This is a genomic window from Stenotrophomonas sp. STEN031 (genome assembly GCF_056759975.1).
Genome location: NZ_JBRREA010000031.1, coordinates 1 through 54,447 on the forward strand (window position 1 = coordinate 1; position 54,447 = coordinate 54,447).

Consider the following 54,447-nt stretch of genomic DNA (forward strand, 5'->3'; position numbering starts at 1 on the left):
TTTAGCCGATATGCGCGCACCGTCATGGATCGAACCTGCCCCCCCCCCCGTTTGCAGTCCGCAGGGCAACCCTTTCTTCCAGCTGCTACGATCCGCCGCCCCACCCGACAGAGAAACCATCAATGTCCGACCTTCCGCCTCTTCCCAGTCTCGCGCTTGGACGCTATCGCCACTTCAAAGGCGGCGAATACGAAGTCATCGGCCTCGCCCGGAGCAGCGAAACATTGGAAGCCCTGGTCCTCTACAAGCCCTTGTACGGCGACCTAGGCGTATGGGCCCGGCCCTATGCGATGTTCATGGAACAGGTGACTGTCGAAGGCGTGTCCCAGCCGAGGTTTGCCTACCAAGGCTGATATCGGCGTGCAGGCGCGACCATTTCACACGCAGCACCGTGCCGGAGCCTAAACGAGTCACAACGAGACGGACCTGCAATGACAAGTTCGGCGGCGGCTGACGCTACCGATGTCCCCACTTCTTGAACGCAATCTCCGCCGTCTCAGCTCGCAATCTGCGCTCATTCCGCCGTGCCCATTCCTCGCATCCCGCCCTGCCGGTCTCGTAGCTCCGGCAGTTGCGCGGCGGATGCAGCACCGCTCCGCCAGCCGGGGGCAGGTGGTACGCCAGATTCACGAACCACGATCCGTCCAGCCGCTCGACCAATCGGGATACGGCAATCTCGTTGACGTAGATCGCAGTCAGCTGGCTCTCGAAGTCTGCGACCTTCGCCCATTTGAAGTTGTCTGGAAGCATGGCCCAGCATGGCGCCGTGGCGTCTCAAAGGCTGGGATCTGAGACAGCAATGCCTTCAACCAAGTGATGCCGCCTTGAATGGCTAATCAGCCCTGAACTCATCCGGCCAGAGTGGCTCTCGCTCGATCGGGTGGCTGATCTGGATGCGGGGTGCCTCGATTCTCGAACCCTGCCCAACTGGAACTGGAACTGGAGTTGGGACTGATCTTTCAACAAGCGTGTACGCCGAAAGAGAGAACTGGCGAAGGACTCCTTTACTCATCGCGTAGCCACCTCGGCCGGCTCCTTCGCCTTGGTGGGATAGGTGAGCAGATAGAGCAGCACCAGGATGCCACCAACCGGCGCCAGGCTGATCAGCTGCCACCACGGATTGAAACCAGCGTCGCGCAGGCGCCTGGTGCAGGCCGCTATCCAGGGCAGCAGCACCAGCAGCGAGGTGATCTCCAGCGCCCATTGGCCAATGGCCTCGGCGAAAAGCTGGGCGAAGGCAAGCACCATCGCAACAGCCAACGCGAACCACCAGAAGTCCGGTCGCGGGGTTGTGCCGGTGAACTCCAGGCCGCGCAGCACACCGTCGCGCATTGCCTCCAGCGCTGGCTGACTGGGGGACGGATTACCCGTCAGCAGGCTTTCGGCAGCCACCTCGAAGACAGCAGCCAGTGCCCGCAAGGATTCCGTCGAGATCTTCGCGCCCGACTCCAGGCGCTGGATGGTCCTCAGGTTCAAACCGCTCAGATTGGCCAACTGCTCCTGCGACCATTGCCGGCCGGTGCGGAGCTCGCGAAGTCGGGCGCTGTTGATGTGCATGAAAGATTCCTTGAATCAGTTGTTTGGCTCACCAACATCATCCCGACGTTCCCGGTCGCGGGTAACGACATCAGCCCGACACGGGCAGGACACGAGCCCGACCTGGCACTGGCGGTCCCATATCTGGCCTGAGCATAGCGCCCTGCGCGCCCAGGATTCATGCATTAGGGGAGTCGTCCTGAGGACAGCCCGCAGGGGATGCCCCGAAACTGGTCGCGGCCAATCACTGTTCCACTGCATCCAGCCAGTGCCTCGTACCTCGTCACCGAAGTAGCGGACAGCTGGCAACCACAACGAAAAAGGGCCTGCGCAATGAAGCGCAAGCCCTTGTTCGTGATGCAGTAGTGGTCGGGACGGCCGGATTTGAACCGACGACCCTCTGCCCCCAGGCATCGGCACTGAGCCAAGTAAGCCATTGAAATGGCTTGGAAATGGAGGGGGTCTAACTCTGGCAACATTGGCCTTGCCGGGCCTATGCATATCAACGGGTTACGCGGCGACAGGGTGCACTGGCGACGCCGCAGAGCATAGCTCGGCACCCAAACAGATCACCGTAGTCCCGGCGATTTGCCAGATCGCTCAGATCGTTAAGCTGGCGTTGCAAGGCTTAACAATTGTGGAAGTCGACGAGGGGCATTTCCCAAATCTGCGGAATCAGAGGCCGATTCGGCCATCCCATTGAGTGCCATATGCCTAGGTCCCGACCCTCATGGCCACTTTGGCCAGGCGAGACGCCCGATCACGCCGCGCCCTGCGCTTTACCATCTTGACGGCGGCTCACACTGACGAGGTGGTTGGTGTCGATTGGTCCGAGTTTGACCTGGTCGCCAAGGTATGGAGCATTCCGGCCAGCCGCATGAAGGGCGGGCGGGAACACTCGGTACCTCTGACCGCCGCGGCTTTGGCCATCCTGCAACCTCTCAGCCGAAAAAAACCTCCGTTCAAGCTGTCAGAGAACTCCATGCTGTACCTGGGACAGAAGCCGTCACCCAAGGGACTGGGACTACCCTTCACTGTCCACGGCTTCCGATCCAGCTTCCGTCACTGGGCCGCGGAGGAAACGGAAACACCCAATGAGGTTGTCGAGGTGGCCTTAGCACACGCCATCCGAAACAAAGCAGAAGCCGCGTGTCGGCGTGGTGCATTGCTGGATCGGCGCCGGGTACTGATGGATGAGTGGGAGACCTACCTAAGTCTTGAGTAGATCGAGATGCTACGGACCGGGACCACACTCCCCCGGTTCGGATACCAGGCGACCACCTAAAGGGCCGTACGGATTTGCCCGATGGATAGGAGACAGATAACATCGCGACCACTTAGCTGAACATGGAATAAGGGGGCAGCTTGACAATCACGGATGAGCAAACTTGTACATCCATAACCTTGAGGTTATGATCAGTGACATGGCAGATTGACCTGTCAGACCAAGTGGCGGCGTTTCTGGACACACTGACCGTGGATGAACGCACCCGCGTAATCGGCGCGATTAGCAGACTGGAGCATGCAGGGCCTAACTTGCCCACCCCCTATGCAAAGCTGATTGTTGGCTCTAAACATAAGAATATGAAGGAGCTAAGGATCGACTATGGCGGCAGTTGCTTCAGAATCCTGTACGCATTCGATACGAGCAGGAAGGCGTTCCTCTTGGCAGCTGCCGATAAGACTACATATGGATATGAGCGCTTTTATGATGATTACATCCCCATAGCGGATGAGCTGTTCGACGCACGAATTGCGGCCTTGAGTGCGAAGAAGGCCACGGCAAAAAGTGCTAAGGCGACCAAGCGCGGGCAACGGCCAAAGAAGGGGAAGAAACCATGACAACTAGCTTTACTGATTACCTCGCCAGCCGAGGCTTAGCCGACAACCCATCAATCCTTGCAGCGAAGGACGAGGCCCTCTTGGGTCTACCGTTAGCGGCCCTTCGCGAGTCTGCTCACGTCACCCAAGCTCAGGTCGCCGCCATTCTGGGCAAAACTCAAGCAGCAATCTCCAAGTTTGAGAGTCGGAACGACTTCCTGCTTTCGTCTCTGTTCGAGTATGCGGAAGCTATCGGAGCGCGCGTCGATATCGAACTGGCTGTTGCCGACAAGCAATTCCATCTTCGCGAAAACAAAGATGAGGATGAAAGCAGGTACTTCTCACTCAAAGAGAAGGCGCGTCGCGCGTCTTGCTCGATCCTAAAGTTCGCCTCCGCATTCGATGAGAGAAAGCGACCCGCGCGAGCGCACTCCGCCTGGGCCGAGTTCAACGCAACCACCTATGAGCACGCTGTTCCCTCCTCACTCGTCGAACAGTTCAGCAAAGCCGCCAACGATGAAAACCAGTCCGCTGCAGCTTGATCTTCCGGAGTACCCGGAAGTATCGGTTCGTGCAATACCTCGCATTGACGAAGCTCTCTTAGAGACACCTTTGCCAGTAGTAGTGCATGTGGGCGTTTCCTATGAAGCTGATGGTAAGCACTTTGCATTCATCAACATTCGACAGGAAGACGAGCGTTTTCCCTACGTACTTAGGCTGGATGCTTTCTGCACTTTTTCGATCGACGTGGAAGGGTGCAGAGCTGCCTACAAGACTTCGTTCAACCCCGGCGTCATAGGCGCAAATGTTGGACGAATACTCTTTTCGGGCGCCCGCGAACTTATCAGCTTTGTAACATCCCGGTCTCCTTGGGGAGCCGCGACTTTGCCTAGCTTGATGATCGAGCCTGGCGATGTCGAGCTTCAATTTGAGGACGGTAAGCTGGCGGTGATTCTCGAAGAGACCTTCGGTTTCAGCAAAGATCGCATTCAAGAACTGCAAGCGATGGCTCTGGCTGCAGAGCAAGATCCTGCGTCAACAAAAAAGCGACGGAAGGCAAAGGCAAAAAGCCAAGTCAAAGACTAGATCACAGGTGATCGCGACCGCATCCTTTTGCGATAAGCGCACCTTCTACCGCGCCGCTGAGCCCATCCTCGACTTGCTCAGGGGTGCCCGATAAGACTCTACCAACGGCCCGCTGAAGGCAGTGCCGCCCCTAGCTCTGCACCCTCGCCTCACAGGCCTGCCGAGTACCGCGGGTCAACGCCTGCAGGGCTGCCTTGTCTCCCGTCCTTTTTCGACGCTTCACCCGCCGGCTGGGCAGATCGTTGCCCCGTGCCTCGATCCATCGCTCCACCCACATCTTGCCCTGGCGGTAGGAGCCGGCCTTGAACCAGAAGGACCGGCCTTCCCAGTTGAGGGTTCCGCCCCCCTCTCCAGCTTCAAGAACACCTCAGTCCCGTAGTTGAAACATAGGTAGCAGGTGTCAGGGCTGTCGAGCCAGCGATGGCGTGTAGGAAGTATTACCCATCGTGAGGTTGAGCCGTCTCAGACACTGGGACTCTGCCCTTGGACTACGCCAACGCGTACGTCCAGCGAGGGAGCGCTAGGAGTTCCGGCCATTCGACCATGGCCAAAAACCCTGAATCAGTCGTGTTAAATAAGCGAGGACCCAAGCCGCAAGCGGCACCACCATCGAAAAGTAATGGCCAGCTACGGCATTTGAATAGTCTGCGCGGGCTCCTGGGAAAGGTGACTCGACAGAACTCCCGCCCGCTCGTGTGTAAAGCATATTTTGAAATTCGAAGTGCCCTTGAACAGACCCAATTGCCATTAATGCCACGGGCAAGACGTAAAGGAGCCACCACCAGAGTTGCAACTCCCCATCCTCAATCACCGCAGCCAGCCCAAATCCAAAGGTCGTGATAATCAGGACAATAATCCCAACAACAACTAGAAGCCAATTCCCACAGGATGCATAGATCTGCCAGAGGTCCCATAGCAACCCGAGAGCCAACACAGTCAGATAAACAGATCGGTTCTTCTCAATTTCCATATGAGCATCATCCTTGAAAAACAAGCGTAGCCACTCGATTCGAAATCCTCGCCACCGAGTGACTAATGGACATGTGAGATCAACGTTCTTCCAGGCAAAAGCAATCCTTACCTAGGATACCTACCACCGGCACCAACGCGCGATCCTGGACTGACGACATTGGTCTGCCGCTTGTCGGAACCCAATCAGCACGAATAGCAACGGATCAGCACGAATCTGCCTTTGGTGAGCCCATTGACATCACACCGTCGTCCTCAGCATCAGATCATAACTACTTATTCCGCTTCAAATTTTTAATGATGTCGCGATATGGGAGCGGTATCGAATCAATGTCTTGCGTCTCCTGCAAGCCATCCCACAGCATCCCCATCTTGCGCATATCATCGACTGAGCGGACGGAGGTGAGCCAAGCCGGACTACTTTCAGAGTCCATTTTCAGCTTCTTGATCTGAGACCGAAGAGTCTTAATGGTCTCCTCCGACTCAGCTCCGCGATTTTCTAATTCTTCCAGCTTGACAAGCGTTTGCTCCAGCGAGGCAAAAGCCTCATCCTTTTCCCGCTGCACGGAAGCAAACTTAGCACGATTACTAATCAAACTCTCGGACAGTCCGATAACAAATCCACCTATCTCATCTGCGCTTCCGGCAATTCGATTGAAAGTTTGCAATATGTACTCAATCAACGGATCATCGCTGAAGTTTGGATATCGAACTCGATGATCGATTTCGCTCCAACCTTCCTCAAAAAGCGTCCGGGTCTGCACTTCAAACGCCAACTCTCTATCAAACGGTCGCGACTTGAAAACATAGTGAATCGAGCGATATCCCGCTCTATGCTCCTTGACGTCAATTCCAATTGCATCGAGCTTAGACCGGTCGTCGCCGTCACGTATGTATGCAAGGGGTACCTCGCCCGTGTCCCAGTTTTCACGAATAAGCTCATGCACCTTCAGTGCATCTGCCTTTAAGAGATGCAGCGCCCTTATTCCGATCAGATCGGTAACAGTAACCTGATAGTTGTCGAGGGATATCTCCCAGTATTTACCTGTCTTATCTTGGTCAGCAACACGCTTCCGAATAATCTTCTCCATCAGGTGCGCAGCATCCTTCACGCGCCAGCGAACGGAATGGACCCCCTCCATCGATTGAATCCGATTTGCAAAGAGTTGCGCGCACTCCGAAAGATCCGTTGCTCGCGCGACGTGATCTGCACCAATCTTTTCGAGCAAACTCCACTCAAGTTCAGCGCGCGCCCAATCCGCGCTACTGATACCCTGCTTCGCCAAGAAATCATCAACGTCCGTCACCCTGTTCCCCCGATAGTCTGCACTTTATCCAGGAACGGCACTATACGATTTCGGCGACCACTCCGCCGCTACGCAGGCTCGGCGATGTTTGAGAAGAACGTCCCTCAGTTCGGCGGCGACCCGAATACTACAAGATGAACCTAGGCAGCGATGCGATGCTCGTAGAACGGATGCCGCTTGTCGTCGAAGATCCCATACAGCGCCTGCAGGTTCGCCGGGTCCGGATTGAGCCATGCCTCGATGTGCTCGGGCTTGATGCTGATGATGGTCCGGTCGTGGCCGGCGGCGGCCACCTCCGGCTCGGGTTCATCAGTGATCGCCGCAAAGCTGAGCAAGTCCGGCTCCTGCCCTTTCGGGTCGGGCCAGTGTGACCACAGGACTCACCCTTCCAGAAGCCCTCCAGGTTGTCGCGTCGGGCGCTGTAGGTCCCCGGGTACTTCTCGTCGTAGAACGCAGGCTTCCCCGCCGGTCGGCATCACCGCCCCCAGTCCGCGAAGTAGACCTTCCAGCGTCTGCACTCGCATGCGCAACCGGTGCGCTTCCTCCTGCGCCTCGCGCCGCAACTTGATCTCCTCGTCCAGCTGCGTGCCCATCCGGGCCTGCGACTGCTCAAGACGATCAATGCGCTCTGTCAGTCCGCTCACCAGGGTGACGTTGGCATCCGTCTCCGTCCGCTCTTTCTTGCGGCTGTTGATGACGCCCCATATCTCCCGCACCGCCCATAGGGCGAACGCACCGCCTGCAGCCCACCTGGGCGCGGTCGTCGGATCACCGTCCATCAAGTGAGAGCCTGGCGCACACCAGCCTCGATCACCGACTCGTCCCAGAACAGGCCACTGTTCCCGTGTCTGGCAATGGCCGTCACCATGCGCTGCAGTGGCACCTGCTTGCTGAAGCTGACGATCTCACGGCTGCCCACACCAACCTCCCGGGCCACTTGGGCGATGTACGCATCGGTGTTGTTCTCCACCGGAGGAGCCCAGCGATTGATCATGTCGCAAACCGTCCGCAGGCCATGCCTCTTCTGGTAGGTCAGCAGCGTCTTGGCCAGCGCGCGGAAGCCAGCCGGCGGCGTATCGAACACGCAGAAGCGCGGCTCACGGCGCAAAGCCTCAACACCGCGTTCCTCGCTCTGCCACACCGCGTTGGTGCGATCAATGTTGCCTGGGTTTCTGTTCCGGACGCCGCGCGGCTCTGGTTTCGTGCTCATGGGTGAATCCCTGTATGGCAAAGGTGCCCGTCGCCGCGGCTTGACTGGCACGATGATTGGTTTCGTGAGGGTGGACGGGCGGAAACGAAGAAGCCCCGGCCTTCAAGCCGGGGCTTCGGATACAACTATTGACGGCCGCAGAACTCAACCGCTCAACAACCTCACTGTCAAATCCTATCGGTCGAACCAATCCAAGGATCGCGAGCAAACAGGAAACTTAGAACCGTAGACGTCCGTATAGGTGACCTCAATTTTTAACGTCGATAGCTCGAGGCTCAGACCTTCAATATCTCGACCGTTCAAATACGGGTCCGCCTTGTATCTCAAGAGCACAATAGTGCCATTCGACGGAATGGGGCGACCATCGATGTTTCCCACGTACCAATCCGTTTGCTTCAAGGTAGTGGCATTCATCAAGCAATCGCCGTGTAGCTTGCCATCCTTGAATACGCGTAGTTCCCGCACAATCAGTGGACCAGCGCCGTGATTGTTAAGCTTTATGGTAATTTCTTGCGTTAGATCACTGAAGGATATCAACGGTAAAGGCAGAACAGATAAGCGGTTGTGCTCTCTCTGGGTCCTCCATGCGATCCACGCTAAAAAGCAAGCCAAGAGAGCAACAATAACCGCCGGCTTGTCCGCCGCTTGCCATGCTGACACAGCTCCGGCCACCAGTCCGTTCAACGCAGTCAGCGCCTTTTCGCAAATCATCCCACCCACCTGTTCTAAGTAGCCATCTTGCCGCGCAGCGAGTCTAAAGCACGGCCCAGCTCATATCGATACAACCGCAAGATAAGACTACCGCCACACGGCTCCGCCACCTTCGTCGCCTGACTGGCCGCGGCGGAGAACTCGGCTTGGACGATCAGCCCTCCAGCGGCTTCTAACGCATCGTCGCTGCTATCCACAAATATCCCAAGCTCAGGTTGCCGGGGATACCCAATACCACCGCGATCTCTGGGTGGTATTGCGCCGGGTCGGCCTCGTTGCCCTGCGGCTCGTCCGGTTCGGCATGATGGCGCTCTCGGGGTTCGGTATAGGTGCCCGTCACAACAGTCCGGCTGCGGTCGATGATTGGTCCGGTGAGGATTGACGGGCGTAGAAGGTCGAATCACCACCACTGCCTGGTGCGCAGGCCAGTCATGGCGTTTCTGGCGAGCTTGCGCGCGGCATCGGCCTCAATCGCCTCACGGCGAGCGGAGGGGCATTCGGCGCGGTGGTGATCGGGAGTAACGCCTGAAACAAAGAAGCCCCGGCTTTCGCCAAAGGCTTCTATGTCAAGCTTGCACAAATATCATACGAGAGGCGCACATCAGTCAAGTGTTCCCGTATTTAGGGCGTTACTTTAAAGGTGTCTGGGGACTGAGGGTCTGCCATGGCCACTTGTCAACTTTGAACAGAGGTGGAAGCTTCAATAGTCCGGCCTGTACAACAGCGGCGATCATCATCGCCAAAGTAAGCGCTACCAAACCTCGCTGAACGCGCAAGCCCGCCCCGTGTCGCCTTTCATCTTCCTCAAAGCGTTCAAGGCTAGAGACTCCTTTGCCAGTAACCGCATAAGTTCCATTCAAGAATCGCAGATCACCGGTATCCACCAAACCATCAATAATCATTATCGTCCGATTCTTCGTGACCTCATGATTAGGGTGATAGAAGTAGTCCCTGCCGTAGGTAAAAAGCAGGAGTTCAATTCTTCCGACGGGACGGCCGCTTTGCTCTTGGAGTACGCGCAACTGCCCTAGAAGCTCCATTCGGTCCTTTCTCACCAGCTGTCTACGAGCGGCATATTGCTTACGCAAAGCAAATCGCAATTTACTTAGACGAATCCGAGCATAGCCGAGTCGGTGAATCTGCTCGTAACTAAAGGAATCCCAGTCATTCCAGACGAGTTCGTAGTGACCGAAGTAGTGAAAAATCTTCACTTGGGCTTGTATGACCTCATACAACGAATGGACAACTTCTCCCTCGAACCTCTCAATAGAGTCATCCCACGGCGAAGAAATGAGCGCCATACCTTCCCGTCGTTGAAGTAGGAAAGACTCACCGCCTATGATCAGATTGACGCTATAACAGTCCACGCGAGCCGCTTTTTCACCCGTTCTTGGTATTCGCCCTGGACAAGACTTAGCTAATGCAATATCTACCAACTGAACAAGTCGATCGCTTGATATCACTGCATTCTCCGATCAAGTGGATCTCCAAGTGTAAGCCTCCCGCAATAGCCACTCCATCCATCAGTGCATGAAGAGTCGACATGACACCAGAGATCAATCGCTTACAACGATTCACGCAGCGCCTTAAGAATGAGGAGCCGCTTGACTATCCCGCCAGCTGGACGGTGGACCTCGTGAAGACGACTTTTGAGTTGCTTACGCTCTTGGCACTTTTCACATTTATAGGTGAAAGATTTCATTCAGAAGCGGCACGAATCGCGGCCCTTGTAATGAACGCAACCTTGGGCCTGCACCTCGGAAACAGACTGTCGAAGCTGGTCTATGCCGTAGTTCCTTCGGCAAATTGGCTGCGATATTCACTCCAGCTTGGGGTGCTTCTAACGACAGTACTTTGGGCCAAACGATTGGTGAGCGGGATCGTCAACCAACTCGCAATTTAGAGAGCTCAACCCACCCTCCAGCCACCCGCGCACTCGCTGAAAGCCCAGTTCTACGAGGCTTAGGCACTGCCGACTGGATACCGGCTGAACTCCACAGTTCGCCATCAACATAATGGCCGTCTCGAACCGCTCAACCTTCCTCCTTCCCAATCCGCAATGGTAGTCACGAAGCGCGCGGGCCATCGCGATGTTGTCGTTCGTAATACTGCTGACAATGTTCTCGATGCGCTGGGCTCGCTCGTCCGTCTCCAGCGGTTTGTAGCCCTGTCCCCTGCTCGGCATATCGCCCCGGTGCTCTATGAGGACCGCCAGCATGCTCTTGGAGTGATGGCCGAGGTAGTCACAATCGCGGTGCAAGGCGAACTCCCTACCCCAGTGCTCCAACTCAGCTCGCACGTAGGCGCCGAAAAGATCCGTTTGCACGCCACTCATGCTGCCTTCCTCAGTTCATTCACGAGTGTCTGTTGTTCGATCAAGTAGTCGTCGCTGCCGTGGGTCTCGTTGAACACCCGGGAGCCATCCATCAGGCTCGGTCCGTAGATCTCGCGCGTCTCTGCCAAGGTCTTGCCCTCCACCGGGTGCCGGCGGTGGTGCCAGATGCAGAGCGCAAGGCCGAAGAAGTGCCCGCGGCGGCGGTTTCAGCTCTTGGCGTGGTTGTAGTCGCAGCCGTAGACCACCTGCCGCTAGGAGAGAAGGCAGGCCATCTGGAGCACCAGGCAGGCCATGCACGGACCAGCCTTCGCCTATTCGATCCGCTCAGCTTCGGCTGCAGCCGGGGTTCCGGCCGAGTGCTGCATCGCCATCAGTCGAACCCCAGCTCCTGGGCAGCCCGCGCCATCGCCGCAGCGGCAGATTCCCGGTTGCACACGCTGGGTGAGACCGGCCTTTCGTGGACCAGCGCATGAACCGCTGCCGGGAGCGCTCCGCCGGCGGAAACGTGCTGCATCGCCTGGCTGAAGGCGGCAACCACCATTCGGGACTGCTGGTACCCGTCCGCGACGTTGAACGCGTGCAGATCCATCAAGGAACGCACTAGGACAGCCAAGGGACTGCGGACTTGGCCCGGTCGCAGCTCCTGCTCCACCTGCGGCAGCGATGGCAGGCCGAGACACAGCCCGCGGAACTTCGAAGGATTCGGCGGCCACTCCAGCCCCATGCGCATGCAAGCCGCCATGCCCTCACCCAGCTGGCGCGGCAGCAGACCTTTCAGCGCCAGCGCCCAAGTTTCGCCGGCCACAGTCAGCGGACCGTCCGCGCTCGCAGGCACCAGGCCGTTGTCGCGCTTCCACTTGCCCGGGAACATCGCTTCCATCTGCTCCCACAGGTTCCACAGCGCGTCCATGGCGCGCTGGCTGACCGAGCACTATCTCGGTGGCCATGAAGCGCCGTGGCAAGCAGTTTCCACCGGCATTTCGTTGCCTCGATAGTGGACGAATAGTGGACACTTAGTGACCACAACGAAAAAGGGCTCACGACGAATGCCGTAAGCCCTTGTTCTTAAATCAGTAATTGGTCGGGACGGCCGGATTTGAACCGACGACCCTCTGCCCCCCAGGCAGATGCGCTACCAGGCTGCGCTACGCCCCGATCGTTACTGCTTTCGCCTTGCGGCGAGCCGGTGATTATACCGGTTTTCACACAAAAAAGTTCAGCGACGGAGCAGTTGCAGTACTTCTTCCAGCTCCATGCGCACCTGCTTGATGATCTGGTTGCTCAGCGCCGACTCTTCGCGGGCACCCTCGCCTTCCAGTCGCAGGCGGGCGCCACCGATGGTGTAGCCCTGTTCGTACAGCAGGCCGCGGATCTGCCGGACCATCAGCACGTCGTGGCGCTGATAGTAGCGGCGGTTGCCACGGCGCTTGGCCGGCTCAAGGCTGGGAAACTCGGTTTCCCAGTAGCGCAGCACGTGCGGCTTTACATCGCACAGCTCGCTCACTTCACCAATGGTGAAGTAGCGCTTGGCCGGAATCGGCGGAAGTTCGCGGTTACTGCCCGGATCCAGCATATGCCTCCACCCGCTCCTTGAGCTTCTGGCCCGGACGGAAGGTGACTACCGTACGGGCGGAAATCGGAATTTCCTCGCCGGTCTTGGGGTTGCGACCCGGGCGCTGGTTCTTGCGCCGCAGATCGAAATTGCCGAAGCCCGACAGCTTCACTTGACGTCCCTGTTCCAACGCATCGCGCAACACATCGAAAAACGCGTCGACAAATTCCTTGGCCTCACGCTTGTTCAGACCAACTTCGTCGAACAACCGATCCGCCATCTCCGCCTTGGTCAATGCCATGCCTGCTCCCTGTTTGCCGCCTCAGCCACGGATCTTTGCGCCGTGCCCGCGATCAATCGCCGCCACCACCTCGGTGACTACGGCTTCCACGTCGCGGTCCGTCAATGTGCGCGACTTGTCCTGCAAAATCAAGCCCATAGCCAAACTCTTGAAGCCCGGCTCGACGCCCTGGCCGACATAACGGTCAAACAGCGCCACTTCGCGCAGCAGTTCGCCACTGGCAGCACGGATGGTGGCCGACAGGTCAGCCCAGCTGACCGATTCAGCTACGACCACCGCCAGATCACGACGCACGGCCGGGAAGCGCGACAACTCGCTCGAACGCGGCAGCGAACGCGCAGCCAGCGGGGCCAGGTCCAGCTCGAAAGCATAGACATCGGCATCCACGTCCATCGCCTTGGTCAGCCGTGGGTGCAGCTGGCCAATCCAGCCGATGCACTCGCCATCACGCCAGATGTCCGCCGAGCGGGCCGGGTGCGCATACGGGCGCTGCGAGGCACGGAACTCCAGGCTTGCGCCGGAGGCCGCAGCCAGGGATTCCAGATCACCCTTGAGGTCGTGGAAATCAACCTTGCGCGCTTTCTCGCCCCACTGCAGGGTGGCAGCATCGCCGCACACGGCAGCCGCAATGCGCACGGTTTCCTTGGGCGCGGGCTTGCCCTCGCCGGCCTGCGCCGCGAACACGCGGCCAATCTCGAACAGGCGCACGCGGCCAGCCTGACGGGCGACGTTGCGGCCCAGCGTTGCCACCAGACCTGGCAGCAGCAGCGGGCGCATCACTGCCAGCTCGGCCGACAGCGGGTTGGCCAGCGCAACCAGACCTTCATCCAACTGCCACTGCTTCAACAGCTCGGCATCGACGAAGGCGAAATTGATGGTTTCCAGCATTTCGCGGGCCACCAGCTGGCGGCGCACACTCAGGTCATCCAGACGGGTTTCGCTGGGCATCGCGATGCGTGCAGCGCCGCCCGGCAAGGTGGTCGGGATCGACTCATAGCCGTGGATGCGAGCCAGCTCCTCGATCAGGTCTTCTTCGATGGCGATGTCGAAACGACGGCTCGGGCCGGTGACGTTCCAACCATCTGCAACAGCCTCGACCTGCATGCCGAGCGCGCGCAGGATGCGCTCGACTTCGGCGTCTTCAATCTGGATGCCGAGCACGCGCACGATACGGGCGCGACGCAGCAGGATCCTGGCGGCGACCGGCAGATCGGCTTCACGCACGGCTTCGGTGACTGGCGCAGGCGTACCACCCGCGAGGTCCATTACCAGCTTGGTGGCGTATTCAATTGCGGTACGCGGCAGCTGCGGATCCACACCACGCTCGAAGCGATGGCCGGCATCGGTGTGCAGGCCCAGCTTGCGGCCACGGCCCATGATCGCCGCCGGGGCGAAGTGCGCAGCCTCCAGGAACACCTTGCTGGTCGCATCGGTGACGCGGGTATCGAAGCCGCCCATCAGGCCAGCCAGGCCGACCGGACGGTCGGCATCGGTGACCACCAGGAAGCTGTCGTCCAACGTGGCGTCGCGGCCGTCGAGCAGCTTGAGGCTTTCACCAGCACGCGAGCGGCGCACGGCAATTTGCCCCTTCAGCGTATCCAGGTCGTAGGCATGCATCGGCTGGCCGAGTTCCAGCATCACGTACTGGGTGATATCGACAAGCAGCGACACCGGGCGCACGCCACTACGGCGCAGGCGCTCGGCCATCCACAGCGGCGTGGTCGCAGCGGCATTGACGCCTTCGATCACACGGCCGAGGTAGCGCGGTGCTTCGGCACCGGCATCAAGCTGGATGCTCAGTTCACGAGCGCCCTGAGCCGGTACGGCGTCGGCAGCGAACGGCTTCACTTCGCTGCGGGTAGCGGCTGCCACGTCGAAGGCGATGCCGCGTACGCTGAAGCAGTCAGCGCGGTTCGGGGTGAGTTTGATCTCGATGCTGGCATCCGGCAGGCCGAGGTAATCAACCAGCGTGGTGCCGACCGGTGCGTCGTCCGGAAGTTCCAGCAGGCCGGAGGCATCGTTGTCCAGGCCCAGCTCCTTGGCCGAACACAGCATGCCGTTGGATTCCACGCCACGCAGCTTGGCCGGTTTGATCTTCAATTCGCCGATCTGCGCGCCAACCATGGCCAGCGGCGCGACCAGACCCAGGCGCGCATTCGGCGCGCCGCAGACGATCTGCAGCAGTTCGGCCTGGCCTGCATCGACCTTGCAGATCTGCAGACGATCGGCTTCCGGATGGCGGGTAGCTTCGACGATGCGCGCGACCACCACGTTGCCCAGGCCTGCGCCCAGCGCGGTGACTTCTTCGACTTCCAGGCCGATGGCGGTCAGCACGGCGCTGAGTTCGTCGCGCGATGCGGTGGTCGGTACGTGGCTGCGCAGCCAGCTTTCAGAGAATTTCATGTGTCTACCTTGAGGGGAGGCGCGCCTCCCGTTGCGGTTTTTTGTTGATGCCCAGCGCTTTGCGCCTGGGGCTGGTCAACGTTATTGAGCGGATCAAGAGCTGCCGAGCATGGCTCGGCACTACAGCTGTTCGTTTACGCGAACTGCTTAAGGAAGCGGACGTCGTTCTCGAAGAAGGCGCGCAGGTCGTTGACGCCGTAACGCAGCATTGCGAACCGCTCCACGCCCAGGCCGAAGGCGAAGCCGGTGTAGCGCTCCGGGTCGATGCCGACCGACTTCAACACGTTCGGGTGGACCATGCCGCAACCCAGCACTTCCAGCCAGCGGGTGCTGCCATCGGGCTGCTGCCAGGCGATGTCCACTTCCGCACCCGGCTCCACGAACGGGAAGTAGCTCGGGCGGAAACGCATCTCGAAATCGCGCTCGAAGAAGGCGCGCACGAACTCGGACAAGGTGCCCTTGAGGTCGGCGAAGTTGGAGTGCTCGTCCACCAGCAGGCCTTCGACCTGATGGAACATCGGCGAGTGGGTCTGGTCGCTGTCGCTGCGGTACACCTTGCCGGCCGCGATCATGCGCAGCGGCGGCTTGTGGTCGCCCATGTAGCGCACCTGCACACCAGAGGTATGCGTGCGCAGCAGGCGGCCGTCGCCGAAGTAGAAGGTGTCATGCATGGCGCGCGCCGGGTGGTGCGGCGGGAAGTTCAGCGCCTCGAAGTTATGCCAGTCGTCTTCGATTTCCGGGCCTTCGGACAGTTCATAACCGAGGCGGGCGAAGATTTCGGTGATGCGCTCCAGGGTGCGCGTGACCGGATGCAGACCGCCGCGTTCGCCATGACGGCCCGGCAAGGTGACATCGATGCTTTCAGAGGCCAGGCGTGCATCCAGCGCGGCGTTTTCCAGCAGCGTCTTGCGCTCACCCAAGGCAGAGGACACGGCATCGCGCGCGATGTTGATCGCCTCGCCTGCCGCCTTGCGCTCCTCGGCCGGCAAGGCGCCAAGCTGCTTGAGCTGGGCAGTGATGCTGCCACTCTTGCCCAACAGCGAAACACGCAGGTTTTCCAGCGTTTCCGGGCTCTGCGCCGCGGCTACATCGGCCAGCGCCTGCGCGGTCAAGGATTGGATGTCACTCATGGGATCGACGAAACCTCTGGCCGGCTTGCCTACGCGGTACGCGCCGGGCCGACCCCCGTCGCCACCAGTGGCTGACCGCCGCGCAGCCATCGGCAGCGGCAGCGGCAACCAGCACAAAAAAGAATGGGGAAGGACTTGCGCCCTTCCCCATGCATTGTCTCACCACAGCCGCTGCGCGTGAACGCTACAACTGCTGCAGGAAGAACTTATGCCGCCAGTGCGCCCTTGGCCTTTTCTGCCAGAGCGGCAAAACCGGCTGCGTCGTGCACGGCGATATCAGCCAGAACCTTACGGTCCAGGGTGATACCAGCCTTCAGCAGGCCGTTCATGAAACGGCTGTAGCTCAGGCCGTTGATGCGGGCAGCCGCATTGATGCGGGTGATCCACAGCGAACGGAAATTGCGCTTCTTCTGCTTACGGCCAATGTAGGCGTACTGCTGTGCCTTGATGACTGCCTGCTTGGCAACGCGGAAGACCTTGCGACGGGCGTTGTAATAGCCCTTGGCGAGATCCAATACTTTCTTGTGGCGGCGGCGCGCCTGCACACCACGCTTTACTCGTGCCATGGTTCAGTCCTCAGAGGTAGGGAAGCATACGGTCCAGACGGCCTGCGTCTTCTGCGCGGACGTGATTCGTCTGACGCAGGTTACGCTTCCGCTTGGTCGCTTTCTTCGTGAGGATGTGGCTACGGTTGGCGTGACCGCACTTGTACTTGCCGGAGGCGGTCTTGCGGAAACGCTTGGCCGCCGCCCGGTTGGTCTTGATCTTGGGCATTGCTATGTCCTTGATGGTCTCTTTACTGACTGGGCGGTGGGCTGCCCCACACTTTCCATCCTTGCCCTTGTCTGTCAAAAGCCCGCGCTCCCACTGGAGGCAGGCAGGTCCTGGGGTGAAGCAAACAACAAACCCGGCGAACCGGGCCGCCCATTATGCCTTGTGCACCAGCCACTTGCAAACCGCAAGCGGGCTGGCACTCAAATTGGCTGAACAGGCATGCAAATAGGGAGGTAGCCGAAGCCCCTCCCTGTTCAGCAAAGCAGCAGGCCCGGAGGCCGACGGCTTACTTCTTCTTCGGCGCGATCATCATGACCATCTGCCGGCCTTCCAGGCGCGGACGGGACTCGATCACGATTTCCTCACCCAGATCAGCCTCGATCCGGTTGGCCATCTCGCGACCCAGTTCCTGATGGCTCATTTCGCGGCCACGGAAGCGGATGTTGACCTTGATCTTGTCGCCGTCCTCGAGGAAACGACGCATGTTGCGCAGCTTGATCTGGTAGTCGCCCTCGTCCGTGACCGGACGGAACTTCACTTCCTTGATCTCGACCTGCTTGGTCTTCTTCTTGGCCTCATTGGCCTTCTTCTGCATCTCGAACTTGAACTTGCCGAAGTCCATGATCTTGCAGACAGGCGGATCGGCCTGAGGCTGGATTTCAACCAGGTCCAGGCCTTCATCTTCGGCCATGGACAGCGCTTCGTCGCGCGACAACACGCCAATCATTTCACCGTCACTGCCGATCACGCGTACGCGCGGCACCCGGATTTCCTGATTACGGCGGTTCTGTTTGTTGTCAGGGATACTGATATTGCAATCTCCAAGTGGATTAGTACCGGCCCTGCGGAGTGTCCGCCGGGGCCGGGGCCCTACTTACTTCAATGCTTCAATTCTGCCTGCAGCCGCTCGACGAAGGCCTGAACCGACATCGAACCAAGGTCTTCACCGGACCGCGTGCGTACCGCCACGGCCCCGTTCTCCCTCTCGCGGTCGCCCACGACCAGCAGGTACGGTACGCGCTGCAGCGTATGCTCGCGAATCTTATAGCCGATCTTCTCGTTGCGCAAATCGGCGTCAACCCGGAAGCCTTGATTTGCAAGGCTTTTGCGAACTTCGTCGACGTAATCGGCCTGGGCGTCGGTGATATTGGCCACCACCACCTGCACCGGCGCCAGCCAGGTCGGGAACGCGCCGGCGTGCTGCTCGATCAGAATACCCAGGAAACGCTCCATCGAGCCCACGATCGCACGGTGCAGCATCACCGGATGACGCTTCTGGCTGTTCTCGTCCACGTATTCAGCACCGAGGCGACCCGGCATCATGAAGTCGACCTGCATGGTACCCAGCTGCCAGGTACGGCCGATGGCATCCTTCAGGTGGTACTCGATCTTCGGGCCGTAGAACGCGCCCTCGCCCGGCAGTTCCTGCCACTCGACGCCGCAGCTGGAGAGCGCGGTACGCAGCGCACCCTCGGCCTTGTCCCAGGTTTCGTCGTCACCGAGGCGCGATTCCGGACGCAGCGCGATCTTGATCTGGATTTCCTCGAAGCCGAACGCCTTGTACACCGCCAGCGCCTGCTGGTGGAAGGCCGTCACTTCGGCTTCGACCTGGCTCTCGGTGCAGAAGATGTGGCCATCGTCCTGGGTGAAACCACGCACGCGCAGGATGCCGTGCAGCGCGCCGGACGGCTCGTTGCGATGGCAGGCACCGAACTCGCCGTAGCGGATCGGCAGGTCGCGATAGCTGTGCAGCCCCTGGTTGAACAGCTGCACGTGGCCCGGGCAGTTCATCGGCTTCAGCGCATAGGTGCGCTTCTCCGACTCGGTGAAGAACATGTTGTCCTGGTAGTTGTCCCAGTGACCGGACTTCTTCCACAGGCTGACGTCAAGGATCTGCGGGCAACGCACTTCGCCGTAACCACTCTGGCGGTAGACATTGCGCATGTACTGCTCGACGACCTGCCAGATCGACCAGCCCTTCGGATGCCAGAACACCAGGCCCGGCGCTTCTTCCTGCAGGTGGAACAGGTCCTGCTGCTTGCCGATGCGGCGGTGGTCGCGCATTTCAGCTTCTTCGATGCGCTTGATATAGGCCTCGAGCTGCTTCTTGTCGGCCCAGGCGGTGCCGTAGATGCGCTGCAGCTGCTCGTTCTTGGCATCGCCACGCCAGTACGCACCGGAGATGCGCATCAGCTTGAAGGACTTCAGGAAGCGCGTGTTCGGCACGTGCGGACCGCGGCACATGTCCACGTATTCTTGGTGGTAGTACATGCCCATCGCGGTGATGTCGTCGGACATGTCCTCGATCAGGCGCAGCTTGTAGTCTTCGCCGCGCGCCTTGAAGATTTCGACCACTTCCGCGCGCGGCGTGACCTTCTTGATCACGTCATAGTCCTGCGCGATCAGCTCGCCCATGCGCTTCTCGATCGCCGCCATGTCTTCCGGCGTGAACGGGCGCTCGTTGTAGATGTCGTAGTAGAAGCCTTCAGCGATGACCGGGCCGATCACCATCTTGGCGTCCGGGTACAGCTGCTTCACGGCATGACCGACCAGGTGGGCGCAGGAGTGGCGGATGATCTCCACGCCCTCCTCGTCCTTTGCGGTGATGATGCGCAGCGAAGCGTCGTGATCGATCACGTCGCTGGCATCGACCTGCACGCCGTCCACGGCGCCGGCGATGGTGGCCTTGGCCAGGCCCGCACCAATGGACTGGGCAACGTCCATGACGCTGACCGGGTTTTCGAACTGACGGACGCTGCCGTCTGGGAGAGTGATGTTGATCATGGGGTTCACCAAAGGTCACGGCCCGCCGGGCGGGCTGGAAACAACGCCAACAGGCGCGATTTCACGGGATTCACGGAATTCTGGGCAATAAAAAAGCGCCACGACGGCGCCTGCATCAGGGCGGTGGCGGAGATCAGCAGTGGGCGATGGTAGTGCTCATGTCACACGCTCGGCCGGCGTTTCGCGCGGGCCACCTTGGTTGCCGGAGGGGTCGTCATGGAGATATTAAACCAATCAGGGCAAACCTGCTCTGGGGCTCTCCGCGCCACATGCCACCCTCAGCGCCAGAAGCCTGAACCCCGGCCTTCGCAGCCGGACTTCACCGGAATCAAGGCACCCCAGCCACGCCGGCCAAGCCACCCCGCACCACCCCGAAAACCCGGCAAAGCCCGTGAAACCGGCAACCACGAGAAGGCCTCCACAGCCACTGCCGCCTGCAACCGACGGGCCAGCCAACCCCATCGAAGCGGCCGGACATACACGGATCCTCAGTGCCCAGCCGCATCCAGCTGGTGCTGAGCCCCGCCGAAAACCGGAAGATTCTTGCTCACGCAGTGAATGCCGCCACCACCGGCAGCGATCGGGTCGATATTGAGCTGGACGATCTCACGCCCCGGATAGAGCGACTTCAGCAGATCCCTGCAGCGCGCATCCGCCTCGGCATCACCGAACTCGGGAGCGATGACCGCACCATTGATCGGCAGGAAATTGATATAGCCCGCTGCATAGTCAGCCTCACGCGTATACATGTTGTCGCGCGGCGCCTGCGGGGGTGACAGGGTATGCACCTGCAGCCGGCGCCCGGCCGCATCGGTGGCTGCCTCCAGAATCTCCAGATGACGCCGGGTAACCGCGAAATCATAGGAATCCGGGTCGTTGTCCAGGTTGGCAACGACCACGCCCGGCGAGGCAAAGCGCGCATAGAAATCAACATGGGCATCGGTGATGTCCTGCCCCTTGATCCCCGGCAACCAGATGATCCTGCGCAGGCCGAGCAGCGACTTCAATTCAGCCTCGATCTGCGCCCTGCTCATGCCCGGATTGCGGTTGTCGTTGACCCAGCAACTCTCGGTGATGATCGCCGTGCCATCACCATCCACCTCGATACCACCACCTTCGCCGATGAGGCGACTGCGTATGTAGCGTGCCTGCAGATCACCACTCAAGGTCTTCGCCACGGCAGTATCGGCCGCGAAGGCCTGCTTGCGCCCCCAGCCATTGAAGTTGAAATCAGCCAGTCCGAGCTGCGCATCAGGCCCGAACACGAAACAGCCGCCGTAATCGCGCACCCAGATGTCATCCAGCGGCATCGGCATGTAGTGGATATTGGCAGTGCCGCAGGCGCGCCGGGCCTCCGCCTCCTGCGCCTGGCGACACAGAATGGTGACAGGCTGATAGCGCGATATCGTCCTGGCGAGCAGCGCAACCGTCCTGTTCACCGGGCCGGCCCAGTCGCGCCAGACCGCCCTGGATGCGGCATAGGCGAGGAATACACGCGCCTGCGGCGCCTCCTCCGCGGGCATGCGCCATTGCGACTCGGCCATCGCCACCAGCGGCGCAGACATGCCGATCTTCACGGATGCCGCCGCACCAACACCAACAGAAAGCTGGGCAAGAAACTGCCTACGACTGGACATCACGCCACCTCAACGAACATTCAACAGGGCAACCAGCCAGCCAACGGGACGAGGCCAACGGATAGCAGCGCACGCGGCACCCAGCCACCGCCAACACCAGTGAACCTCGCAGCGTCAGGCGAACAGATACTCCCGTGCAATGGATGAAGGCGCTGTCGCGACAGGCGTAGCGAGGGACCCACACACGACATCGCCCAACGCGCAATCCAGCGCACTGCGAGACGCGCAGGAAGAGTGACCACAAGGGTCTTGCTGAACCAAGAGATACCCGGATCTGCCGGGATAGGCGGAGTACGAGTGCGAGGCCAGAAGGCCTGATTCGTTCGTCACGTGAATCCACCGAAACCGTCGCTGGTGCGTGGTTTCAAGTGGTGGGCGGTACAGGGTTCGAACCTGTGACCCCTACCATGTCAAGGTAGTGCTCTACCGCTGAGCTAACCGCCCGTTTGAAGCCTTTCTACGTCACAAGGGCCGAATCAGCCGTACTGCAACGCATAACATCACCTGGAAACAAAAAACCCGGCCGGTGCCGGGCTTTCGTGGCCACTTCCCGAGGAAGTGGTGGGCGGTACAGGGTTCGAACCTGTGACCCCTACCATGTCAAGGTAGTGCTCTACCGCTGAGCTAACCGCCCTTCTCAACAACAATTAAGCGTTGCGAGGGCGCGTATCTTAACCCTGCTCTTCACGAAGAACAACCGTTTTCTGGAAATATTTCACACCGGGCCGCCTCAGCCCAGATTGGCTTCCTTCAGGCGGTGGATCTGGTCGCGTATGCGCGCAGCATCCTCGAACTCCAGATCGCGGGCGTGCTGGTACATCGCCTGCTCCAGCTCCTTGAGGCGTGCCGCCAGCCTGGCCGGCTCCAGCGGCAGGTAATCCGCCTCGGGCTCAGCCACGCGCCGACCCTTGCCCTTCGCATTGGACTTGGGCGAGCTTTCCTCATGCGCGCCTTCCAGGATGTCGACGATGGGCCGCATCACCGACTGCGGCACGATGCCGTGCGCCTCGTTGTACTCCACCTGCTTCTGCCGGCGTCGATCCGTTTCATCGATCGCCGCCTGCATCGAGCGGGTGATCTTGTCGGCATACAGGATGGCCTTGCCTCGCACATTGCGGGCCGCACGGCCGATGGTCTGGATCAACGAGCCGGTTGAACGCAGGAAGCCTTCCTTGTCGGCATCGAGGATCGCGACCAACGACACCTCGGGCATGTCCAGACCTTCGCGCAGCAGGTTGATGCCAACCAGCACATCGAACTTGCCCAGGCGCAGGTCGCGGATGATTTCCACGCGCTCCACCGTATCCACGTCCGAGTGCAGGTAGCGCACGCGGATGCCGTGTTCACCCAGGTACTCGGTGAGGTTTTCGGCCATGCGCTTGGTCAAGGTGGTGACCAGCACGCGGTCGCCCATCTTGATGCGCTCAGTCGCCTGCGACATCAGATCATCGACCTGGGTGCCAACCGGGCGGATCTCCACCTGCGGATCGATCAGGCCGGTCGGGCGCACCACCAGCTCGGTGATGTCATCGCCCGACTCGCGAAGTTCGTACGGACCCGGCGTCGCCGACACATAGATGGCGCGCGGAGAACGTGCCTCCCACTCTTCGAAGCGCAGCGGACGGTTGTCCAACGCTGAAGGCAGGCGGAAGCCGAATTCGACCAGGGTTTCCTTGCGCGAACGATCGCCCTTGTACATGGCACCGATCTGCGGAATGGTCACGTGCGATTCGTCGATGACCAGCAACGCATCCGGTGGCAGGTAATCGAACAGGGTCGGCGGCGGATCGCCAGCCGCCTTGCCGGTGAGGTGACGCGAGTAGTTCTCGATGCCGTTGCAATAGCCAACCTCTGCCATCATTTCCAGGTCGTACTGGGTGCGCTGCGCCAGACGCTGCGCTTCGACCAGCTTGTTCTGCGCGTACAACTGCTCCAGCCGCTCCTTCAGCTCGACCTTGATGGTCTCGACCGCCGCCAGCACACGCTCACGCGTGGTCGCGTAATGGGTCTTCGGATAGATGGTGTAGCGCTGCATCTTGCGCAGGCTTTCGCCGGTCAGCGGGTCGAACATGCTCAGTTGCTCGATGTCACCATCGAACAACTCGATGCGCAGCGCCTCGCTGTCCAGCTCGGCCGGGAACACATCGATCACCTCACCGCGCACCCGGAAGGTGCCGCGCTGCAGCTCGTACTCGTTGCGGGTGTATTGCAGCTGGGTCAGATGCTTGATCAGGTCACGCTGGTCGATGCGCTCGCCCTTGGACAGGATAAGGCGCAGCGACAGATAGTCTTCCGGCGCGCCGAGGCCGTAAATGGCCGACACCGTCGCCACTACGATCGCATCCGGCCGCGACAACAGGGTCTTGGTCGCAGCAAGACGCATCTGCTCGATGTGCTCGTTGATCGAGCTGTCCTTCTCGATGAAGGTGTCCGACGACGGCACATAGGCTTCGGGCTGGTAGTAATCGTAGTAGCTGACGAAGTACTCCACCGCGTTGTTCGGGAAGAACGCCTTGAACTCGCCGTACAACTGCGCCGCCAGGGTCTTGTTCGGCGCCATCACCAGCGTCGGGCGCTGCACCTGCTGTACTACATTGGCAATCGTGTAGGTCTTGCCGGAACCGGTCACACCCAGCAGGGTCTGCTTGGCGATACCGGCCTCGAAGTTGGCCACCAGCTTTTCGATGGCGGCCGGTTGGTCGCCGGCAGGCGAATACGGCGATACGAGCTGGAAGCTGTCGTCTGACATGGCGAAGGGACCTCAAGTGACCCCTCAGTATATCCAGCGCCAGCGTGACAGCCCGCCATCCCGGCTACCTACGATTCATCCCGGGCTTGGACGATGGGCCGAAACACGCCGGCTGACGATGATGATCGCCCAGCTGCGGGCAATGAACGACCATGAAAGCGCAAATCGGCAGCCGTTCAGCCTCTGCTGGCATCAGCCTGCTGGAAATACTTATCTGCGTGGCGATCCTGATGCTGACGGCCGCCATTGCACTGCCCCACACCACACAGATGCTGACCCAGCAACGGATTCGGCAACAGATGCTGCTCCTGCATGCACAACTCGCCATGGCCCGCAGCACCGCAATAACCCGCAGCACCCCCGTCAGCCTGTGTCCAAGCCGGGATGGCGTGTTGTGCCGGACAGACAGCGACTGGAGCAGCGGCCGCCTCATGTACCTGGACGGCGGCCGCAAAGCACAGCCGGGATCACCTGCCGACGTCCTGCTCGCCACGCCCCAAGAACCCCTGCCCGCTGGCGCGACGATCAGGACAGGCACCTCGCGCAAGCGCATTCGCTTCCAAGCCGATGGTCGCAGCGCGGGTAGCAACACTACCTTCTACTTCTGCCACGCAGGCCAGTTGCAGGGAAAAGTGGTGATAAACAACCTTGGCCGCACGCGCAGTGAGCGCCCTCGCCAGCCAGAACCCTGCACATAAAAAAAGACCACGATCACTCGTGGTCTTTTCAAAAATGGCGCCCGAAGTTGGACTCGAACCAACGACCCCCTGATTAACAGTCAAGTGCTCTAACCGGCTGAGCTATTCGGGCGAGGTGCGCATTCTACAGAGTCAAACCGCGGAGGGCAACACCAGGATCACCAGCAATCCGCCGTCGACCCCTTGGTGTTGCCCTTGGCACCCGCCTGGGTGATGGAGAGATTGCCACACTTGTCCTTGGCCTGGGCCGTACTCGCCGAAACCGTTGCCACCAGCGTGATGGCATTGGCGGTTGCCGCCGGGTTGATGGCGATCGTATACCACGCTGTGCCACCTTCGCGCGGTGAACGCTGCTGATCCGCCAACAATGTGAACCCAACATAGGTGTTGTTGACCGTGTGATAGCGCTCGGCCAACTGCATGTACTCGAGGATGTCCGCCTTGGCCTGCGTACGCCGCGCCTTGCGCACGTACTCCTGATAGGACGGATAGGCGATCGCGGCGAGTACCGCGATCACCACGACCACGATCATCAGTTCGATCAGGGTGAAGCCACGGACGGCCTTCTTCAACGCGAAACCAGAATTCATTTTCATCCCCCGTTACCGGACCTGACGCCAAGACTGTCGCCCACACGGCCGCGGCATGTACAGCGGCGGCGCACCAACAGCGCGCAGGACGAAGGTGCACATTTCACTCTGGATCTGCTTGTCCAGCGTACAGGCCGGATCCGTCGGGTCGCATGGCGCAAGTTTCGGCACGAAAATACTCGAGTCCTTCACGGGTGGTGATGTCGGGTTGTCCGCGTTGTTCAGGGAAACACCACCGCAGTTCCCGGTGCACATCGGGTCACCACCGGGCGTCAAACTCAGCCCGGACAAGCCACCTGCACCGGAAAGGATATCCAGACCGTACAGCCAGTTCACGCCGCCACCCGCCGAGCACGCCGCCTCACCCGGCGTGAAAGTCGTGAAGAACACCTTGCCGTTCTGGATGCTCGGCGTACCGATGAAGCGCTCACCGACCGCGTTGCCGGTCACAACCTTCAGGTCGACATACCAGCCACGCTTGCTGACATAACTGACCGGGTTATTGGTCACGCCTCGAATCTCGTGCCCACCGGACGCAGTAGCCGCCATCACCGCCTGTCCAACCAGTGCGTCACGACCGGTGGTGATGGCGGTTGTCGAAAGATCATCGGTAATGCCGTAGAGGCTCTGCACCGGCAATCCGGTACCGCCGGTATTGTCACCTACCGCGAAGTAGCGGCCGGTACCGAAGAACAGGCTGACGCCACCACCCGGGCCCGCCGCAACCTCGATACCGCCGGTAATCGGCTGTGCCACGCCATCCTTGACCGCAGTGAACAACGGCGTACCCGAGAAGGCCACCGACCACGCACTCGGCGTCGGGCTGGAAAGGTTGTATTTCCAGATATTTCCCTGCATGTCGCCGGCATAAACAGTGTCCGCCAAGCCACTGCTGTTGTTCAGCGATACCGCCGCGACATTCATCACACCATTGCGCCCGGCGTATGCCGCATCGGTAGGCCTCAGCTTGGCCAGTATTTCGCCGGTCTGGATATCGACCACGAACAGCACAGCACGGCCACTGGCCGAGTTGACGCCATTGCCGAAGATCGCCACGAAGCGGACGCCAGTGGCGCTGGCTATCGGCACGATGACAGGCTTGCCCAGCGCGAAGCCCATGTCACTGTCATTCTTGCCGGTAATCTCCCAAAGCACCTTGGTCTGATCAAAGGTGGTGGGGGCCGATACATCCAGGCCGAACATCGAACCAAACCCGCCAACCGTCGCCGATGGCGCAACCGAGGCGGCGCCAGCGCCGGTGGAGCCCACCAGCACGGTCTTCCAACTGCTGCCGTAATAGACGTCCGATGTCGCGATCAGGCCGTCGACGTAGTAGCGGTGCACGTAGCTGGGATTGGCCAGCTCCGCCATATGCGACAACGCCGTGGATGGAATGAAGCCAAACCGCTCCACACCGCCATTGGTGTCGTTGGATGCATCAAACGCATGCAGCATGCCGTCGTTGGCGCCCACGTAAACCATCGGCTTTGCAGAGGACAGCTTGGAGGCAAGGAAGGTCTTGTAACTCACCCCCAACCCGTTTTTCCAGGCCAGATCGGTCTGCCCTGCCCATGCACCAAACCCATAGTCATCGCGCGGCGTGACCACTACCGGCGACGAATTCACGACATCCCCCATCAGCGAGGAGCGCGTGCGCAAACCTGCAACCGCACCGCCCTTCAGATAGCCGATAAGCGTATCGACCGTGCGCGATCCGAACCAGGTCGGGATTGTCTCCAGTCCCATTGCCGCCAGCTTCTGCTCCCGCGTTGTGCCCGGAACATTGGCGCTGGTGAATGCACCTGCGGTGACAGGCACATTCGCACCACTGCCATCGACGTTGTTGGCGGTCTTCACCATGTAAATACGGCGTGCACTCGGGTCCAGCTTGGCCGCCGCACTCCACAGCACAGCACCGTCGGTGCCGTCGGCAGCGACGCGGGTTGCAGAGACATCACCGGTCCAGTCGTTCGAGTCGATCGGCACGTTGAAACCCGCCGTGACCGTCAGCGAGTCGGTAGAGATGCGCGCACCCGCCGAGCCGCCCGAGACCTTGGAGTTGCTGCCAGCCGCGGCTTCGAAGATATCGCCCAGGCGCTTGCCCAGCTCCGCCGGGTTGCGCGCCAGGAAGTAATTGTCCGGTGACCCGGCCTTGATCGAGTCCCACTCGCCCGCGTCGGGGATGCCATTCCTGTTCTTGTCATTGAAGCCGCCGTACTTGGCGGCGTACCACAACGGACTCTCCAATGCGCCGGTGGACGAGGTCCCCAACCGGAAGCGCAACACCTGCGCCTTGGTCCAGGAATTTGGGGCGGCATCGGTCGTGCTCAGCACAGAGCCATTGTTGTCGCCCGGCCGCAGCAGCAGGCGCTTGACACCGTCATTGTTCGAACCCGAGATCGAATAGCCGGTGAGCATTGCGTTGCCGGCATAGGCGGAAAGATTCTCGATCCGGATCAGAACCTCGTTGTCGCCCACATTCAATTGACCGGCGGTGCAACCACCACCATCGGCGCGCCAGCAGATGTCCTTGGTGGTGGTTGTATTCTTGGGGTTGGTTTTATCGTCACAGGTGGCACCGATGCAATAAGTCAGCATCGACACCACGTCGTTATCGTGGTCGTTGCCCCACAGCGAGTCTTCCCACACCAACGAGAAGCTACCCGCCTTGCCATCCGTGCGCAGCGCCCTGCCGTACACGTGGTTAGGCGACACGGTGGCAGTCTTCGCACCAACACCAACGGAACCCAGGAAGCAGCTGCGCCAGTTGCTGGTGGCAGCAGTTGCCGTGCCCGAGTTGTTGGCCTGGCATAGCGGCGCCAGCGAAATCTTGCCGCCAGGCAAGGCAATATCGAACTTGGGCAGCGTCTCCGCCATCGCCACCGCATAGGTGGTCGTTGTCACCTTGTGCGTTGTGTCGTCCTTGCCCTGCAGCCCCGGTCGCAGATCAGTAGTAGCGCCCGCATAGGCAAGGCCAGCCAGCAGGTAACTACCCTCCATCGAAGGAATATCGGGGCAGATGCCTCGCGCCAAGCCCAGATCGGTGACGTTCTTGCTGGTACAAATATCTTCATGCGTAGGCAGGGAGGTGTAACGCGGCGTTTCCCCGACGCGCCCTATCGAATAGGCATGACCGTTGATCCCTTCTGCAGCACCTACCGCCGTTGTTGCCGCAGCCGCACTCTGCAGACGGGGAACCGACTGCACGTTGTCGCTGTCAAACGACGGCAAGCCCGACGACATCACCAGGATGTTGCAAGCGGCGCAGTAGGAGTTGCCGCCCGCCGAGGGCGCGCGATAGGGATCAAGCCAGGCCACCGACGTCGGCAGACCGGCCTGATCACCACTTGCACTGTAGGCTGCGGTTCGCGTCGTTCCGATGTCGCCGAAGTAGCGCAGTGCCTCGGAATACATCTCCGCCAAGGGGTTACCCCAGGCGCTGCACTTGTAGCTGCCATTGCCCGGATCGGTGAGCGTCTTGTCACCCTGTCGATTCAAGATGCCATAGGAATTACAGCCATCCCAGTTGTTGCTGTAGTTCCAGCCTTCGAGTTTGAAATTCGAAATGGTCTGGATGACGCTGCCAACGGTATTGGTGTTCTCAGTACAGAATTGCCCTGTCGAGAGGTTGATCTCATCGCCCGAGCCCGCCGTGCAATTCCCCGTACTGTTACCCGCCAGCTTGCCGATATTCTTGCGCAGCACGCCACCATCGCGGGGATTGGCATAGGTGCCGGAAATCAGGCCGAAGCGAAGCCGTCCACTCTCTCCATATTCCTGCAGCAGACCCGCCGGCTTATAGGAATCCGCACTGCCGTCACTGTACTTGCGACAGAAAGATTCGCGTCGATTCGCGGTGGCCGCCGCGGCGGCTGGATCACAGACCTCCACCCGAACCGTCATGTTGGTTGCACTGGAGGGCGCATCGTTCTTCGCCTCGCCAGAGCGCGGCGCGCCGCACTGGTAGCCGGCCGTCGAAGCCCATTCGGTGTACGCCGTATTGCCCGCCGCGACCTGCATCAGTGGCGCACCACCACTGCTTGTCGTCGCATTGCAGATGGAAACGATCTTCTCGGTCTGCGGCGTCAGCTTGCTCAGATCCGAACCGCTGTATACCTTGACCCAGGCATGCAGATCGTTGGGAATGGGCGCACGTTCAAGAACAGTCTTGTTGTTGGTATCCGTGCTGCGCTGGCCGCCGTAAAGCACCTGCCGCAGAATATCCAGACGACTCATCGTCGCCCAATTCAGGAAATTGCCCGACCAGCGGCCAGTCGCCGAGTCACAATAGTGCCCATTGGCCGGACCCGTCGCCTTGAACGTGGAAGACGACGTGGTATAGGCGTAACACAGCTTCGAATCAAAGTACCCCGCATACTCGAACGAATTCTTGTACGTGGTTTCGATGCCGTCGTTATCGTCGGGATTGAGATCGGTGTAGTCGCTGTACGCCTTGTTGAACAGCTGCTCGTCGCGCGACATCACCATCATCATCAATGGCGGCTGCGATTGCGACAGATACAGCGGCGACTGCGACAGGTTGTAATCACCCAACGCTGCCGGCAGGTTCGACACCACCAGCAGCAAGCCACCGATGGCCCCCAGGCCACCACCGATCTTGAGCCACTTTGATCCGGCCACGGATGAGAGACGACGTTTCATGTTCATGGGATAAAGATCGTGTCGATGACCGCCGTAGCGGAGGCATTTGCAGGGTCGTCGCTGGACAACACTGTGACTTCGTAGATATTGCCGGTCTGCTCGCTCTGCTTCGCGCCGAGTTTGAGGCTGGACGCCGCAAAACATTTGTCAATCCGCCGGGTGTAGGTCGCGCTGGCAGCGGAGATGCCTTCTGCCCAGGTCAGCGGATCGAACACCGGCGAACAGATTTCCTGATTGGCGGGATAAGTGCCGCTGGCGCCGTCAATGGCGGTCTGGATGTTTGTTTCGATGACGCGTGCAGCCATCTCTGCCTGCTGAAACGCCTGATTGGTGCGCATGTAGTTGGCCGACATCCGCTCCTGCATACCAGTGACCCGCATGCCGACGATGCCGATAAGGGCAAGCAATATCAAAAGTATCAGCGCGATATAGAGCACTGCACCCTGCTGCGCGCGCCGTGGCCGGAACCCTCTCATTCTGTACATGGCTCCCTCAATTGCCATAAAGGCGATTCCGCAGTGCAATGGTGCTCTGGTACACCGAGCGGAAGCGCCTGTCCGCCGGTGCCGCAAACGTCACTCCCAGTGCGTTGAGCTTGTTTGCAGCACTTGCCTGATCAGCTGCCGCCCGATCGGGACTGGCCATCACCAAGCCAACCTGCACCGCACCCACTCGACGCCAGGCGTTCTCGATTGCTGTTGGTGAATTGGTCTCGATGACCGCTGCGGTGTATTGCCGGTCGATGTAACCCGTCGGCGGATTATTCGCATTGAGCTCACGATCCTGCCCAAACAACAGCTGCATGCTCTCCACGCCTTCGACCAGCTCTTCCTTGTCGACCACGGGGTTGGCCGCGTTTGGCGCAAACAGGAAGCGTAGCCGGTACAGGGAACGCCCGCCGGTGGCATTGGTGGCCACGTAATAAATCGCGTTTTCTGCGCGGTACAACACCGCCTGGCCAGGCGTGAACACCTTGCTCAAGGCGACCGTATTGTTGGGCGGCGCGCCCAGCGTCACCGTGCCCGCCGCCGCTCCGGTGGCCTGCGCCTGAAACACTGCCGCGCCCATGCAGTCGCCCACGCCGAAAACACCGGGATTGGCCACTCCGCTCTGCAGCACGCTCCAGCGACTGCTGTCAAAATGGAACACCGGCGCCGCGGACGTACCCGTCGTCGAAGTAACCGGGACACCCTCCGGCGCCAGGTAACGCAGCACGATCACGTCACTGCCGGCCACCGCATCCGCCATCTGCGCGGAGAACTCCGCAGGCAGGGCCGGCGCAAAGTCAGCCGCACCGGTTGCCGACAAGGAAACGTCATTGCTCCCCGGCCCGGTTCCCGTCGCCTCATAGCCTTGAATGGATACGCCAAAATTGAGCGCTGGATGCGCGCCGGCGGCAAACGTCGTACTCAATGCCGGCGGGTTCTGCCGCATCATCGCCTGGTCATTGACGCAGCCGAAATGGCCGGCCATACGAATGTCGCGTTGCAGGTAATCCATTGCAAAGCGACCATTTTCCTGCACCCGCGCCAAGCCTTCGGAGAGCTGGTAAGCGGCGCGCGAACTCGCAAACACCTGCACGATGCCGAGGATGAGGATCGTGCCGATCAGCATTGCGATCATCAGCTCGATCAGTGTCAAACCACGCATGCGGTAGAGGGTAGACAGACGACTCATAGCTGCGACCTCAAAACAACCTGCCCATCATTCCCACCAACCCGCCAGCGCTCGTCATCCCAGGTCATCGTCACAGTGACTACATCTCCGTTGACCACCACCGCCGCAGTGCTGTCAGCCCCAAGCACCTTGCCGATCCTGCATTGCAAGGCCTTGCGGAACAACGCTGGCGTCACATTGGCGCCGGTTGGCGCCACACAGTCCGCATCTGCGGTCAACGCGTCGTAGTTGCCCGCATACGCAGCCTTGGAGATGCGATTGGCGCGCACCTGATCAAGTACCTCGTAGGCCAGGTTGGTCGCCTGGGTACGGTAATTGGCGCTCTGCACGAAGCGAACGTTCATCGTCTGCAACAGCGCCAGACCCAACAGGCCAACGCCAAGCACAAGAACTGCAATCATCACTTCGATCAGGGTGAAGCCAACCTGCCCCTGCCTGCCGAAGGTGCGGCGCATGTGGCGAACTTTGTTCATGGGCAAGCACCCTTGGCAACCTTGGTCTGCCCGGTCTGGTTGATGGACACCGTGCGCAGCAAGGCCTGCCCGCCGCAATCGGCAGGCTGCAGGGCAATGGCCTGCGCGGCCTGCGAACGGCGACGCCCACGCGAATCGAAGGCGATTACCAGGTCGGCGTCGTCGGCGACAACCTTGGGACTACCGGGGGAAACACGCACTACGGCTTCACCGGCGTCGAACGCACCGTTGCCGTTGGCATCCGTCCAAACCATCCAGCCGTCGCCCCAGGTGGCGCCATCACAGGCTGCTCCCGCGGTACTGGCGCACACGCCCGCGCCGCGGGCGCTCTTGATCGCCTCGGCACGGGCCAAGGACAAGGACGCCAATAATTCGTTGGTGGTTGTCGCAACCTGATTCGAGCGCATCACGCCCTGAAAGTTAGGAAACGCGACGGCCGCAAGAATAGCCAAGACCACCAAGGTGATCATCAGTTCGACCAGGCTGAAACCTGCTCCCCGTTTACCGCTCATGCAATACGCTCCCCAGCGTGCTGTCCGCAGCATGCCACCACGCCTCTTGCGAGGCAAGGAAAAGACAGAACGAAGAATTAATTAATGTGAAGAGGACATGAAAAGTCCTCTTCCATCACAAATTCAGGCCACCACCTGCGGACAGGCAGTGGCGTTCGTTCACGCCACCACTTGATAACAGGGATGGTACTCGCCTGAGATCTTCATGCGGCGCTGCTCGACGAAAGCCCGCAACAGTTCATCCAGGGCCTGCATCATTTCGGCATCGCCATGGATCTTGAACGGGCCGAACTCCTCGATCCTGGCCATGCTCTCTTCCTTGACGTTGCCGGCGACGATGCCGGAGAACGCGCGGCGGAGGTCGGCCGCCAGGTCCGGGGCCGGACGCCCCTTGTGCAGGTCCAGGCCAGCCATCGCTTCATGGGTGGGCACGAAGGGCTGCTGGTAGGCCAACGGAATGTCGACCTGCCAGTTGTAGAAGAACGAATCGCGCTGCGCCAGGCGGAATTCGCGCACCCGCTTGATACCCTGCGACATCTTGCGGGCCACGCCGACCGGGTCACCGACGATGATCTCATAGCGTTCGGCCGCCTTGTCACCCAGGGTCAGGCGGATGAATCGGTCGATCTGCTGGAAGTAAGGTGCCGCGATGGCCGGGCCACTTAGGATCAACGGGAACGGCAGGTCCTTGTTCTCCTCGCGCAGCAGGATGCCGAGCAGGTAGAGGATCTCCTCCGCCGTGCCGACGCCGCCGGGGAACACGATGATGCCGTGGCCGAGCCGCACGAAGGCTTCTAGGCGCTTCTCGATGTCCGGCATGATCACCAGGTGGTTGACGATCGGGTTCGGCGACTCGGCCGCGATGATGCCCGGCTCGGTGATGCCGATGTAGCGCGTATTGGTCTTGCGCTGCTTGGCGTGGGCGATGGTGGCGCCCTTCATCGGTCCCTTCATCGCACCCGGGCCGCAGCCGGTGCAGATATCCAGGCTGCGCAGGCCCAGCTCATACCCCACCTGCTTGGTGTACAGGTATTCATCACGCGAGATCGAGTGACCGCCCCAGCATACGACCAGGTTCGGGTCACTGGGCTGCAGGATGCGCGCATTGCGCAGCACGCCGAACACCGCATTGGTGATGCCGTCCGAGGTCTCCAGGTCCGAGGCGTACTCCGGCCCCAGTTCGATGGCCATATAGGCCAGGTCGCGAACCACCGAGAACAACAACTCGGCAATACCGCGGATGATTTCACCATCGACGAATGCAGCCGCCGGCGCATTGCTCAGATCGATGCGAACGCCGCGATCCTGCTGGGTCACCTGGACATCGAAGTCCGGATACAGATCGCGCGCAGCGCGCGGGTCATCGGAGGCACTGCCACTGGTCAGCACCGCCAGCGCACACCGGCGCAACAGCTCATGCATGCCGCCACTGGAAGCGTCGCGCAACCGCGCCACTTCCGCCCGCGACAACACGTCCAGACCACCGCGCGGATAGATGCGTGCGTCCTGCACCGGCAGCGCCCTCGCTGCCACGTCATTCTTGCTCATTTCCACAACTGCTCCTTCCTCTATGGCGATCGACTTTAGCGCTCCCTCCATTAAAAAGAAAACGGCCGGGTTGCCCCGGCCGTTTTCGGTTTACATCCGATCAGTCAAACGATCAGAACTTGTAGCGGAAGCCGACCTGCATCGACCAGCGCGATTCCCAATCGGTCAGGTTGACCTTGGTGACCTTGCTCGGATCGAAGTCGTAGATGTACTTGCCGGTTGCCTGGTCGATGCCCTTGAAGGTTGCAGCACCGCGGTCGCTGAACGGCGAGGCGTAGCTGACCTGTCCCCAGTCCTTATTCAGCAGGTTGCCGACGTTCATGATGTCCAACCAGATCTCGGCCTTGTGACCCTTGAAGAAGGTCGGCAGTTCCTGGCTGATACGCACGTCGAAGGTGTTGACCCAGGCATTGCGCTGGCTGTTGCGCGGCGCGATCTTGCCGCCGTAACCGGCCAGGCCTTCCTGGCCATCCAGCCATGCGAAGAACGCATCTTCCATCGAAGCGCCACCAACGAACTTCACGTCACCACGGCCAGCCGGCACGTAGAACAGGTCGTTGCTGTAGCCGTCGCCGTTGGCGTCGTTCAGGAAGCGCCAGCTGTACGGCAGGCCCGAACGGCCTTCGTAGAACATCGAGAAGGTCGTGTAGTTGTCACCGAAGAACGCCTTGCGGAACTGCAGGCTGCCGGTGAAGCGGTTCTTGACCTCGTAGTTGGAGGTCGAAGCAACCACGTCGTTCGGATTCACGCCGGCGATGTTGTTCCAGTTGGAGATCGCACGCGACGAGGTCAGCGGGCTGACTTCGGTAGCGTCGGTGTAGGTGTAACCCAGCGACCAGCCCCAGACGTCGGTCAGCGGCTTGCTCAGGCTGGCGGTGAACTGGTAGCTGCGACCCTTGTCGGTGTTCTTCAGCAGGATCACGCCATCGTTGTGCCAGCCGGTCACGTTCTCGTAGCCCGGGATGGTGTCGGCGATAGCGCCGACGCCGGTGTTGCTGCCGGCGCGCACGCCGGTCGCGGTGTACGGGTTCACCCAGTACATGTCACGACCATCCTGGCCGCGCACCGCATTGACGTTGCCCAGATCCAGGCGCTGGAATGCAATCGCATCCTTGACCTTGGTGTACAGCAACTCAACCGAGCCCACGACGCCGTACCACGGCAGTTCGTGATCGAACGCCAGGTTGGCCTTCCACACCGACGGCTGTGCGATGTCCTTTTCCATCAGGTTGACCATCATCGCGTAGCCCGAGGCCGGCGACGGCACGGTCGGGTTGTTCGGATCCAGCGAGACCGGCAGGTTCGCCCAGATCGCTTCGCGCTGCGCCTGGGTCATGTTGGCGGTGATGCGCTGGTTGTAGCCGATCAGACCGAAACCACTGTTCTGGTAGGAGTTACCCACCCACACATTGGCCGCTGCACCCTGGAACAGGCCCAGGCCACCACGCAGCTGCGTCGGACGGTCGTAGTCGAAGGTGTAGTTGAAGCCGAAGCGCGGCTGCACCAACGCCTTGTCCAGGGTCTGGCGGTTGTCATAACCGTAGATCTCCTGCACCAGCAGGTTGTGCACCGGCACGTCGTCCAGATCCGGAATGTCGACGCGCAGGCCGAACATCAGGTTCAGGTTGTAGTTGACCGCCCAGGTGTCCTGCACGAACAGGCCGGTGTTGCGATGCTTGTATTCCATCGCCACCGAATCCATGCCCTTGCCCGGAACCGGCGCATTCAGGTCATACACCCAGTAGTGGCCATTGCGGAAATCATCCAGGTTGGCAAAGCCATAGGTGCCCCAGATGTTCTGCGCGTACAGGTTGTAGATTTCGTTGGATTCCCAATCGAAACCGAACTTCAGGGTGTGATCACCCAGGTACCAGTTGGCGGCGCCATAGGCATTGGTGGTCTTGGTGCTGATGTCGTTGCCGTGACGGAATTCGTCGGCACCGGCATTGAGGTACGGCGGAGCAACTGCAGTGTTGCCCGGGCCACCGCCGATGATGATCTGCGGCAGCTTGGAGTAGACGTTGCTCAACGAGTCATAGGTACGGCGGCCGACCTTGAACTCGGTGGAGAAGTTCTCGTTCCAGTCGCTGAACAGCTGGATGACGTTGGTCTTCACTTCCTTGTTGATGTCGTACCAACGGCTGCTCAGGCCCAGCGCCGGACCGGCGGTGGAGATGCCGTGACCACCGTAGGAGGTGGAGCGGCTGCTGCCGACCAGGTTCGGATCAACCTGTTCCAGCTTGGAGAAACGTGCCGAGACGCGGTGGTCGTCGTTGATGTTCCAGTCCAGCTTGACGGCGTACTCTTCCACTTCCTGCTTGGTTTCAGCCGGAGCGTCCAGGGTACCGATGTCGACGCCGTAGACGTCCTTGGCGATCTTCTGTGCTTCAGCGATGAAGGCCGGATCGATGTCGACCACGTTGGTGGCGTTGGAGCCACGCGGGCCGTAGGACTGGGCGGCGCGGCTGCGCTCGTACTTCTCGTAGTTTGCGAAGAAGAACAGCTTGTCCTTGATGATCGGGCCGCCGAAGGTGGCACCCCAGGTCTTCTCGTCTTCAAAGCCGGTGAACTTGGCGTCGGTGACCGGGTGATCACCCACCATGTCCTTGTCACGGTAGGTGCCGTAGACCGAGCCATGGAATTCGTTGGTACCCGACTTGGTCACTGCGTCGACCACAGCACCGGTTGCGCCGGTGATGGTGGTGTCGTAGTTGGACACGTCGATGTTGATGGCTTCGATGGCATCCATCGAAACCGGCTGACGCATGGTCGGGAAGCCGTTGGATTCCAGGCCGAAGGTGTCGCTGGTGTTGATGCCGTCGATGCGGATGGCGTTGAAGCGCGGGTTCTGGCCACCAACGGTCAGTTCGCCACGCGACTTGTCGCTCTGGCTGATGCGCGGATCAAGACGCACGTAGTCCTGGATGTTGCGGTTGATCGACGGCAGCGCTTCGATCTGCTGCTGCGACACCGAGGTACCGGCACCCATCTTGTTCGCGCTGAACACGTCCGAACCACCGGCCACGGCCATCACCTGCACGGCTTCCAGGTTGGTAGCGGCAAGATCGCCACCCAGGGTGCCGTTGACGGTGTTGGTCTGGCTCAGGCTCAGGTAGACGCCTTCTTCGGTCTTGGTGCCTTCACCGGACTTGATGATGGTGATGGTGTACGGGCCACCCACGCGCAGGCCGCGTGCGTTGTAACGACCCGACGCATCGGTGGTCGCGCGGCTGACCGTGCCCGACTCAACGTGGGTGATGGTGACTTCAGCACCAGCAACCGGCTGGCCGCCGTTGTTGGTGACCTGGCCGCCGACGCCGGCGGAGGTGTTCTGGGCGAAAGCCGGAGCAGCCGCAAGTGCGGCGACAAGACCAAGGGTGAGCTTGGACATCCGGATGCGAGGGTGATTCATTATGGGTAGCCTCGATACGAGTTGGCGATTGAGAAAAAACGCGATCCATCAGCCCCGGGGTCAACCGAGCGCCTGATCGTCTTGAATCTTGGGGGTCCCTTCCGAGGCGGTTTCAGCCGCAACGGTTAAGATAAGGTTAACACGGTAATGACAATTTATGACTGCAATAAGACAACGATGTTGCGCTGCGGCAGTTTTCCCCGCGTACGATCAAGCAGTTAGCGGACTGACGCCAGATAGGTTCCCAGGCCATCCAGCAACATCTGCACCGAGATTGCGACCAACAACATGCCCATGAGCCGCTCCAGCGCGGTCAGCGCGCGGGCGCCCAGCAGCTTGTAAAGCAGGGTTGCCGACATCAGGATCGCGGCGGTTGCCCCCCAGGCCAGCAGCAGGGCCAGGCTCCAGTCAGCCAACCGCTCCGGTTCATTGCTCCCCATCAACATCACCGCCGCCATGCCCGAGGGGCCGGCCACCAGCGGGATCGCCATCGGCACGATGAAGGGCTCACCATCCGGCACCGCCCCCATCAGCCCTTCCGGGCGCGGGAAGATCATGCGGATGCCGATCAGGAACAGCACGATGCCGCCCGCGATGGCCACCGACTCCTGGCGCAGATGCATCAGCTCCAAGGCGTATTTTCCACCCCAAAGAAACGCCATCAGCACTGCCAGCGCAATCAACAGCTCGCGCACCAGCACTATCCGCTGGCGCTTCGGCGCCAACGGCTTGAGCAGGCTCAGGAACACCGGAATATTGCCCAGCGGGTCCAGGATCAGGAACAACAGCAGGGCTGCTGAAAGGATCGTCACGGAGCCAGGTCCAACACCTTTCCTCGCCACGGCGTACCGGAGGCGGCAAGCAACTGCACGCAGGCGGCAGCGTAGTTGGCTGGATCCACCGGCGCCGCGTCTTCTTCATGGGTAAACGCACGCGCCCGCAGCCCGGTACGCATCGGCCCCGGCTGCATGCCACAGACCCGGACCGGACCATTGCGCAGCTCATGGTGCAGGCTCTCGACCAGCCCGCGCAGCCCGTACTGGGCTACCCCGTAACCGCCCCAATAGGCCTGCCCTACCCGTTGCGGATCATCCAGCGCGAACACCACCGCTGCGTCCTCACGCTGCCGCAGCAAGGGCAGGCAGGCCTGGGTCAACCAGGCACGGGCGGTCAGGTTTACGTGGATGGCCCGGGCAAAAGCGGCCGGATCACCGGAAGCAAACGGGGTCAGCCCGGCGAAATCGGCGGCGCAATGCAGCACGCCGTCCAGTCGCCCGAGCTCGGACTCCAGCCGTTCGGCCAGGGCCGCGTAGTCATCGGGGCTGGCCCCCTCCAGATCCAGCGGGTACAGCATCGGCTCTGGGCCAAGCTGTGCGGCACTGTCGTAGACCCGATTGAGCTTGGCGACCTTGCGGCCCAGCATCACTACCGTCGCGCCGGCCTCCGTGCAGGCCCGGGTCGCCGCCGCACCCAGACCGCCCGCAGCACCCGCTATCAGAATTACCCGACCAGCCAGGTCGGCGCCCACGTCCCCCCGGGGCTGGGCACTCACGCTTGCCCGGCCTCGGCAACGATACGCTTGAGTTCACCGGACTCGAGCAGCTCCAGGATGATGTCGCAGCCGCCAATCAGCTCGCCGTGCATGAAAAACTGCGGGAAGGTAGCCAGATTCGAATAGCGCGGCAGGTTGGCGCGCACCTCCGGGAACTCCAGCAGATTGACCGTGCGCAGATTGATCGCACCGGCGGCCAACAGCGCCTGCACGGCACGACTGGAAAAGCCGCACATCGGGTACTGCGGCGTACCCTTCATGAACAGGACGAGGGGGTGTTGCTCCACCTCAGCCTGGATTTGCTCCATCACCGGCATTCGAATTCTCCCTACTGCGAAAGAACGGCCCGTCCTGGTCGGATAGACTTTCCCGTGGTTGACCATTGTAAGCCGAGCCGGCCGACTCCCGGCGCCCTGCCCCGAAAAGAATGCCCGATGCCCGTCCAACTGCCTGAACTACCCTACTCCCGAACCGCGCTGCAGCCACACATCTCTGCCGAAACATTGGATCTGCATCACGGTCGGCACCACCGTGGCTATGTGGAGACGGTCAATGCACGCATCGCCGGCACCGAGCTGGATGCACAGTCGCTGGAGGAAATCGTACGCAACAGCCAGGGCAGCCTGTTCCAGGCGGCAGCGCAGGCGTGGAACCACGACTTTTTCTGGCAGTGCCTGCATCCGCGCGCAGGCGGCGACCCGCACGGCGTATTGGCCGAGCACATCAATCGCCAGTTCGGCGACGTGCAGAAGCTGCGCGAGGAATTCAATCGGGCGGCCCTGGGCGTGTTCGGCTCGGGCTGGACCTGGCTGGTGCAGCACCCGGACGGCAAGCTGGCCATCGTCAGCACCCGCAACGCCAACACCCCATTGACCGGCGACAGCACGCCACTATTGGTCTGTGATGTATGGGAGCACGCGTATTACAGCGACTACCAGAATGATCGCGCGCGTTTTCTACAGGCGTTCTGGAAGCTGGTGAACTGGGATTTTGTAGCCGCGCAACTTCGCTGAACTTGTTTGGAGCCAGCAGGTTCGCGTTCCGCATTTCGCGACCAAATCCGCTACTCGCCATTCTCGCGCAGGCTGGAATGACGAGTTGAAAGTTCCCTGAGTGAGCCAAAAGCACCGCCCGCCTCACTCGTGCGCAGCCACCGCGTCCAGCACGCGCGCCGAATAGACCAGCGCCGCACCGGCATTGAGCGCCACCGCCACGCCGAGCGCTTCGGCGATCTCCTCGCGACTGGCACCCTGCTTCAAGGCCGCGTCCACATGGGTGGTGATGCAGCCATCGCAGCGCGTGGTCACCGCCACCGCCAGCGCGATCAACTCGCGGGTCTTGCCGTCCAGGTGATTGGCCTGCGCGCCCGCCCCGCTCAAGGTGATATAGCCCTTGAGCGTATCCGGCGAGAGCTTGCCCAGCTCACCGATGCGGCCCTTCAACTCACGGCGGTAATCGTTCCAGTCGAGCATGGCAGGTTCTCCAGTTGGGACGGGAGAACCTTACGCCGGCAATGATTAGCTCGCCGTCATGCCGCCGCGACGCAGGACATCAACCACCGGTGCGACCTGCGCCTGCCGGCCCAAGGCCTCACCGACGCGCGACAAAGCATCCGCCAAAGCCGCCGGGGCGTCATCCCGCAGGTTGGCATGGCCGACCTTGCGGCCTTCACGTGCCTGCTTGCCGTAGTCATGCCAGTGACCGGCAGCCTCGCCCAGCACGGCCTTGGCGTCGGGCATCTGCCCCAGCCAATTCAGCATGCAGGCGTGGCCGAGCATGCGGGTATCGCCCAAGGGCAGGCCAAGTACGGCGCGGATGTGGTTCTCGAACTGCGAGGTTTCAGCGCCGTCGCTGGTCCAATGGCCCGAGTTGTGTACGCGCGGCGCCATTTCGTTGGCCAACAACGCATCGCCACGACAGAACAGCTCCAGCGCGAATACGCCTACATAATCCAGGCGCTCGGCAACGCGGCGTGCATAGGCGATCGCAGTGGCCTGCTGATCGGCAGACAGCGCCGCCGGCGCCAGGCTGGCTGACAACACGCCATCCACGTGCCAGTTGGCGGTCAGCGGCCAGGCACGGAACTCACCGTCGCGGCCACGCACGGCGACCACGCTGATTTCGCGGTCAAACGCCACGAAACCCTCGAGTATCAGCCCGGTCTTGTCGACCTGCGTGCCCAGCGTCTGCCAGGCTGCATCGATATCCGCCGCTTCGCGGATGCGAAACTGGCCCTTGCCGTCATAGCCCAGCCGACGGGTCTTGAGGATGCAGGGCATGCCGAACTCGGCGACCTTGGCCGCCAGTTCATCCCGGCTGCGGATGTCGGCAAATGCCGGCAGCGCGATGCCCAGTTCCTGGAACAAGGTCTTTTCGCTGAGCCGGTCCTGCGCCACCGCCAATGCGGCCGGATTCGGGAACACCGGCTTGCGCTCGGCCAGCCAGCGCGCGCTCGCCGCAGGCACATTTTCGAAGTCGAAGGTGATCACGTCGACCTTGGCAGCGAACTCAGCCAGCGCCTGGGTGTCATCGAAGTTGCCCACCTGCAATGGCGCCACCTGCCCCGCGCAGGCATCGGCCGCCGGATCGAACACCATGAAGCGCAGTCCCAGCGGAGCTCCCGCCAGCGCCATCATCCGGGCCAGTTGCCCGCCACCGAGAATGCCAACCGTAATCATTGGCGCGGATCGTCCGCAGCCATCACATCTTCGGTCTGGCGCGTGCGGAAGGCGTCCAGCGCAGCGCCAATCTGCGGCTGCTCGGCCGCCAGCATGGCCGCGGCGAACAGGGCCGCATTGGATGCGCCAGCGTTGCCAATGGCAAAGGTCGCCACCGGGATACCGGCCGGCATCTGCACGATCGACAGCAGCGAATCCATGCCATTGAGTGCCTTGGACTGCACCGGCACGCCCAGCACCGGCACCGCGGTCTTGGCAGCCAGCATGCCCGGCAGGTGCGCTGCACCACCAGCCCCGCCGATGATCGCGCGCAGACCACGCGGGCCCGCCTGCTCGGCGTAGCTGAACAGCACATCCGGGGTACGGTGCGCGGAAACTACCTTCACTTCGTAGGGAACGCCCAAAGCATCAAGCTTCTGGGCGGCGTGCTGCATGGTTTCCCAGTCTGAGCGGGAACCCATCACGATGCCGACTAGCGGCGCGGGGTGGTCGAGGGTCATTGGCCGTCACCTGCTGCAAAGACGTATTCTAGCCGTCTTCCCAGCAAGACCACGACCTGATGGACCGCAAACTGCTCGACCTGCTCGTTTCCCCCGATACCCGCCAGCCGCTGTTCGTGCTGGAAAACGCCGGCCTGGAAGCCCTCAACCGTGCCATCAGCGCCGGCAGCGTGACCCGCGCCGACGGCAGCGCTCAGGCCCAGCCCCTGCGCGAAGCCCTGGTTACCGGCGACCGCAAGCAGGTTTTCCGCGTCGATGACGGCATCCCGGTGCTGCTGGCCGACGAAGCCATCGCCACCGCCCAGATCACCGACTTCCCGGCCAAATAATGCTGCCGCACCCGCCGCTGGCCCCGCCACAGGAACAGATTGACGCCGATGTCGCCCGCGCCCTGGCCGAGGACATCGGCAGCGGCGACGTCACTGCCGCGCTGCTGCCCGATGTCGCCGATATCGCCTACCTGCTGTGCAAGCAGGATGCGGTGATCGCCGGCCGCCCCTGGTTCGACGCCACCCATCGTGCGCTGGACCCGCAGGTACGGATCGACTGGCGGGTACTGGAAGGTGACCGCGTCAGCGCCGGCACGGTGCTGGCAACCCTGAGTGGACGCAGCCGCAGCCTGGTCAGCGCCGAACGGACCTCGCTCAACTTCCTGCAGACCCTGTCCGGCACCGCCACCATCACCGCCGGCTACGTCGCGGCGGTAGCCGGCACCAGGGCACGCATCCTCGACACCCGCAAGACCCTGCCCGGCCTGCGCCTGGCGCAGAAGTACGCGGTGCGCTGCGGTGGCGGCGACAACCATCGCATCGGCCTGTTCGATACGGTGATGCTGAAGGAAAACCACATTCGCGCCGCCGGCTCGTTGACCGCTGCCGTGCACGCCGCACGCGCGCAACAACCCAAACTGCCGCTGGTGGTCGAAGTCGAGGACCTGCAACAGTTGCAGGAAGCCTTGGCCGCCGGTTGCGAGCGCATCCTGATCGACGACTTCAGCGCGGCGATGCGGCGCGATGCCGTGCGCATCACGGCCGGGCGGATTCCCCTGGAAGTCTCCGGCAGCGTCGACATGACCACGCTGCGCGCCATTGCCGAAGATGGCGTGGACTGCATTTCCATTGGCGGGCTGACCAAGCACGTGCAGGCCATCGATCTGTCGCTGAAGCTGGGCCCGCCCCCGGGCTGACTCACGGCACGCACACGTCCCCCGCTGCGACACTCCCCCAATATCCCTCGCGGAGCCTGCTGTGGCATATCGATTTCTGTTGTGCGGCGTGACCCTGCTGCTGCCCGCCCTGCCGGCGATGGCGGCCGAAGCCTGTGATGTGCCGCCGCGCTATGGCCTGAGCGAAACCGCCAAAGCCGTCGTCGCGACGGCCTGCGGTGAACACCGGTTGTGGTATCGCCCCTTCATCGACCGTGAGGGCCGCATCGCCAGCCTCGGCGTTACCGAAGCCGAGAACGAGCATCTGGCCGACAATGGCCTGATCGCCTGGCAGCGCGTTGTCGGCTATTGGCGCGATAGCGGCACGCTTGGCCCGATGGGTGCCATCGCCGGCGCCAGCAGCTGTGCGCAGCCGGCAGGCAACCGGTATACCGACAGCGATTGCCGCGCCTTCCTGATCGACAACCCATGGTCGGCCGCCTTCATCTCCTGGGTGATGGCGCGCGCCGCCGTGCCGGGCTTCACCCGCTCACCCCGACATATCGACTACATCCGCGCTGCCTACCAGAGCGGCAGCAATGGCTCGCCCTATCGGCTGGCCGACCCGGCAAGCGAGAAGCCCGCCCCCGGCGACATGCTGTGCTTCCTGCGCGACCGCAGCAGTACCTTGAACTACGCAGGACTGATCCAGGCACTGGGCAGTGGCCGCGCTGGCAACTGGAAATCGCATTGCGAGATCGTGGTCAGCGCCAACATGGGCGGGGACCGCACGCTTTACCTGGTCGGCGGCAACGTCGCCAACTCGGTGGTCATGCGCAAGCTCATGCTTGACCGTACCGGCCTGCTCGAACTGCCCAAAGCCAACGCCGCGCAGGCATCCGGTTATCCGGTCGAGACCAGCTGCTCGCCGGGGCAGGAGGAAGAATGCAACCTCAACCGACAGGACTGGGCAGCGCTGCTGAAGCTGACCGCGACCACCCCAACGCCGACGTTCAACTCCACCGCACCCTTGCCGCCACCACCAGACGAACCCATCCCGGCACCGGTCACCCACTGAAGCCCGCGCACGCGTTCGCGGCCAACGAAATAGCTGCGCATGCGTGAGCGGATCGCCTAAAGTGCGTGCATGCCTACCCTTCTCATCCTGATGATTGTCGGCGCGATTGGTTTTGCTTTCTGGGACCGCTCCCGCGCCGCTGCCGACCGCGCCACCGAACTGGGCCGCAACGCCTGCCGCGCCGCCGACGTGCAATGGCTGGACCAGAGCGTGCACAGCACCGGCCTGCGCCTGTGTCGCCTGCCCAATGGCTGGGTTGGCTTCGAGCGCAGCTTCCGTTTCGACTATTCCTATGATGGCCAGGATCGTCACACCGGCCGCATGGTCCTGCGCGGCCGCGAATTGATTTCCTTCAGCGGCCCTGCCGCCGCGCAGATCGGCCGCCTGCGCAAAAGCACCGAAGAAGCCGAAGACATCTGATCCAACCGGTAGTGCCGAGCCATGCTCGGCAGAGGCCTTACCAGCACACCCGAACCGTAGTGCCGAGCCATGCTCGGCAGTGGCTTTACCGAAACATCTGGCGGACTGCATGCACCTTTGCAGGAGCGGCGTCAGCCGCGAAGCTGATGCACGGGAAGTTGCGGACATGCCAACGACCTGACAGAACCTTGGCTTCGCGGCTGACGCCGCTCCCGCAAGCAGCTGCTGGCCTCGCGTGGAAAGCCCCAGCCGAGCGTGGCTCGGCACTACACAGAGCCCAAACAAAACCGCCGCCTTGCGGCGGCGGTGGAATCATTTGACGACCCGCAGGAACGGGCGCTTTGCGGCTGGCTGCGGACGCTCAGGCGGATCGGTCGGCGGCGTATCGTCATCGTCAGGACTGGTGTCAGTACCGGGGATATCGTCCGGCAACGCCATGCCCTGCCCCGTCTCGCGTGCGTAGACCGCCAGCACCGCGGCAATGGGTACGTATACCGGGAAACTGGTTCCGGAAAAACGCGCCGTGAAACTCACCGCATCATTGTCGATATGCAGGCCAACAACGGCGCGCTCGGCGATATTGAGCACCACCCGCTCCTCCTTGACCGCGCTGCTCGGCACCTGCACGCCAGGGACTCCAGCATCGACCATCACGTGCGGCGTCATGCCATTGTCGTTGATCCACTCCACCAGCGCCCGCAACAGATACGGGCGGTGGCTGCTCATCCGGAAAGTTTCTTCAGTCATGGCACAAGTGTACGCGTCATTGACGCACGATCACCGACTGCCGGCGGTGATCGATTAGTTCGGATACAGCCGGCAGCAGCTCAGCCCGGCAGTTCGCGCAACTTCTTTTCCTGGTCGGTCAGGCTGCGGACGAAACCCGGATGCCGGAAGATACGGTTGCCATAGTCCTCGATCGCCTTCCCATCCTTGGGCAGTGCCACCCCCAGTGACTCCAGGCGCCAGATGATGGGCGCGATCGCGCAATCGGCCAGGCTCATTTCCGGGTTGAGGAAGAACTTCGAGGCCTTGAACAGCGGCACCGACTGTGCCACCAGCTCCTTCAAACGCTTGCGACCCGCCTCGGCCTGGGTCTTGTTGCCCATCTGAATGGCCTGCACCTGCGGCACCCAATCATGCTCGATGCGCAGCATCGCCAGCCGCAACCGCGCCCGCGACAGCGGGTCGACCGGCATCAACGGCGGGTGCGGATAGCGCTCATCCAGATATTCGCTGACCACCGAAGCCGCATACAGCACCAACTCACGCTCAACCAGGGTCGGCACGGAGTGATACGGGTTCAGGTCGATCAGGTCTTCCGGCGGGTTCTGCGCGTCGACCGGCACCAGATCGTAAGTCACGCCCTTGGCCGCCAGCACCAACCGCACCCGATGACACAGGGCATCGTCGTTTGCAGAGAACAAGGTCAGGGTATTACGCATACGCACACTCGCCGCCATCAAAGGCTCTCCATCGGTCGGATTCCGCCAACCTTACGGCCCCGCCAGCACATTGCCGACGGTGACCACGGTTACCCGAGTGTGCCAAGCCACAGGCGCAGTTGCCAAGGGCCCCTGCGCACAGTCCCCGGCCTGCACCCACCTCAATGCACGTCTTTCCAGTACTCGGTCTTGACCAGATAGGCCAGGAACGTGAGCAGGGCCAGGAACAACACCACCCACACACCCAGGCTCTGCCGCTTCAATGCCGCCGGCTCGCCGGCGTATTCGAGAAAATTGGTGATGTCGCGGACCGTCTGGTCATACGCCCGCGGATCAACCTTGCCCGGTGATGCAAGCTTGAAACCCACGACCGGCGGATCAATGCCTTCCTGCTCGGCCTTGCCATGGATCGCATGCTGCATGCCTTGCAACTCCCACAACGGGTTGGGCATGGAGGCATTCGGAAACACGCTGTTGTTCCAGCCCAGCGGTCGCGATTCATCGACATAGAACGATTTCAGGTAGCTGTATATCCAGTCACTGCCACGTACCCGCGAGATCAGGCTCAGGTCCGGCGGCATCTTGCCGAACCACTTGGTCGCCTCATCGTGCGGCATCGCCACCTGGATCTGCTCGCCGTAGGCGGCGCCGGTGAAGTTCAGGTTGTCCATCACCTGCTGTTCGGTCAACTCCAGGTCCTCACCCATGCGGGAGTAACGCAGGTACTTGAGCGAATGACAGCCCGAGCAATAGCTCATATAGGCCTGGGCACCACGCTGCAGCGACGCACGATCGCCCAGATCGTTGCCGGCCTGCATCAGCTTGCCACCACCTGCGGCCAGTGCCGGGACACAGAACAACATCGCGGCAGCCATGGCCAACCGCACAATCCATTTGTCAGTCATGCGTCGTCACCCGGTCCGGTACCTGCTTGGTGCTGTCGATCTTGGTCCACAGCGGCATGGTGATGAAGAAGGCGAAGTACAGGAAGGTCAGCACGCGACCCACCCAGGTCTCCCAGATCGCCGTGCCCGGACCGGAGCCAATCACCCCCAGCCAGACGAAGCACACCACCAGAATGCCCAGCATCACCTTGGAAATCGGGCCACGGTAACGCACCGACTTGACCTTGGCCTTGTCCAGCCAGGGCACCAGGAACAGGATGGCGATGGCCGAGAACATCACCATCACACCACCGAGCTTGTTCGGCACCACCCGCAACATGGCGTAGTACGGCGTGTAGTACCAGACCGGCTTGATGTGCTCCGGCGTCACCAGCCGGTTGGCCTCGGTGAAGTTGTCATGCTCAAGGAACAGGCCGCCGAACACCGGCGCGAAGAAGATGATGAAGGCCGCCAGGGTCAGCAGGAAGCCGACACCCACCAGGTCCTTGACCGTGTAATACGGATGGAACGGGATGCCATCGGCCGGCGCGGTCGGCGACCAGCGATTGCCCTTGGGACCCTTCTTGATTTCCACACCATCGGGATTGTTTGAACCCACTTCGTGCAATGCGCCGAGGTGCAGCACCACCAGCAGCAACAGCACCAGCGGCATGGCGATGACGTGCAGGGCGAAGAAGCGGTTGAGGGTGGCATCACCGGGCAGGTAATCACCCATGATCCATTCGGTCAGGCCATTGCCGATCACCGGGATGGCACCGAACAGCGAGATGATCACCTTGGCACCCCAGAACGACATCTGGCCCCAGGGCAGCACATAACCCATGAAGGCTTCGGCCATCAGCACCAGGTAGATCAGCATGCCCAGGATCCACACCAGCTCACGCGGCTTCTTGTAACTGCCGTACATCAAGCCGCGGAACATGTGCAGGTAAACCACGATGAAGAACAGCGAGGCACCGGTGCTGTGCATGTAGCGGATCAGCCAGCCCCACTCCACGTCACGCATGATGTACTCGACCGACGCGAACGCCTCGGCCGCGCTGGGCTTGAAGTGCATCGTCAGGAAGATGCCGGTGACGATCTGGTTGACCAGGATCACCATCGCCAACGAGCCGAAGTAATACCAGAAGTTGAAGTTCTTCGGCGCGTAGTACTCGCTGACGTGCTTGCGGTAGACCGGCATCAGCCCAGGCGCACGCTCGTTGACCCAGTTGGCCACGCCAGTGGCGGTACGGCTAAGGATATTGTCGGCCATGATCAGGCTGCCCCCTGCGGATCGACGCCAATGACGATGGTGTTGTCATCCACATAGTGATGCGGCGGCACCAGCAGGTTGATCGGCGCGGGCACGTCCTGGAACACGCGTCCGGACATGTCGAAGCGCGATTTGTGGCAGGGGCAGAAATAGCCCCCCTTCCACTGTGCGTCATACGGCTCGGGGCGGATCTCGGCCACCATCTCCGGCGAACAGCCCAGGTGGGTACACAGACCTACCAGCACGGAGATATCCGGCTTGATCGAGCGGAACTCGGGATTGGCCTTCAGCACGTAATCCGGTTGCTGGTCCTTATTGCCGGATTCCGGATCCTTGAGCCGCGCATCCAGGGTAGGCAATGCCTGCAGGATGGCCTTGGAACGCTTGACGATCCAGATAGGCTGGCCGCGCCACTCCAGGATCAGCCGCTGGCCTTCCTGCAACGCGCTGATATCGGCCGTCACCGGGGCACCGGCCAGTTTGGCGCGGGCGCTGGGATTCCACGACTTGATGAAAGGAACTGCTGCGAAACCAACGCCGACTGCCCCGACCACTGCTGTGGTCGCTGTCAAAAACCGCCGACGTCCGGTGTTGACTGGATCATTTACCCCATCGTTTGCCATCCGGCACTCCGATATTGATTAGGTAGCTAGAGGCTGCCAGCGGTCTGGTGGGGGCCATCCCGCTCTGAATCGAATCGTTCCCGAGTGTAGCGGAACGCTTAACGGTCACACAACGCGATCAAACACCAGTCCGCGAAATTTGTCACGGCCTGCTGCAACAGAAACGTCGAGGGTCTACTTACTGGCGCGTGGCCAGCTCGCCACGGTAGCGATCGGCCAACTGCGCGACACGCTGCACGTAGTACTGGGTTTCCTTGTAAGGGGGGACACCGCCATGACGGTCCACGGCACCTTCACCGGCGTTGTAACCAGCCGCAGCCAGGGTGAGGTTGCCATTGAAACGACGCAGCAACCACGACAGGTATTGCACGCCCCCGCGGATGTTCTGCCCCGCGTCATAGGAATCGGACACGCCAAAGCGTCGCGCCGTGGGAGGCATCAGCTGCATCAGGCCCTGGGCACCGGCACGGCTGAGCGCCGTCGGATTGAACGCCGATTCGGCATGGATGATGGCCCGCACCACCGCTTCCTCAACGCCGAATTCGCGTGCGGCCGAGGCGATCTCGGTGCTGTAGGCCTGGGTGTTCAGGCGCACCGAGCCGAAGTTGACCCTTGAGTTCACGCCGCAGGCAAAACAGCGCTCGATATAGCTGTACTGGATGGTACGCACTGCGCCGATGTTGGCCACCTGAGCCGGCCGGCTGCTGGTGTAGTGGCGCACCCCATCCTTCATATAGGAGTAGACCTGACCACTGATCACCCGCTGCGCCCGTCCTGCCGTTGTTGGCGCTGGTGTGGGTGGCACTGCGGTGGGGGCAGCCTGTGCAGCCACCGCCGTCGAACTGTCATTGGCTTGGCTCGCCGGAGCCGCAGCTACCGGGGTGGCGACGGGCGCCGGGGTCGGCGGCACATAACGCGGCACGTCGCGGGCCGGCCGATAACTGCTGACCACGCTGCAGCTCGCGCCACTGACGCGTTTGCTGACGTAATTGGGCACCCCATCGCTGCCGACACACTTGTACAGCGTGCCGGCACTGGCCGGCGAGGCGACCAATGCTGCAGCGAGAATGCCGGTGATCCCCAAAATCCCCTTCATGGGCGGGAGTCTCCCAGCTTCGCCGGGGCTTGCCAAGTATTTGACGCAGCGGCTTTCGTGCTCGGGCCCGCGGACCGATACAATAGCCGCCTACGAATGCAGCCCCAGCGGCTGCGTGCCCGCCCACCCGTCTGGAATAAGCGCCATGCCCGGGACGCCAGCAACTCCCCTGCCGATCACGGCCGGCTCCGCCGTGCCTACTGTTGAAATGACCACACCCGAACTGATTCCCCTGCCCGGCCAGCGGCCGACGGTTGCCGGCGGCGCGCACGGCAAGCCCAGCGATGGCTCGCCATCGCGCGGAAAGCTCTATATCAAGACCCACGGTTGCCAGATGAACGAGTACGACTCGACCAAGATGGCCGACGTACTCGCCGCCGCCGAGGGCCTGGAGCTGACCGACAACCCCGAAGAAGCCGACGTGGTGCTGGTCAACACCTGCTCCATCCGCGAGAAGGCGCAGGAAAAGGTGTTCAGCCAGCTCGGCCGCTGGAAGGCGCTCAAGGCCAATGGCCGCGACGTCATCATCGGCGTCGGCGGCTGCGTGGCCTCGCAGGAAGGCGAAGCCATCGTCAAGCGCGCGCCCTACGTGGACCTTGTGTTTGGCCCGCAGACCCTGCATCGCCTGCCGGAGCTGATCCGCGCCCGCCGCGAGCAGAACAAGCCGCAGGTCGACATCAGCTTCCCGGAGATCGAGAAGTTCGACCGCATGCCCGAACCGCGCGCCGAGGGCCCCTCGGCCTTCGTCTCGATCATGGAAGGCTGCTCCAAGTACTGCTCGTTCTGCGTGGTGCCCTACACCCGCGGCACCGAGGTCAGCCGCCCGTTCGAGGACGTGGTGGTGGAATGCGCACAGTTGGCCGAGCAAGGCGTGCGTGAGATCAACCTGCTCGGCCAGAACGTCAACGCCTACCGCGGTCCCTACGGCGACGGTGAGATTGCCGACCTCGGCCTGCTGATCCGCACCCTTGCCGAAATCGACGGCATCGGCCGCATCCGCTTCACCACCTCGCACCCGCTGGAGTTCAGTGATTCGCTGGTGGACGCCTACCGCGACGTGCCGAAACTGGCCAACTACCTGCACCTGCCGGTACAGGCCGGCAGCGACCGCGTGCTCAGCGCGATGAAGCGCGGCTACACCGCGCTGGAGTTCAAGGCCAAGATCCGCAAGCTGCGCGCGGTCCGCCCGGACATCTCGATCAGCTCGGACTTCATCGTTGGCTTCCCCGGTGAAACCGATGCCGATTTCGAGAAGACCATGAAGCTGATCGAGGACGTGGGCTTCGACCAGAGCTTCTCCTTCATCTATTCGCGTCGCCCCGGCACCCCGGCGGCCGACCTGGAAGACACCACGAGCGACGCCGACAAGCACGCCCGGCTGTCGCGCTTGCAGGCACATATCAATGAGCACGCAGCCGGCATCTCCGCGCGCATGGTCGGCACGGTACAGAACGTGCTGGTCGAGGGCCCTTCGCGCAAGGACCCGAATGAGCTGACCGGCAAGACCGAGAACATGCGTTCGGTGAACTTCCCGGCCAGTTCGCGTCTGATAGGCCAGTTTGTGGATGTGTTGATCACCGAAGCCTTCAGTAATTCGTTGCGCGGGCGGGTGGTTACGCAGGACTGAGGCCGACAGGCTCCGGATTGTCGGGTCTGGTTGGCGGGCCTGCTTCCTGCGGACCATGGCCCGCGAGGGTTGGGGCCGAAGTTCACCGATCCAAAGCAGGAGCGCCTTCACCCCTGCCCCCGCTCCGCCGCAGACCTTGCGCTTGGCGCAAGGTCGTTCGCTGGGCCGCGAATCCGTGGCCCGCAAGCAACCCCTCTCACCCCGCCAGCGGGAGGGGGGAGCAGCTGTCGTTGTTCGCTTCTGCTTTGAAAAGCCGGTACGGCCCGTTCTCACCTCTTGCCGTTCGCCTTTGCCCCGGCACAGCGGTCATTTATTCGCCACACCGACCCGGAGCCCGCCGTTATTGGGCTGCGCGCGGTTATCCACATGTTCATCCCGAATCGATCCACACAAATTGTGGACAACTTGTTACCTGCAAACCATCGAATGTGGCAATTTTTTAACCAACCCGCCAAGAGGCTTATGCCGCAAGGGCCGGACAGGGATATCCACAGCTTGGCCCACGCCACATCCACATCGACTGTGGAGAACACTGAGAACCGCGACCCCGCTGGTGGTCGACGGGCCGCAGGGGTACCCTTCTCGGGTCCAAGGCACGGCTTCGCCGGCCAGTAACCGTTAGTAAAAATGACCACCACGACGCATCGCGACTTCACTCTTGACCCCGTTGACAACGAACGGCTGGCCAACCTGGCCGGCCCCTTCGACGAACATCTGCGCCAGGTCGAACTCAAACTGGGCGTGGAGGTTGCCAACCGCGGCCATGTCTTCCGCGTCAGCGGCCCGGGCAAGACCGCGCTGGAAGCGGAAAAACTGCTCAAGGCGCTGTATGCCGAGGCGGCCGACACCGTCTTCGACAGCCACGCCATCCATCTGCGCCTGAACCGCGCCAATGTCGATCACGTGACCGAGCAGGCCTATGAAGCGCAGGAAGTAGCGGTCAAGGTCAAGCGCGGCACGGTGCGCGGGCGCGGTGCAAACCAGTCCAAGTACCTGCACCAGATCGCCACCCACGACATCAGCTTCGGCATCGGTCCGGCCGGTACTGGCAAGACCTTCCTGGCAGTGGCGATGGCGGTCGATGCACTGAACGAATCACGCGTGCAGCGGCTGATCCTGGTGCGCCCGGCAGTTGAAGCCGGCGAGAAACTGGGCTTCCTGCCCGGCGACCTGACCCAGAAGGTCGACCCTTACCTGCGCCCGCTGTACGACGCCCTGTACGAAATGCTGGGCGTGGAAAAGGTGGCCAAGCTGCTGGAGAAGAATGTCATCGAGATCGCGCCGCTGGCCTATATGCGCGGCCGCACCCTCAATGACGCCTTCGTGATCCTCGACGAGGCCCAGAACACCACCATCGAGCAGATGAAGATGTTCCTGACCCGCCTCGGCTTTGGCTCGACCGCGGTTGTCACCGGCGACCTGACCCAGACCGACCTGCCCAAGCACGTCAAATCCGGCCTGCGCGATGCCATCGAGGTACTGCGTGGCGTGGACGGCGTCAGCTTCACCTTCTTTGAATCGCGCGACGTGGTGCGCCACCCCCTGGTGGCCCGTATCGTCAGCGCCTATGACCGTCGCGATCTGCAACAGGTCAAACCCGGAGCAAGTGAATGACCAAGGGTCCTGTGCGTCTTGATGTCGCGGTCAGCTACGCCCTGCCCCGCGCCGGCCTGCCGGCAGCGGTGAGCTTCCGCCGCTGGGTGGCTGCCGCCTTGAAAGGCCGCATCCGCGAAGCGGATCTGGCCATCCGCGTGGTCGACGCCAAGGAAGGGCAGTCACTGAACCGCCACTACCGGGGTAAGGACTACGCCACCAACGTACTCAGCTTTCCGGCCGAGCTGCCCGAAGGCCTGCCCAAGGGGGTGAAGTTCCCGTTGCTGGGTGACCTTGTGATCTGCGCGCCGGTGGTCGCCCGCGAGGCCGAGGAACAGGACAAGGCGCTCAACGCCCACTACGCCCACCTCACCGTCCATGGTGTGTTGCACCTGCTCGGCTGGGATCACGAGGACGACAAGGAAGCCGAGGCCATGGAACAGCTGGAGCGCGAGATCCTGGCCGACCTGGGCATCGCCGACCCCTACGCCAACGAGCAATAGGCACAGGTAGTCCCGAGCCATGCTCAGCAGAAGCTTTCCTGGCAATGCCCGGTAGTGCCGAGCCATGCTCGGCAGAGGCCTTCCCAGCAAAGCCATGTAGTGCCGAGCCATGCTCGGCAGAAGCTCTACCGGTAAAGCCCCTGCCGAGCAT

54 protein-coding genes, 4 tRNA genes and 2 pseudogenes are annotated in these 54,447 nt (G+C 61.5%); 14 read left to right on the forward strand and 46 right to left on the reverse strand.

Annotated elements, in window-relative coordinates; genetic code table 11:
* Positions 1 to 122: 122 nt before the first annotated feature.
* Positions 123 to 353, forward strand: a complete 231-nt coding sequence (locus ACVOLQ_RS14190; RefSeq protein WP_303746830.1) for a DUF1653 domain-containing protein — start codon at positions 123 to 125, stop codon at positions 351 to 353.
* Between the two features lie 655 nt (positions 354 to 1,008).
* Here the strand turns inward: ACVOLQ_RS14190 and ACVOLQ_RS14195 are convergent.
* On the reverse strand, positions 1,009 to 1,557 hold the full coding sequence (locus ACVOLQ_RS14195) for a DUF805 domain-containing protein (protein ID WP_481528425.1): 549 nt from the start codon (positions 1,555 to 1,557) through the stop codon (positions 1,009 to 1,011).
* Positions 1,558 to 2,266: 709 nt separating this feature from the next.
* On the opposite strand from ACVOLQ_RS14195, the gene ACVOLQ_RS14200 reads away from it, so the two are divergent.
* The 4 genes from ACVOLQ_RS14200 to ACVOLQ_RS14215 all read left to right on the forward strand — a co-directional run bounded on the left by ACVOLQ_RS14200 (position 2,267) and on the right by ACVOLQ_RS14215 (position 4,443).
* Positions 2,267 to 2,761, forward strand: a complete 495-nt coding sequence (locus ACVOLQ_RS14200; protein WP_481528426.1) for a tyrosine-type recombinase/integrase — start codon at positions 2,267 to 2,269, stop codon at positions 2,759 to 2,761.
* 194 nt (positions 2,762 to 2,955) lie between these two features.
* Positions 2,956 to 3,378 (forward strand): type II toxin-antitoxin system RelE/ParE family toxin, encoded by a 423-nt coding sequence (locus tag ACVOLQ_RS14205; RefSeq protein ID WP_481528427.1) that lies wholly within the window; start codon positions 2,956 to 2,958, stop codon positions 3,376 to 3,378.
* The gene (locus ACVOLQ_RS14210; RefSeq protein ID WP_481528428.1) at positions 3,375 to 3,899 is read left to right on the forward strand and encodes a helix-turn-helix domain-containing protein; all 525 of its coding nucleotides are present in this window, start codon (positions 3,375 to 3,377) and stop codon (positions 3,897 to 3,899) included. Before ACVOLQ_RS14205 ends, ACVOLQ_RS14210 begins: the two co-directional genes overlap by 4 nt.
* Positions 3,874 to 4,443: a hypothetical protein gene (locus ACVOLQ_RS14215; protein WP_481528429.1), complete on the forward strand. Its 570-nt coding sequence runs from the start codon at positions 3,874 to 3,876 to the stop codon at positions 4,441 to 4,443. The genes ACVOLQ_RS14210 and ACVOLQ_RS14215 overlap by 26 nt, the downstream gene beginning before the upstream one ends.
* 520 nt (positions 4,444 to 4,963) lie before the next feature.
* Here the strand turns inward: ACVOLQ_RS14215 and ACVOLQ_RS14220 are convergent.
* The 24 genes and pseudogenes from ACVOLQ_RS14220 to uvrB all read right to left on the reverse strand — a co-directional run bounded on the left by ACVOLQ_RS14220 (position 4,964) and on the right by uvrB (position 24,305).
* Entirely contained in the window at positions 4,964 to 5,413 is a 450-nt protein-coding gene (locus ACVOLQ_RS14220) for a hypothetical protein (protein ID WP_481528430.1), read from the reverse strand.
* Positions 5,414 to 5,684: 271 nt separating this feature from the next.
* Positions 5,685 to 6,719: a RelA/SpoT domain-containing protein gene (locus ACVOLQ_RS14225; protein ID WP_481528431.1), complete on the reverse strand. Its 1,035-nt coding sequence runs from the start codon at positions 6,717 to 6,719 to the stop codon at positions 5,685 to 5,687.
* Positions 6,720 to 6,859: 140 nt separating this feature from the next.
* Positions 6,860 to 7,194: pseudogene (locus ACVOLQ_RS14230) on the reverse strand (SOS response-associated peptidase family protein); the annotation flags it as partial.
* Positions 7,100 to 7,498 carry a hypothetical protein gene (locus ACVOLQ_RS14235; protein WP_481528432.1) on the reverse strand — a complete coding sequence of 133 codons (399 nt, stop codon included), beginning with the start codon at positions 7,496 to 7,498 and terminating at the stop codon, positions 7,100 to 7,102. The gene ACVOLQ_RS14235 and the pseudogene ACVOLQ_RS14230, both read right to left, overlap by 95 nt.
* Positions 7,498 to 7,929, reverse strand: a complete 432-nt coding sequence (locus ACVOLQ_RS14240) for a structural protein P5 (RefSeq protein WP_481528433.1) — start codon at positions 7,927 to 7,929, stop codon at positions 7,498 to 7,500. Before ACVOLQ_RS14240 ends, ACVOLQ_RS14235 begins: the two co-directional genes overlap by 1 nt.
* A gap of 174 nt (positions 7,930 to 8,103) precedes the next feature.
* Entirely contained in the window at positions 8,104 to 8,640 is a 537-nt protein-coding gene (locus ACVOLQ_RS14245; protein ID WP_481528434.1) for a hypothetical protein, read from the reverse strand.
* Between the two features lie 172 nt (positions 8,641 to 8,812).
* Positions 8,813 to 8,980, reverse strand: coding sequence for a hypothetical protein (locus ACVOLQ_RS14250; RefSeq protein ID WP_481528435.1), 168 nt, complete (start codon positions 8,978 to 8,980; stop codon positions 8,813 to 8,815).
* Positions 8,981 to 9,269: 289 nt separating this feature from the next.
* On the reverse strand, positions 9,270 to 10,103 hold the full coding sequence (locus ACVOLQ_RS14255) for a hypothetical protein (protein ID WP_481528436.1): 834 nt from the start codon (positions 10,101 to 10,103) through the stop codon (positions 9,270 to 9,272).
* Between the two features lie 377 nt (positions 10,104 to 10,480).
* Positions 10,481 to 10,975 carry a hypothetical protein gene (locus ACVOLQ_RS14260; RefSeq protein WP_481528437.1) on the reverse strand — a complete coding sequence of 165 codons (495 nt, stop codon included), beginning with the start codon at positions 10,973 to 10,975 and terminating at the stop codon, positions 10,481 to 10,483.
* Positions 10,972 to 11,166 (reverse strand): annotated as a pseudogene (locus tag ACVOLQ_RS14265) (Ref family recombination enhancement nuclease); the annotation flags it as partial. The pseudogene ACVOLQ_RS14265 and the gene ACVOLQ_RS14260, both read right to left, overlap by 4 nt.
* Before the next feature lie 179 nt (positions 11,167 to 11,345).
* Positions 11,346 to 11,885: a hypothetical protein gene (locus tag ACVOLQ_RS14270; RefSeq protein ID WP_481528438.1), complete on the reverse strand. Its 540-nt coding sequence runs from the start codon at positions 11,883 to 11,885 to the stop codon at positions 11,346 to 11,348.
* 168 nt (positions 11,886 to 12,053) lie between these two features.
* Positions 12,054 to 12,130, reverse strand: a tRNA-Pro gene (locus ACVOLQ_RS14275).
* Positions 12,131 to 12,191: 61 nt separating this feature from the next.
* Entirely contained in the window at positions 12,192 to 12,548 is a 357-nt protein-coding gene (locus ACVOLQ_RS14280) for a MerR family transcriptional regulator (RefSeq protein ID WP_057629341.1), read from the reverse strand.
* Positions 12,529 to 12,828 (reverse strand): integration host factor subunit alpha, encoded by a 300-nt coding sequence (locus ACVOLQ_RS14285; protein ID WP_054657702.1) that lies wholly within the window; start codon positions 12,826 to 12,828, stop codon positions 12,529 to 12,531. Before ACVOLQ_RS14285 ends, ACVOLQ_RS14280 begins: the two co-directional genes overlap by 20 nt.
* Before the next feature lie 21 nt (positions 12,829 to 12,849).
* Positions 12,850 to 15,231, reverse strand: coding sequence for a phenylalanine--tRNA ligase subunit beta (gene pheT / locus ACVOLQ_RS14290; protein ID WP_481528439.1), 2,382 nt, complete (start codon positions 15,229 to 15,231; stop codon positions 12,850 to 12,852).
* Positions 15,232 to 15,365: 134 nt separating this feature from the next.
* Positions 15,366 to 16,361, reverse strand: a complete 996-nt coding sequence (gene pheS, locus ACVOLQ_RS14295; RefSeq protein WP_481528440.1) for a phenylalanine--tRNA ligase subunit alpha — start codon at positions 16,359 to 16,361, stop codon at positions 15,366 to 15,368.
* 206 nt (positions 16,362 to 16,567) lie between these two features.
* A complete protein-coding gene (gene rplT / locus ACVOLQ_RS14300) occupies positions 16,568 to 16,927 on the reverse strand; it encodes a 50S ribosomal protein L20 (RefSeq protein WP_054657697.1) in 360 nt (119 codons plus the stop codon).
* 10 nt (positions 16,928 to 16,937) lie between these two features.
* The gene (gene rpmI / locus ACVOLQ_RS14305) at positions 16,938 to 17,135 is read right to left on the reverse strand and encodes a 50S ribosomal protein L35 (RefSeq protein WP_002811096.1); all 198 of its coding nucleotides are present in this window, start codon (positions 17,133 to 17,135) and stop codon (positions 16,938 to 16,940) included.
* Positions 17,136 to 17,421: 286 nt separating this feature from the next.
* Positions 17,422 to 17,946 (reverse strand): translation initiation factor IF-3, encoded by a 525-nt coding sequence (gene infC, locus ACVOLQ_RS14310; RefSeq protein ID WP_282265677.1) that lies wholly within the window; start codon positions 17,944 to 17,946, stop codon positions 17,422 to 17,424.
* A gap of 68 nt (positions 17,947 to 18,014) precedes the next feature.
* The gene (thrS, locus tag ACVOLQ_RS14315; protein WP_481528441.1) at positions 18,015 to 19,919 is read right to left on the reverse strand and encodes a threonine--tRNA ligase; all 1,905 of its coding nucleotides are present in this window, start codon (positions 19,917 to 19,919) and stop codon (positions 18,015 to 18,017) included.
* Between the two features lie 488 nt (positions 19,920 to 20,407).
* Positions 20,408 to 21,556 carry an agmatine deiminase family protein gene (locus ACVOLQ_RS14320; RefSeq protein WP_481528442.1) on the reverse strand — a complete coding sequence of 383 codons (1,149 nt, stop codon included), beginning with the start codon at positions 21,554 to 21,556 and terminating at the stop codon, positions 20,408 to 20,410.
* Between the two features lie 369 nt (positions 21,557 to 21,925).
* Positions 21,926 to 22,000 (reverse strand) — tRNA-Val (locus ACVOLQ_RS14325).
* 115 nt (positions 22,001 to 22,115) lie between these two features.
* Positions 22,116 to 22,190, reverse strand: a tRNA-Val gene (locus ACVOLQ_RS14330).
* A gap of 96 nt (positions 22,191 to 22,286) precedes the next feature.
* Positions 22,287 to 24,305: an excinuclease ABC subunit UvrB gene (uvrB, locus tag ACVOLQ_RS14335; protein WP_481528443.1), complete on the reverse strand. Its 2,019-nt coding sequence runs from the start codon at positions 24,303 to 24,305 to the stop codon at positions 22,287 to 22,289.
* A 152-nt stretch (positions 24,306 to 24,457) separates the two neighbouring features.
* Here uvrB and ACVOLQ_RS14340 point away from each other — a divergent pair, with 152 nt between their 5' ends.
* The gene (locus tag ACVOLQ_RS14340; protein WP_313493680.1) at positions 24,458 to 25,003 is read left to right on the forward strand and encodes a GspH/FimT family pseudopilin; all 546 of its coding nucleotides are present in this window, start codon (positions 24,458 to 24,460) and stop codon (positions 25,001 to 25,003) included.
* A 35-nt stretch (positions 25,004 to 25,038) separates the two neighbouring features.
* Here the strand turns inward: ACVOLQ_RS14340 and ACVOLQ_RS14345 are convergent.
* The 12 genes from ACVOLQ_RS14345 to grxD form a co-directional block, all read right to left on the reverse strand.
* Positions 25,039 to 25,115, reverse strand: a tRNA-Asn gene (locus ACVOLQ_RS14345).
* A 46-nt stretch (positions 25,116 to 25,161) separates the two neighbouring features.
* Positions 25,162 to 25,593 carry a type IV pilin protein gene (locus ACVOLQ_RS14350; RefSeq protein ID WP_481528444.1) on the reverse strand — a complete coding sequence of 144 codons (432 nt, stop codon included), beginning with the start codon at positions 25,591 to 25,593 and terminating at the stop codon, positions 25,162 to 25,164.
* A gap of 12 nt (positions 25,594 to 25,605) precedes the next feature.
* Positions 25,606 to 30,261: a pilus assembly protein gene (locus ACVOLQ_RS14355; protein ID WP_481528445.1), complete on the reverse strand. Its 4,656-nt coding sequence runs from the start codon at positions 30,259 to 30,261 to the stop codon at positions 25,606 to 25,608.
* Entirely contained in the window at positions 30,258 to 30,692 is a 435-nt protein-coding gene (locus ACVOLQ_RS14360) for a pilus assembly PilX family protein (protein ID WP_313169536.1), read from the reverse strand. The genes ACVOLQ_RS14355 and ACVOLQ_RS14360 overlap by 4 nt, the downstream gene beginning before the upstream one ends.
* Before the next feature lie 55 nt (positions 30,693 to 30,747).
* On the reverse strand, positions 30,748 to 31,932 hold the full coding sequence (locus ACVOLQ_RS14365; protein ID WP_313169534.1) for a PilW family protein: 1,185 nt from the start codon (positions 31,930 to 31,932) through the stop codon (positions 30,748 to 30,750).
* Positions 31,929 to 32,405 carry a type IV pilus modification protein PilV gene (gene pilV / locus ACVOLQ_RS14370; protein WP_481528446.1) on the reverse strand — a complete coding sequence of 159 codons (477 nt, stop codon included), beginning with the start codon at positions 32,403 to 32,405 and terminating at the stop codon, positions 31,929 to 31,931. The genes ACVOLQ_RS14365 and pilV overlap by 4 nt, the downstream gene beginning before the upstream one ends.
* The gene (locus tag ACVOLQ_RS14375; RefSeq protein ID WP_313493675.1) at positions 32,402 to 32,917 is read right to left on the reverse strand and encodes a GspH/FimT family pseudopilin; all 516 of its coding nucleotides are present in this window, start codon (positions 32,915 to 32,917) and stop codon (positions 32,402 to 32,404) included. The genes pilV and ACVOLQ_RS14375 overlap by 4 nt, the downstream gene beginning before the upstream one ends.
* A gap of 159 nt (positions 32,918 to 33,076) precedes the next feature.
* A complete protein-coding gene (gene ppnN, locus ACVOLQ_RS14380; RefSeq protein ID WP_313169528.1) occupies positions 33,077 to 34,465 on the reverse strand; it encodes a nucleotide 5'-monophosphate nucleosidase PpnN in 1,389 nt (462 codons plus the stop codon).
* Between the two features lie 112 nt (positions 34,466 to 34,577).
* Positions 34,578 to 37,877 (reverse strand): TonB-dependent receptor, encoded by a 3,300-nt coding sequence (locus ACVOLQ_RS14385; RefSeq protein WP_481528447.1) that lies wholly within the window; start codon positions 37,875 to 37,877, stop codon positions 34,578 to 34,580.
* A gap of 218 nt (positions 37,878 to 38,095) precedes the next feature.
* Positions 38,096 to 38,689 (reverse strand): YhgN family NAAT transporter, encoded by a 594-nt coding sequence (locus tag ACVOLQ_RS14390; RefSeq protein WP_313169524.1) that lies wholly within the window; start codon positions 38,687 to 38,689, stop codon positions 38,096 to 38,098.
* Entirely contained in the window at positions 38,686 to 39,429 is a 744-nt protein-coding gene (locus tag ACVOLQ_RS14395) for an SDR family NAD(P)-dependent oxidoreductase (RefSeq protein ID WP_313169522.1), read from the reverse strand. The genes ACVOLQ_RS14390 and ACVOLQ_RS14395 overlap by 4 nt, the downstream gene beginning before the upstream one ends.
* Entirely contained in the window at positions 39,426 to 39,746 is a 321-nt protein-coding gene (grxD, locus tag ACVOLQ_RS14400; protein WP_313169521.1) for a Grx4 family monothiol glutaredoxin, read from the reverse strand. Before grxD ends, ACVOLQ_RS14395 begins: the two co-directional genes overlap by 4 nt.
* A gap of 117 nt (positions 39,747 to 39,863) precedes the next feature.
* On the opposite strand from grxD, the gene ACVOLQ_RS14405 reads away from it, so the two are divergent.
* Positions 39,864 to 40,442, forward strand: coding sequence for a superoxide dismutase (locus ACVOLQ_RS14405; protein WP_313169519.1), 579 nt, complete (start codon positions 39,864 to 39,866; stop codon positions 40,440 to 40,442).
* Positions 40,443 to 40,565: 123 nt separating this feature from the next.
* Here the strand turns inward: ACVOLQ_RS14405 and ACVOLQ_RS14410 are convergent, their stop codons facing one another.
* Genes ACVOLQ_RS14410 through purE form a run of 3 tightly spaced genes read right to left on the reverse strand, consistent with a single transcriptional unit; the run spans position 40,566 to position 42,607 of the window.
* On the reverse strand, positions 40,566 to 40,901 hold the full coding sequence (locus ACVOLQ_RS14410) for a carboxymuconolactone decarboxylase family protein (RefSeq protein ID WP_481528448.1): 336 nt from the start codon (positions 40,899 to 40,901) through the stop codon (positions 40,566 to 40,568).
* 45 nt (positions 40,902 to 40,946) lie between these two features.
* Positions 40,947 to 42,107 carry a 5-(carboxyamino)imidazole ribonucleotide synthase gene (locus tag ACVOLQ_RS14415; protein WP_313169516.1) on the reverse strand — a complete coding sequence of 387 codons (1,161 nt, stop codon included), beginning with the start codon at positions 42,105 to 42,107 and terminating at the stop codon, positions 40,947 to 40,949.
* Entirely contained in the window at positions 42,104 to 42,607 is a 504-nt protein-coding gene (gene purE, locus ACVOLQ_RS14420) for a 5-(carboxyamino)imidazole ribonucleotide mutase (protein WP_313169514.1), read from the reverse strand. The genes ACVOLQ_RS14415 and purE overlap by 4 nt, the downstream gene beginning before the upstream one ends.
* 59 nt (positions 42,608 to 42,666) lie before the next feature.
* Here purE and ACVOLQ_RS14425 point away from each other — a divergent pair, with 59 nt between their 5' ends.
* The 4 genes from ACVOLQ_RS14425 (at position 42,667) to ACVOLQ_RS14440 (ending at position 45,249) form a co-directional block, all read left to right on the forward strand.
* Entirely contained in the window at positions 42,667 to 42,936 is a 270-nt protein-coding gene (locus ACVOLQ_RS14425) for a Trm112 family protein (RefSeq protein ID WP_313169512.1), read from the forward strand.
* Positions 42,936 to 43,793: a carboxylating nicotinate-nucleotide diphosphorylase gene (nadC, locus tag ACVOLQ_RS14430; RefSeq protein ID WP_313169510.1), complete on the forward strand. Its 858-nt coding sequence runs from the start codon at positions 42,936 to 42,938 to the stop codon at positions 43,791 to 43,793. Before ACVOLQ_RS14425 ends, nadC begins: the two co-directional genes overlap by 1 nt.
* Positions 43,794 to 43,911: 118 nt before the next feature.
* Complete coding sequence (locus ACVOLQ_RS14435) at positions 43,912 to 44,829, forward strand: DUF2272 domain-containing protein (protein WP_481528451.1); 918 nt, start codon at positions 43,912 to 43,914, stop codon at positions 44,827 to 44,829.
* Between the two features lie 69 nt (positions 44,830 to 44,898).
* The gene (locus ACVOLQ_RS14440) at positions 44,899 to 45,249 is read left to right on the forward strand and encodes a DUF3301 domain-containing protein (RefSeq protein WP_313169509.1); all 351 of its coding nucleotides are present in this window, start codon (positions 44,899 to 44,901) and stop codon (positions 45,247 to 45,249) included.
* Between the two features lie 312 nt (positions 45,250 to 45,561).
* Here ACVOLQ_RS14440 and ACVOLQ_RS14445 read toward each other — a convergent pair whose 3' ends face one another.
* The 6 genes from ACVOLQ_RS14445 to ACVOLQ_RS14470 form a co-directional block, all read right to left on the reverse strand.
* Positions 45,562 to 45,996, reverse strand: a complete 435-nt coding sequence (locus ACVOLQ_RS14445) for a ClpXP protease specificity-enhancing factor (RefSeq protein WP_313169507.1) — start codon at positions 45,994 to 45,996, stop codon at positions 45,562 to 45,564.
* Positions 45,997 to 46,076: 80 nt separating this feature from the next.
* On the reverse strand, positions 46,077 to 46,712 hold the full coding sequence (locus ACVOLQ_RS14450; RefSeq protein ID WP_313169506.1) for a glutathione S-transferase N-terminal domain-containing protein: 636 nt from the start codon (positions 46,710 to 46,712) through the stop codon (positions 46,077 to 46,079).
* A 143-nt stretch (positions 46,713 to 46,855) separates the two neighbouring features.
* Positions 46,856 to 47,599: a cytochrome c1 gene (locus ACVOLQ_RS14455; RefSeq protein WP_313493670.1), complete on the reverse strand. Its 744-nt coding sequence runs from the start codon at positions 47,597 to 47,599 to the stop codon at positions 46,856 to 46,858.
* Positions 47,592 to 48,854, reverse strand: a complete 1,263-nt coding sequence (locus ACVOLQ_RS14460; RefSeq protein WP_313169502.1) for a cytochrome b — start codon at positions 48,852 to 48,854, stop codon at positions 47,592 to 47,594. The genes ACVOLQ_RS14455 and ACVOLQ_RS14460 overlap by 8 nt, the downstream gene beginning before the upstream one ends.
* A 2-nt stretch (positions 48,855 to 48,856) precedes the next feature.
* Positions 48,857 to 49,477: a ubiquinol-cytochrome c reductase iron-sulfur subunit gene (gene petA / locus ACVOLQ_RS14465; protein WP_313169500.1), complete on the reverse strand. Its 621-nt coding sequence runs from the start codon at positions 49,475 to 49,477 to the stop codon at positions 48,857 to 48,859.
* A gap of 178 nt (positions 49,478 to 49,655) precedes the next feature.
* Positions 49,656 to 50,573, reverse strand: coding sequence for a lytic transglycosylase domain-containing protein (locus ACVOLQ_RS14470; protein WP_481528449.1), 918 nt, complete (start codon positions 50,571 to 50,573; stop codon positions 49,656 to 49,658).
* Positions 50,574 to 50,718: 145 nt separating this feature from the next.
* On the opposite strand from ACVOLQ_RS14470, the gene miaB reads away from it, so the two are divergent.
* The 3 genes from miaB (at position 50,719) to ybeY (ending at position 54,296) form a co-directional block, all read left to right on the forward strand.
* A complete protein-coding gene (miaB, locus tag ACVOLQ_RS14475; RefSeq protein WP_481528450.1) occupies positions 50,719 to 52,200 on the forward strand; it encodes a tRNA (N6-isopentenyl adenosine(37)-C2)-methylthiotransferase MiaB in 1,482 nt (493 codons plus the stop codon).
* A gap of 627 nt (positions 52,201 to 52,827) precedes the next feature.
* Positions 52,828 to 53,814: a PhoH family protein gene (locus tag ACVOLQ_RS14480; RefSeq protein ID WP_313169495.1), complete on the forward strand. Its 987-nt coding sequence runs from the start codon at positions 52,828 to 52,830 to the stop codon at positions 53,812 to 53,814.
* On the forward strand, positions 53,811 to 54,296 hold the full coding sequence (gene ybeY, locus ACVOLQ_RS14485; protein WP_313493664.1) for an rRNA maturation RNase YbeY: 486 nt from the start codon (positions 53,811 to 53,813) through the stop codon (positions 54,294 to 54,296). The genes ACVOLQ_RS14480 and ybeY overlap by 4 nt, the downstream gene beginning before the upstream one ends.
* The last annotated feature ends 151 nt before the right edge of the window (positions 54,297 to 54,447 follow it).

Excerpts from the sequence above, each read along its gene's own strand:
- ACVOLQ_RS14355 (WP_481528445.1), bottom strand. The coding sequence starts at position 30,261 with ATGAACATGAAACGTCGTCTCTCATCCGTGGCCGGATCAAAGTGGCTC.
- ACVOLQ_RS14210 (WP_481528428.1), top strand. The coding sequence starts at position 3,375 with ATGACAACTAGCTTTACTGATTACCTCGCCAGCCGAGGCTTAGCCGAC.
- ACVOLQ_RS14200 (WP_481528426.1), top strand. The coding sequence starts at position 2,267 with ATGGCCACTTTGGCCAGGCGAGACGCCCGATCACGCCGCGCCCTGCGC.
- pheS (WP_481528440.1), bottom strand. The coding sequence starts at position 16,361 with ATGAGTGACATCCAATCCTTGACCGCGCAGGCGCTGGCCGATGTAGCC.
- ACVOLQ_RS14375 (WP_313493675.1), bottom strand. The coding sequence starts at position 32,917 with ATGAGCGGTAAACGGGGAGCAGGTTTCAGCCTGGTCGAACTGATGATC.
- ACVOLQ_RS14470 (WP_481528449.1), bottom strand. The coding sequence starts at position 50,573 with ATGAAGGGGATTTTGGGGATCACCGGCATTCTCGCTGCAGCATTGGTC.
- ACVOLQ_RS14435 (WP_481528451.1), top strand. The coding sequence starts at position 43,912 with ATGGCGGCCGAAGCCTGTGATGTGCCGCCGCGCTATGGCCTGAGCGAA.
- purE (WP_313169514.1), bottom strand. The coding sequence starts at position 42,607 with ATGACCCTCGACCACCCCGCGCCGCTAGTCGGCATCGTGATGGGTTCC.
- thrS (WP_481528441.1), bottom strand. The coding sequence starts at position 19,919 with ATGATCAACATCACTCTCCCAGACGGCAGCGTCCGTCAGTTCGAAAAC.
- ACVOLQ_RS14245 (WP_481528434.1), bottom strand. The coding sequence starts at position 8,640 with ATGATTTGCGAAAAGGCGCTGACTGCGTTGAACGGACTGGTGGCCGGA.
- rplT (WP_054657697.1), bottom strand. The coding sequence starts at position 16,927 with ATGGCACGAGTAAAGCGTGGTGTGCAGGCGCGCCGCCGCCACAAGAAA.
- pheT (WP_481528439.1), bottom strand. The coding sequence starts at position 15,231 with ATGAAATTCTCTGAAAGCTGGCTGCGCAGCCACGTACCGACCACCGCA.
- uvrB (WP_481528443.1), bottom strand. The coding sequence starts at position 24,305 with ATGTCAGACGACAGCTTCCAGCTCGTATCGCCGTATTCGCCTGCCGGC.
- ACVOLQ_RS14460 (WP_313169502.1), bottom strand. The coding sequence starts at position 48,854 with ATGGCCGACAATATCCTTAGCCGTACCGCCACTGGCGTGGCCAACTGG.
- ACVOLQ_RS14280 (WP_057629341.1), bottom strand. The coding sequence starts at position 12,548 with ATGCTGGATCCGGGCAGTAACCGCGAACTTCCGCCGATTCCGGCCAAG.
- ACVOLQ_RS14405 (WP_313169519.1), top strand. The coding sequence starts at position 39,864 with ATGCCCGTCCAACTGCCTGAACTACCCTACTCCCGAACCGCGCTGCAG.
- rpmI (WP_002811096.1), bottom strand. The coding sequence starts at position 17,135 with ATGCCCAAGATCAAGACCAACCGGGCGGCGGCCAAGCGTTTCCGCAAG.
- ACVOLQ_RS14340 (WP_313493680.1), top strand. The coding sequence starts at position 24,458 with ATGAAAGCGCAAATCGGCAGCCGTTCAGCCTCTGCTGGCATCAGCCTG.
- ACVOLQ_RS14450 (WP_313169506.1), bottom strand. The coding sequence starts at position 46,712 with ATGGCGGCGAGTGTGCGTATGCGTAATACCCTGACCTTGTTCTCTGCA.
- ACVOLQ_RS14445 (WP_313169507.1), bottom strand. The coding sequence starts at position 45,996 with ATGACTGAAGAAACTTTCCGGATGAGCAGCCACCGCCCGTATCTGTTG.
- ACVOLQ_RS14480 (WP_313169495.1), top strand. The coding sequence starts at position 52,828 with ATGACCACCACGACGCATCGCGACTTCACTCTTGACCCCGTTGACAAC.
- ACVOLQ_RS14350 (WP_481528444.1), bottom strand. The coding sequence starts at position 25,593 with ATGAATTCTGGTTTCGCGTTGAAGAAGGCCGTCCGTGGCTTCACCCTG.
- petA (WP_313169500.1), bottom strand. The coding sequence starts at position 49,477 with ATGGCAAACGATGGGGTAAATGATCCAGTCAACACCGGACGTCGGCGG.
- ACVOLQ_RS14285 (WP_054657702.1), bottom strand. The coding sequence starts at position 12,828 with ATGGCATTGACCAAGGCGGAGATGGCGGATCGGTTGTTCGACGAAGTT.
- ACVOLQ_RS14195 (WP_481528425.1), bottom strand. The coding sequence starts at position 1,557 with ATGCACATCAACAGCGCCCGACTTCGCGAGCTCCGCACCGGCCGGCAA.
- ACVOLQ_RS14235 (WP_481528432.1), bottom strand. The coding sequence starts at position 7,498 with ATGGACGGTGATCCGACGACCGCGCCCAGGTGGGCTGCAGGCGGTGCG.
- ACVOLQ_RS14440 (WP_313169509.1), top strand. The coding sequence starts at position 44,899 with ATGCCTACCCTTCTCATCCTGATGATTGTCGGCGCGATTGGTTTTGCT.
- ACVOLQ_RS14385 (WP_481528447.1), bottom strand. The coding sequence starts at position 37,877 with ATGAATCACCCTCGCATCCGGATGTCCAAGCTCACCCTTGGTCTTGTC.
- pilV (WP_481528446.1), bottom strand. The coding sequence starts at position 32,405 with ATGAACAAAGTTCGCCACATGCGCCGCACCTTCGGCAGGCAGGGGCAG.
- ACVOLQ_RS14415 (WP_313169516.1), bottom strand. The coding sequence starts at position 42,107 with ATGATTACGGTTGGCATTCTCGGTGGCGGGCAACTGGCCCGGATGATG.
- nadC (WP_313169510.1), top strand. The coding sequence starts at position 42,936 with ATGCTGCCGCACCCGCCGCTGGCCCCGCCACAGGAACAGATTGACGCC.
- ppnN (WP_313169528.1), bottom strand. The coding sequence starts at position 34,465 with ATGAGCAAGAATGACGTGGCAGCGAGGGCGCTGCCGGTGCAGGACGCA.
- ACVOLQ_RS14365 (WP_313169534.1), bottom strand. The coding sequence starts at position 31,932 with ATGAGTCGTCTGTCTACCCTCTACCGCATGCGTGGTTTGACACTGATC.
- ACVOLQ_RS14190 (WP_303746830.1), top strand. The coding sequence starts at position 123 with ATGTCCGACCTTCCGCCTCTTCCCAGTCTCGCGCTTGGACGCTATCGC.
- ACVOLQ_RS14410 (WP_481528448.1), bottom strand. The coding sequence starts at position 40,901 with ATGCTCGACTGGAACGATTACCGCCGTGAGTTGAAGGGCCGCATCGGT.
- grxD (WP_313169521.1), bottom strand. The coding sequence starts at position 39,746 with ATGCCGGTGATGGAGCAAATCCAGGCTGAGGTGGAGCAACACCCCCTC.
- ACVOLQ_RS14425 (WP_313169512.1), top strand. The coding sequence starts at position 42,667 with ATGGACCGCAAACTGCTCGACCTGCTCGTTTCCCCCGATACCCGCCAG.
- ACVOLQ_RS14320 (WP_481528442.1), bottom strand. The coding sequence starts at position 21,556 with ATGTCCAGTCGTAGGCAGTTTCTTGCCCAGCTTTCTGTTGGTGTTGGT.
- ACVOLQ_RS14215 (WP_481528429.1), top strand. The coding sequence starts at position 3,874 with ATGAAAACCAGTCCGCTGCAGCTTGATCTTCCGGAGTACCCGGAAGTA.
- ACVOLQ_RS14220 (WP_481528430.1), bottom strand. The coding sequence starts at position 5,413 with ATGGAAATTGAGAAGAACCGATCTGTTTATCTGACTGTGTTGGCTCTC.
- ybeY (WP_313493664.1), top strand. The coding sequence starts at position 53,811 with ATGACCAAGGGTCCTGTGCGTCTTGATGTCGCGGTCAGCTACGCCCTG.
- ACVOLQ_RS14270 (WP_481528438.1), bottom strand. The coding sequence starts at position 11,885 with ATGGACGCGCTGTGGAACCTGTGGGAGCAGATGGAAGCGATGTTCCCG.
- ACVOLQ_RS14240 (WP_481528433.1), bottom strand. The coding sequence starts at position 7,929 with ATGAGCACGAAACCAGAGCCGCGCGGCGTCCGGAACAGAAACCCAGGC.
- ACVOLQ_RS14455 (WP_313493670.1), bottom strand. The coding sequence starts at position 47,599 with ATGACTGACAAATGGATTGTGCGGTTGGCCATGGCTGCCGCGATGTTG.
- ACVOLQ_RS14260 (WP_481528437.1), bottom strand. The coding sequence starts at position 10,975 with ATGAGTGGCGTGCAAACGGATCTTTTCGGCGCCTACGTGCGAGCTGAG.
- miaB (WP_481528450.1), top strand. The coding sequence starts at position 50,719 with ATGCCCGGGACGCCAGCAACTCCCCTGCCGATCACGGCCGGCTCCGCC.